Annotated in this window: 58 protein-coding genes and 1 pseudogene (2 of these 59 cut by a window edge); 35 read left to right on the forward strand and 24 right to left on the reverse strand. The window is 58.0% G+C overall.

Features of this window, described 5'->3' with window-relative positions; translation table 11 throughout:
• The 7 genes from HGP12_RS12910 to HGP12_RS12940 form a co-directional block, all read left to right on the forward strand.
• On the forward strand, window positions 1–119 hold the end of the coding sequence (locus tag HGP12_RS12910) for a hypothetical protein (protein WP_168878835.1). It extends 301 nt beyond the left edge of the window; only the last 119 of its 420 coding nucleotides appear in the window; its start codon lies off the left edge, out of view; its stop codon occupies window positions 117–119.
• A 97-nt stretch (window positions 120–216) separates the two neighbouring features.
• A complete protein-coding gene (locus tag HGP12_RS12915) occupies window positions 217–789 on the forward strand; it encodes a cysteine hydrolase family protein (RefSeq protein ID WP_168840649.1) in 573 nt (190 codons plus the stop codon).
• 73 nt (window positions 790–862) lie between these two features.
• Window positions 863–1105 carry a hypothetical protein gene (locus HGP12_RS12920; RefSeq protein ID WP_246703355.1) on the forward strand — a complete coding sequence of 81 codons (243 nt, stop codon included), beginning with the start codon at window positions 863–865 and terminating at the stop codon, window positions 1103–1105.
• A gap of 515 nt (window positions 1106–1620) precedes the next feature.
• Entirely contained in the window at window positions 1621–2961 is a 1341-nt protein-coding gene (locus HGP12_RS12925) for an MFS transporter (protein WP_168878998.1), read from the forward strand.
• An 83-nt stretch (window positions 2962–3044) separates the two neighbouring features.
• Window positions 3045–4931, forward strand: a complete 1887-nt coding sequence (locus HGP12_RS12930; RefSeq protein WP_168878999.1) for a bifunctional sugar phosphate isomerase/epimerase/4-hydroxyphenylpyruvate dioxygenase family protein — start codon at window positions 3045–3047, stop codon at window positions 4929–4931.
• An 83-nt stretch (window positions 4932–5014) separates the two neighbouring features.
• Window positions 5015–5686 carry a TetR/AcrR family transcriptional regulator gene (locus tag HGP12_RS12935; protein ID WP_168879000.1) on the forward strand — a complete coding sequence of 224 codons (672 nt, stop codon included), beginning with the start codon at window positions 5015–5017 and terminating at the stop codon, window positions 5684–5686.
• A gap of 139 nt (window positions 5687–5825) precedes the next feature.
• Window positions 5826–6701: a shikimate dehydrogenase gene (locus HGP12_RS12940; RefSeq protein ID WP_168879001.1), complete on the forward strand. Its 876-nt coding sequence runs from the start codon at window positions 5826–5828 to the stop codon at window positions 6699–6701.
• A 317-nt stretch (window positions 6702–7018) separates the two neighbouring features.
• Here the strand turns inward: HGP12_RS12940 and HGP12_RS12945 are convergent, their stop codons facing one another.
• Genes HGP12_RS12945 through HGP12_RS12960 form a run of 4 tightly spaced genes read right to left on the reverse strand, consistent with a single transcriptional unit; the run spans window position 7019 to window position 9300 of the window.
• Window positions 7019–7333: a PRC-barrel domain containing protein gene (locus tag HGP12_RS12945; RefSeq protein WP_168879002.1), complete on the reverse strand. Its 315-nt coding sequence runs from the start codon at window positions 7331–7333 to the stop codon at window positions 7019–7021.
• Window positions 7330–7695, reverse strand: a complete 366-nt coding sequence (locus HGP12_RS12950) for a hypothetical protein (RefSeq protein WP_168879003.1) — start codon at window positions 7693–7695, stop codon at window positions 7330–7332. The genes HGP12_RS12945 and HGP12_RS12950 overlap by 4 nt, the downstream gene beginning before the upstream one ends.
• 1 nt (window position 7696) lies before the next feature.
• Window positions 7697–8914, reverse strand: coding sequence for an Nramp family divalent metal transporter (locus HGP12_RS12955; RefSeq protein ID WP_168879004.1), 1218 nt, complete (start codon window positions 8912–8914; stop codon window positions 7697–7699).
• Window positions 8911–9300 carry a hypothetical protein gene (locus HGP12_RS12960; RefSeq protein WP_168879005.1) on the reverse strand — a complete coding sequence of 130 codons (390 nt, stop codon included), beginning with the start codon at window positions 9298–9300 and terminating at the stop codon, window positions 8911–8913. The genes HGP12_RS12955 and HGP12_RS12960 overlap by 4 nt, the downstream gene beginning before the upstream one ends.
• Window positions 9301–9670: 370 nt before the next feature.
• Between HGP12_RS12960 and HGP12_RS12965 the strand changes: the two genes are divergently transcribed.
• From HGP12_RS12965 to HGP12_RS12995, 7 genes are all read left to right on the forward strand, one after another.
• A complete protein-coding gene (locus HGP12_RS12965; RefSeq protein WP_168879006.1) occupies window positions 9671–10276 on the forward strand; it encodes a c-type cytochrome in 606 nt (201 codons plus the stop codon).
• Complete coding sequence (gene coxB, locus HGP12_RS12970) at window positions 10273–11271, forward strand: cytochrome c oxidase subunit II (protein ID WP_168879007.1); 999 nt, start codon at window positions 10273–10275, stop codon at window positions 11269–11271. Before HGP12_RS12965 ends, coxB begins: the two co-directional genes overlap by 4 nt.
• A complete protein-coding gene (gene ctaD, locus HGP12_RS12975; protein WP_168879008.1) occupies window positions 11268–13181 on the forward strand; it encodes a cytochrome c oxidase subunit I in 1914 nt (637 codons plus the stop codon). The genes coxB and ctaD overlap by 4 nt, the downstream gene beginning before the upstream one ends.
• On the forward strand, window positions 13178–13780 hold the full coding sequence (locus HGP12_RS12980) for a cytochrome c oxidase subunit 3 (protein ID WP_168879009.1): 603 nt from the start codon (window positions 13178–13180) through the stop codon (window positions 13778–13780). Before ctaD ends, HGP12_RS12980 begins: the two co-directional genes overlap by 4 nt.
• Complete coding sequence (locus HGP12_RS12985) at window positions 13777–14088, forward strand: hypothetical protein (protein ID WP_168879010.1); 312 nt, start codon at window positions 13777–13779, stop codon at window positions 14086–14088. Before HGP12_RS12980 ends, HGP12_RS12985 begins: the two co-directional genes overlap by 4 nt.
• Window positions 14076–14972: a cytochrome c oxidase assembly protein gene (locus HGP12_RS12990; protein WP_168879131.1), complete on the forward strand. Its 897-nt coding sequence runs from the start codon at window positions 14076–14078 to the stop codon at window positions 14970–14972. Before HGP12_RS12985 ends, HGP12_RS12990 begins: the two co-directional genes overlap by 13 nt.
• A gap of 64 nt (window positions 14973–15036) precedes the next feature.
• On the forward strand, window positions 15037–15366 hold the full coding sequence (locus HGP12_RS12995; protein ID WP_409527213.1) for a c-type cytochrome: 330 nt from the start codon (window positions 15037–15039) through the stop codon (window positions 15364–15366).
• A 5-nt stretch (window positions 15367–15371) separates the two neighbouring features.
• Here the strand turns inward: HGP12_RS12995 and HGP12_RS13000 are convergent, their stop codons facing one another.
• On the reverse strand, window positions 15372–16277 hold the full coding sequence (locus HGP12_RS13000) for a c-type cytochrome (RefSeq protein ID WP_168879012.1): 906 nt from the start codon (window positions 16275–16277) through the stop codon (window positions 15372–15374).
• A gap of 623 nt (window positions 16278–16900) precedes the next feature.
• On the opposite strand from HGP12_RS13000, the gene HGP12_RS13005 reads away from it, so the two are divergent.
• On the forward strand, window positions 16901–17344 hold the full coding sequence (locus HGP12_RS13005) for a hypothetical protein (protein WP_168879013.1): 444 nt from the start codon (window positions 16901–16903) through the stop codon (window positions 17342–17344).
• A gap of 210 nt (window positions 17345–17554) precedes the next feature.
• Here the strand turns inward: HGP12_RS13005 and HGP12_RS13010 are convergent, their stop codons facing one another.
• The 3 genes from HGP12_RS13010 to HGP12_RS13020 form a co-directional block, all read right to left on the reverse strand.
• Window positions 17555–17878, reverse strand: a complete 324-nt coding sequence (locus tag HGP12_RS13010; RefSeq protein ID WP_168879014.1) for a DUF1236 domain-containing protein — start codon at window positions 17876–17878, stop codon at window positions 17555–17557.
• Between the two features lie 504 nt (window positions 17879–18382).
• Window positions 18383–19870 (reverse strand): sulfatase, encoded by a 1488-nt coding sequence (locus HGP12_RS13015; RefSeq protein WP_312862875.1) that lies wholly within the window; start codon window positions 19868–19870, stop codon window positions 18383–18385.
• Between the two features lie 12 nt (window positions 19871–19882).
• The gene (locus HGP12_RS13020) at window positions 19883–20884 is read right to left on the reverse strand and encodes a LacI family DNA-binding transcriptional regulator (protein WP_246703356.1); all 1002 of its coding nucleotides are present in this window, start codon (window positions 20882–20884) and stop codon (window positions 19883–19885) included.
• A 190-nt stretch (window positions 20885–21074) separates the two neighbouring features.
• Between HGP12_RS13020 and HGP12_RS13025 the strand changes: the two genes are divergently transcribed.
• From HGP12_RS13025 to HGP12_RS13045, 5 genes are all read left to right on the forward strand, one after another.
• Complete coding sequence (locus HGP12_RS13025) at window positions 21075–22511, forward strand: sulfatase (RefSeq protein WP_168879016.1); 1437 nt, start codon at window positions 21075–21077, stop codon at window positions 22509–22511.
• Window positions 22512–22564: 53 nt separating this feature from the next.
• Window positions 22565–23527, forward strand: coding sequence for a formylglycine-generating enzyme family protein (locus tag HGP12_RS13030; RefSeq protein WP_246703357.1), 963 nt, complete (start codon window positions 22565–22567; stop codon window positions 23525–23527).
• Window positions 23528–23595: 68 nt separating this feature from the next.
• The gene (locus HGP12_RS13035; RefSeq protein WP_205926459.1) at window positions 23596–24330 is read left to right on the forward strand and encodes an ABC transporter permease; all 735 of its coding nucleotides are present in this window, start codon (window positions 23596–23598) and stop codon (window positions 24328–24330) included.
• Window positions 24327–25097 carry an ABC transporter ATP-binding protein gene (locus HGP12_RS13040; RefSeq protein WP_168879017.1) on the forward strand — a complete coding sequence of 257 codons (771 nt, stop codon included), beginning with the start codon at window positions 24327–24329 and terminating at the stop codon, window positions 25095–25097. Before HGP12_RS13035 ends, HGP12_RS13040 begins: the two co-directional genes overlap by 4 nt.
• A 31-nt stretch (window positions 25098–25128) precedes the next feature.
• On the forward strand, window positions 25129–26106 hold the full coding sequence (locus HGP12_RS13045) for an aliphatic sulfonate ABC transporter substrate-binding protein (RefSeq protein WP_409526839.1): 978 nt from the start codon (window positions 25129–25131) through the stop codon (window positions 26104–26106).
• 274 nt (window positions 26107–26380) lie between these two features.
• Here the strand turns inward: HGP12_RS13045 and HGP12_RS13050 are convergent, their stop codons facing one another.
• From HGP12_RS13050 to HGP12_RS13075, 6 genes are all read right to left on the reverse strand, one after another.
• Window positions 26381–27310: an NADP-dependent oxidoreductase gene (locus HGP12_RS13050; protein WP_168840636.1), complete on the reverse strand. Its 930-nt coding sequence runs from the start codon at window positions 27308–27310 to the stop codon at window positions 26381–26383.
• A 347-nt stretch (window positions 27311–27657) separates the two neighbouring features.
• Window positions 27658–29028 (reverse strand): MFS transporter, encoded by a 1371-nt coding sequence (locus HGP12_RS13055; protein ID WP_168879018.1) that lies wholly within the window; start codon window positions 29026–29028, stop codon window positions 27658–27660.
• Between the two features lie 532 nt (window positions 29029–29560).
• Window positions 29561–31969 carry an FdhF/YdeP family oxidoreductase gene (locus HGP12_RS13060; RefSeq protein ID WP_168840634.1) on the reverse strand — a complete coding sequence of 803 codons (2409 nt, stop codon included), beginning with the start codon at window positions 31967–31969 and terminating at the stop codon, window positions 29561–29563.
• Between the two features lie 195 nt (window positions 31970–32164).
• Window positions 32165–32503 carry a hypothetical protein gene (locus HGP12_RS13065; protein WP_168879019.1) on the reverse strand — a complete coding sequence of 113 codons (339 nt, stop codon included), beginning with the start codon at window positions 32501–32503 and terminating at the stop codon, window positions 32165–32167.
• A 177-nt stretch (window positions 32504–32680) separates the two neighbouring features.
• A complete protein-coding gene (locus tag HGP12_RS13070) occupies window positions 32681–34117 on the reverse strand; it encodes a CHAD domain-containing protein (protein ID WP_409527207.1) in 1437 nt (478 codons plus the stop codon).
• A 254-nt stretch (window positions 34118–34371) separates the two neighbouring features.
• Window positions 34372–34521 (reverse strand): hypothetical protein, encoded by a 150-nt coding sequence (locus HGP12_RS13075; RefSeq protein ID WP_133704710.1) that lies wholly within the window; start codon window positions 34519–34521, stop codon window positions 34372–34374.
• A gap of 371 nt (window positions 34522–34892) precedes the next feature.
• Here HGP12_RS13075 and HGP12_RS13080 point away from each other — a divergent pair, with 371 nt between their 5' ends.
• The 6 genes from HGP12_RS13080 to HGP12_RS13105 all read left to right on the forward strand — a co-directional run bounded on the left by HGP12_RS13080 (window position 34893) and on the right by HGP12_RS13105 (window position 40075).
• Window positions 34893–35423 (forward strand): 2Fe-2S iron-sulfur cluster-binding protein, encoded by a 531-nt coding sequence (locus HGP12_RS13080; RefSeq protein WP_168840631.1) that lies wholly within the window; start codon window positions 34893–34895, stop codon window positions 35421–35423.
• Window positions 35420–36409 (forward strand): FAD binding domain-containing protein, encoded by a 990-nt coding sequence (locus tag HGP12_RS13085; RefSeq protein WP_168879021.1) that lies wholly within the window; start codon window positions 35420–35422, stop codon window positions 36407–36409. The genes HGP12_RS13080 and HGP12_RS13085 overlap by 4 nt, the downstream gene beginning before the upstream one ends.
• Complete coding sequence (locus HGP12_RS13090; RefSeq protein ID WP_168840629.1) at window positions 36406–38691, forward strand: xanthine dehydrogenase family protein molybdopterin-binding subunit; 2286 nt, start codon at window positions 36406–36408, stop codon at window positions 38689–38691. Before HGP12_RS13085 ends, HGP12_RS13090 begins: the two co-directional genes overlap by 4 nt.
• Before the next feature lie 122 nt (window positions 38692–38813).
• A complete protein-coding gene (locus HGP12_RS13095) occupies window positions 38814–39266 on the forward strand; it encodes a hypothetical protein (protein WP_168878836.1) in 453 nt (150 codons plus the stop codon).
• Window positions 39245–39745, forward strand: a complete 501-nt coding sequence (locus HGP12_RS13100; protein ID WP_168840628.1) for a ferritin-like domain-containing protein — start codon at window positions 39245–39247, stop codon at window positions 39743–39745. Before HGP12_RS13095 ends, HGP12_RS13100 begins: the two co-directional genes overlap by 22 nt.
• Before the next feature lie 63 nt (window positions 39746–39808).
• Window positions 39809–40075: a DUF6894 family protein gene (locus HGP12_RS13105; RefSeq protein WP_168840627.1), complete on the forward strand. Its 267-nt coding sequence runs from the start codon at window positions 39809–39811 to the stop codon at window positions 40073–40075.
• Between the two features lie 106 nt (window positions 40076–40181).
• Here HGP12_RS13105 and HGP12_RS13110 read toward each other — a convergent pair whose 3' ends face one another.
• The 3 genes from HGP12_RS13110 to HGP12_RS13120 all read right to left on the reverse strand — a co-directional run bounded on the left by HGP12_RS13110 (window position 40182) and on the right by HGP12_RS13120 (window position 42206).
• A complete protein-coding gene (locus HGP12_RS13110; RefSeq protein ID WP_246703358.1) occupies window positions 40182–41261 on the reverse strand; it encodes a PAS domain S-box protein in 1080 nt (359 codons plus the stop codon).
• A gap of 190 nt (window positions 41262–41451) precedes the next feature.
• Window positions 41452–41613: a DUF1328 domain-containing protein gene (locus HGP12_RS13115; protein WP_112421833.1), complete on the reverse strand. Its 162-nt coding sequence runs from the start codon at window positions 41611–41613 to the stop codon at window positions 41452–41454.
• 65 nt (window positions 41614–41678) lie between these two features.
• A complete protein-coding gene (locus tag HGP12_RS13120; protein ID WP_168879022.1) occupies window positions 41679–42206 on the reverse strand; it encodes a hypothetical protein in 528 nt (175 codons plus the stop codon).
• Window positions 42207–42545: 339 nt separating this feature from the next.
• Here HGP12_RS13120 and HGP12_RS13125 point away from each other — a divergent pair, with 339 nt between their 5' ends.
• Complete coding sequence (locus tag HGP12_RS13125; RefSeq protein ID WP_168879023.1) at window positions 42546–42965, forward strand: HD domain-containing protein; 420 nt, start codon at window positions 42546–42548, stop codon at window positions 42963–42965.
• Between the two features lie 66 nt (window positions 42966–43031).
• Here HGP12_RS13125 and HGP12_RS13130 read toward each other — a convergent pair whose 3' ends face one another.
• Window positions 43032–43319 carry a DUF3175 domain-containing protein gene (locus HGP12_RS13130; RefSeq protein ID WP_168879024.1) on the reverse strand — a complete coding sequence of 96 codons (288 nt, stop codon included), beginning with the start codon at window positions 43317–43319 and terminating at the stop codon, window positions 43032–43034.
• Window positions 43320–43544: 225 nt separating this feature from the next.
• Between HGP12_RS13130 and treS the strand changes: the two are divergent.
• Window positions 43545–45191, forward strand: a pseudogene (gene treS, locus HGP12_RS13135) (maltose alpha-D-glucosyltransferase); the annotation flags it as partial.
• 534 nt (window positions 45192–45725) lie between these two features.
• Window positions 45726–45947: a hypothetical protein gene (locus tag HGP12_RS13140; RefSeq protein ID WP_168840623.1), complete on the forward strand. Its 222-nt coding sequence runs from the start codon at window positions 45726–45728 to the stop codon at window positions 45945–45947.
• Window positions 45948–45970: 23 nt separating this feature from the next.
• Here HGP12_RS13140 and HGP12_RS13145 read toward each other — a convergent pair whose 3' ends face one another.
• From HGP12_RS13145 to HGP12_RS34015, 3 genes are all read right to left on the reverse strand, one after another.
• Complete coding sequence (locus HGP12_RS13145) at window positions 45971–46552, reverse strand: hypothetical protein (protein ID WP_168879026.1); 582 nt, start codon at window positions 46550–46552, stop codon at window positions 45971–45973.
• Window positions 46553–47089: 537 nt separating this feature from the next.
• On the reverse strand, window positions 47090–48247 hold the full coding sequence (locus tag HGP12_RS13150; protein ID WP_312862876.1) for a DNA topoisomerase IB: 1158 nt from the start codon (window positions 48245–48247) through the stop codon (window positions 47090–47092).
• Between the two features lie 13 nt (window positions 48248–48260).
• A complete protein-coding gene (locus tag HGP12_RS34015) occupies window positions 48261–48464 on the reverse strand; it encodes a hypothetical protein (protein ID WP_168879027.1) in 204 nt (67 codons plus the stop codon).
• 130 nt (window positions 48465–48594) lie between these two features.
• On the opposite strand from HGP12_RS34015, the gene HGP12_RS34465 reads away from it, so the two are divergent.
• The 5 genes from HGP12_RS34465 (at window position 48595) to HGP12_RS13175 (ending at window position 52057) form a co-directional block, all read left to right on the forward strand.
• Window positions 48595–49011 (forward strand): cbb3-type cytochrome c oxidase subunit I, encoded by a 417-nt coding sequence (locus HGP12_RS34465; RefSeq protein ID WP_312862877.1) that lies wholly within the window; start codon window positions 48595–48597, stop codon window positions 49009–49011.
• A complete protein-coding gene (locus HGP12_RS34470; protein WP_281408506.1) occupies window positions 48992–49255 on the forward strand; it encodes a hypothetical protein in 264 nt (87 codons plus the stop codon). The genes HGP12_RS34465 and HGP12_RS34470 overlap by 20 nt, the downstream gene beginning before the upstream one ends.
• The gene (locus HGP12_RS13165) at window positions 49248–49883 is read left to right on the forward strand and encodes a cytochrome c oxidase subunit 3 (RefSeq protein ID WP_168879028.1); all 636 of its coding nucleotides are present in this window, start codon (window positions 49248–49250) and stop codon (window positions 49881–49883) included. The genes HGP12_RS34470 and HGP12_RS13165 overlap by 8 nt, the downstream gene beginning before the upstream one ends.
• 46 nt (window positions 49884–49929) lie before the next feature.
• Window positions 49930–50166: a cytochrome C oxidase subunit IV family protein gene (locus tag HGP12_RS13170; RefSeq protein WP_168879029.1), complete on the forward strand. Its 237-nt coding sequence runs from the start codon at window positions 49930–49932 to the stop codon at window positions 50164–50166.
• Window positions 50167–50269: 103 nt separating this feature from the next.
• On the forward strand, window positions 50270–52057 hold the full coding sequence (locus HGP12_RS13175; protein WP_168879030.1) for a thiamine pyrophosphate-requiring protein: 1788 nt from the start codon (window positions 50270–50272) through the stop codon (window positions 52055–52057).
• An 87-nt stretch (window positions 52058–52144) separates the two neighbouring features.
• On the opposite strand, the gene HGP12_RS13180 is transcribed toward HGP12_RS13175, so the two are convergent.
• The 3 genes from HGP12_RS13180 to HGP12_RS13190 all read right to left on the reverse strand — a co-directional run bounded on the left by HGP12_RS13180 (window position 52145) and on the right by HGP12_RS13190 (window position 55555).
• Window positions 52145–54238 (reverse strand): catalase, encoded by a 2094-nt coding sequence (locus tag HGP12_RS13180; protein WP_168879031.1) that lies wholly within the window; start codon window positions 54236–54238, stop codon window positions 52145–52147.
• 98 nt (window positions 54239–54336) lie between these two features.
• Window positions 54337–54774: a PPC domain-containing DNA-binding protein gene (locus HGP12_RS13185; protein WP_168879032.1), complete on the reverse strand. Its 438-nt coding sequence runs from the start codon at window positions 54772–54774 to the stop codon at window positions 54337–54339.
• 16 nt (window positions 54775–54790) lie between these two features.
• A complete protein-coding gene (locus HGP12_RS13190; protein ID WP_168879033.1) occupies window positions 54791–55555 on the reverse strand; it encodes an SDR family NAD(P)-dependent oxidoreductase in 765 nt (254 codons plus the stop codon).
• A gap of 178 nt (window positions 55556–55733) precedes the next feature.
• Between HGP12_RS13190 and HGP12_RS13195 the strand changes: the two genes are divergently transcribed.
• Window positions 55734–56428, forward strand: the 5' portion of a protein-coding gene (locus HGP12_RS13195) for an SDR family oxidoreductase (RefSeq protein ID WP_168840605.1). The gene runs 163 nt beyond the window's last position; the window shows 695 of its 858 coding nt (coding positions 1–695); the start codon lies at window positions 55734–55736; its stop codon lies beyond the right edge, outside the window.

Consider the following 56428-nt stretch of genomic DNA (forward strand, 5'->3'; position numbering starts at 1 on the left):
TAATGGAATCAAAAATCGATCTCAGTGCGTCTGGAATTGCCCAGCGAATTCGTGAAAAGCCGATCGCTTCCATCCTGGCTGCCATGGCAATAGGATTTGCTTACGGGCTTACGCGTTGAGACGCTTGCCGGTAACTTTCAACGCCAGAGCTGTTGGCGTTGTCGCCGACAAGTGTCGAGCGACAAATTCGCCGCAAATCGTTGAAGCGGTATTTGCATGAGGACCTGGCTGCATCTTTGTATCGATATGCAACGCATGTTCTTTGAAGAGACGCCATGGCATGTGCCCTGGATGGCGCGCACTTTGGACCAGGTAACCGAGGTGACGGAGCGATTTCCCGAGCGCACGATCTTTACGCGCTTCGTTCCGCCATCGCGTCCCGGCGTCATGCCGGGGAAATGGCGGGATTACTATGAAAAATGGGAGATGATGACAGCCAGTCGGCTTCCGCACGATTTGATACTGCTCGTCGACCCGCTTCCGCGCTTCGTTCCGCCGGCTCGCATTTTTGACAAGCGCACGTATTCCCCTTGGACCGATGGTCGCCTTCATCGCAATCTTGTTCACGAACGCATCGATACCCTGGTGATCAGTGGAGGTGAGACGGATGTTTGCGTCCTGGCGGCGGCACTCGGCGCAATCGACCTCGGATATGGGATCATCGTCTTGAAAGACGCTGTCTGCAGTGGCGATGACGATGCGCACGAGGCCGCGCTCACGCTCCTCGAAAGACGGTTCTCCGTTCAATCTGAAATCATGACGGTCGAACAGTTCCTGTCCGCCCGATGATGGAAGGCCGACTTCCTTGAATTGCTGCGATGGTCCGCTACATCCGCCTGGATAAGATCGGAGGAGATCTGCCATGTCCCGCCGCGCCCCTACGGGAAGCGATTGCCAGATGCTCGCGGAAGCTGTGTTGCAATGGTATCACTTCTATGAAGTGCCGCCAGATGACGAGGCTTCGCGCGCCCTCGTCGGTGCAGCTCTCGAATTCTTTCACGATGGGTATCACACGACAGAGGACATTGCCGTGATGTTGATCGGAACCTACATCGGCATCTGGCCGACAAAGTTCAACGCGCCCACGTCCGCCGCCATTCACTAATCCTGGCAATTACCCCCATGGTTCTGCGAGGCACTTTACGTGTCCTCAATGTCGAAGGGCGCGATCTTGCTGTTCTGCAGCGCGAGCGGCACGGTTTGATCGGGTGAACACCGCAGCTGAGAAGACGGGCGAAGTAGCCACATAATTCTCACGATGGCCGCGAAGGGCTGCGCTCGCCTACACTCGGCTGATCGCAAATCTGGATCAAATCACCGGTACAGAGCCATCATCGCACGCATCCTAGACTTCGACGACGCTCAGCAAGGGATGATGCGGGTTAACGCTCAGCCGGCGCAATGCGTCGCCGCAAGCCATTGTGGCACCGGCAAAACGACGGAGCTTTACAAAACGAACTAGTTCGTACATTATTGGTTGGAGGAGTGAGGCGTGCTGCGTTGGCAGTACCGATGACCGTCAGGATGACCTTAAATGTCCTGCGGCCCGAGTGCGGGTAGCACCGCATGCATTGGGCGCAGCACTCTTTCGATATCGGAATGCTTCGGGGAGGAGCGACAATGACAACACAGGTTGAACACAAGACGCCCAGGCGGGCGGCACTTGCGAGCTGGCTCGGAAGCGCGGTCGAGTACTATGATTTCTTCGTCTATGGAACAGCGGCAGCGCTGATTTTTCCAAAAATCTTCTTTTCAGCGGAAGACCCGCAAACGGCGGCCATCGCCTCGTTTGCAACCTTTGGCGTTGCCTACATCATGCGGCCGTTGGGTGCGGTGGTCCTCGGCCACGTCGGCGACAAGTTCGGTCGCAAGAAGGTGCTGACGTTCACGCTGCTCCTTATGGGTTTTTCGACCTTCATCATCGGTTGCCTACCAACCTACAATCAGGCTGGCATCCTTGCTCCGATACTTCTGGTTCTGGCGCGCTTGCTGCAAGGCATTTCGGCCGCCGGCGAACAGGCCGGCGCCAGTTCCATGACGCTTGAGCACGCCCCTGAAAACCGGCGGGCCTTCTTTACCAGCTTCACGCTGAGCGGAACGCAGGCAGGGCTGATCCTTGCAACGTTGGTCTTCATCCCGCTTGGAAAGCTCGAAGAGGCCGCATTGATGTCTTGGGGTTGGCGCGTGCCCTTCTTTTTGAGCTTCGCAGTGGTCATCGTCGGATTCTGGGTCCGCCGAACGCTCGCTGAAACGCCCGCCTTCCTGGAGGAAACAAAGAAGGGCGAAGTCGTGAAAGTGCCGCTCGTCTCGCTTCTCACCAACTATTGGGCCGATGTCCTGCGCATCATCTTTGCTGCATTGATTTCGGTCGTCAGCACCATCTTCAGCGTCTTTACGCTGTCCTATGCGGTCAATACCATGCATATCGATCGCTCGACGATGCTGACGGTTCTGGTGTTTGCCAATATCGTCGCATTGGGCGCGATCCCGGCATGGGCCACTCTCGCGGATCGTATTGGTCGCAAGCCCGTATTCATCTTCGGCGCCGTCGGCTGCGCGGTGCTGATCTGGCCCTACATCTGGGCAATCAGCCAGAACAATCTCATGCTCGCCTTCGTCCTTGGCATCCTGCTCTCGGGCGTGGTCTACAGCGCTTCCAACGGCATCTGGCCGGCACTTTATGCGGAAATGTTCGACACGCGCGTGCGTCTGTCCGGCATGGCCGTCGGTACCCAGATCGGCTTTGCCCTCGGCGGTTTCGCGCCCACGATCAGCGCCGCCATCATGGGCACCGGGCCGATGGGATGGGTGCCGGTTGCCGTGTTCACCTCGATCACAGCCTTGATTGCCGCCGTCTCCGCAGCAACCGCAACCGAGACTTACCGAACGCCGGTCAATCAACTCGGCAAGGACGGACGACGCTTCGCGGCCTCGGTCCATCACGCCGACCGGATGGTCTAGCGACCAGTCTTTATTCTGGGTAGCGATGACATCGCGATCGCGGATGAATTTGTTGAAAATCGCCAAGTGAATGGGATGAAACAATGAAAACCTCGATCGCGACCGTTTCGATTAGCGGTGACCTCAAGGAAAAACTCCAGGCTATCGCCAAGGCCGGCTTCGATGGCGTCGAAATCTTCGAGAACGATTTCCTCGCCTTCGATGAATCGCCGCGCCAGGTCGGTCGAATGGTTCGGGATCATGGGCTGGAAATCACGCTTTTTCAGCCCTTCCGGGACTTCGAGGGCATGCCTAAACCCTTGCGCAGCCGGACCTTCGATCGCGCCGAACGCAAGTTTGACCTGATGCAGGAGATGGGGACCGATCTCGTTCTCGTCTGTTCCAACGTTTCGTCCGTGGCGCTGGGCGGGATCGACCGCGCCGCAGCCGATTTCTTCGAACTCGGCGAGAGGGCGGCCAAGCGCGGCCTGCGGGTTGGATATGAGGCTCTTGCCTGGGGGCGGCACATTCATGATCACCGCGACGCCTGGGAAATCGTTCGTCGGGCCGACCATCCGAATATCGGCCTCATTCTCGACAGCTTCCATACGCTTTCGCGCAAGATCGATGTCAATTCGATCCGGTCAATCCCGAAAGAGAAGATCTTCATCATCCAGCTTGCCGATGCGCCGCTGATCGACATGGATCTTCTCTACTGGAGCCGCCACTTCCGCAACATGCCGGGGGAGGGCGATCTTCCGGTGCTCGAATTCATGAAGGCCGTCGCCGCGACCGGTTACGATGGCTACCTGTCGCTAGAGATTTTCAACGACCAGTTTCGTGGCGGTTCGCCGACCGCCATTGCCGTGGATGGCCGACGTTCGCTCATCTATCTCGGTGATCAGGTTCGCCGCGCGGAAAGCAGCAGCCTCACCCTGCCGCCCATGCCGGCGCGTGCCGACGTGGACGGCATTGCATTCATCGAATTCACCGTCGAAGAAGCAGAGGCGCCCGTTCTTTCCGATCGGCTGCACGCGTTGGGCTTTCGACATGTCGGGCGTCACAAGACCAAGCGTGTCGATGTCTTCCGGCAAGGCGATATCAATCTGGTCGTCAATACCGATCCGGATGGATTTGCCGGCGCCTCCTATGCTTTGCATGGGCAGTCGGCCTATGCGATGGGATTGTGGGTGGATGATGCTCAGGCCGCGATGGCGCGGGCCGTGGCGCTCGGCGCCGAACGTTTCGAGCAGCCATTGGATCCCGGCGAGATCGAAATGCCTGCTGTCAGGGGCGTTGGCGGCGGCATCCTGTACTTTCTCGACCGCAGGAGCGCCCTCGCGCGCATATGGGAGATCGAATTCGATCCGGTCAATGACGACACCAATCTGCAGCCGGTTGGCCTGACCGGTATCGATCATGTTGCGCAAACGACGAAATATGAGGAACTGCTGACCTGGCAGCTGTTTTATACGGCGATATTGAATGCGCATAAGACGCCGATGGTCGATATTATCGATCCTGCCGGGGTCGTTCGCAGCCAGGTCGTCGAAAACGAGCCGGGCAGCTTGCGCATCACGCTGAACGGTGCGGAAAATCGCAACACCTTGGCCGGGCACTTTATCGCCGAGACATTCGGTTCCGGCATTCAGCATCTAGCTTTTGCGACCGATAACATCTTCGCGGCAGCGGCAGCCCTGTCGGAAAACGGCTTTGCCACCTTGATGATCTCGCCCAACTATTACGACGATCTGGAGGCGAGGCTCGGCTTGGATCCGGTTTTCACCGATCGGCTGAAGGCGCACAATATCCTCTACGATCGCGACGATCACGGTGAATATTTCCAGCTCTACAGCCCGACCTATGGCGAAGGCTTCTTCTTCGAGATTGTTCAGCGCAGCGGCTATCGTGGATATGGCGCGGCGAATGCCATCTTTCGCATAGCCGCGCTGAGGCGTCACCTGCGGCCGATTGGTCTGCCGAAACTTTAGGCTCTCCCCATTCGCGTAAAGCCTGTGTTAAAGCTTTGATCGTCAATGATGGGAAGGGACAGACCCAGGAAGACGGGCAGGGCATGACGAAAGCGCAAGCGGCCAAGATCGAGCGTCTGACGCGAAAGAACGATCCAGACGCGACCAAGGGAAATATTCTGAAGATCGCCACCGAGGAGTTTGTCGCAGCCGGTTTTTCCGGTGCGCGCGTCGACGAGATCGCCGAGCGCACCAAGACATCCAAGCGCATGATCTATTATTATTTCGGCAGCAAGGAAGGGCTCTATCTCGCCGTTCTCGAGCAAGCCTATACGAAGATCCGCACACTTGAGAGCGAGCTCGATCTCGAAAACATGCCGCCGGTTCAGGCGATGGCTCAACTGATCTCGAGCACCTTCGATCATGATGATCAGAATCCGGATTTCGTGCGCCTTGTCAGTATCGAAAACATCCATCGTGCCGAGCATATGAAGCGTTCCGTCGTCCTGTCGCAGATGAACATCGCAATCATCGATATCATCACGGACATCCTCGAACGGGGCTATGCCGATGGCAGTTTCTTGCGTCGCGTGGACCCGGTCGATCTGCACATGATGATCAGCGCCCAGTGCTTCTTTCGCGTTTCCAATCGCCACACCTTTGGGGCGATCTTCGAGCGGGATCTCACTTCGGAGGAGCTGAAGAAGCGGCACAAGTCCTTGATCGTCGACGCCATTCTTGCCTTTCTGAGACATTCTTCCTCCGAATTAGCCTGACGCGCATAAAGCCGTTGATTTGCGGCTGGGGATTTCCCGGAGCGAGAAAGCATGCCTCTTATTGACTTTACGTACTAGTTCGTACATTTTGCAGACAAGCCTGTGGCATGGCTTTGATTTGCTGCTCGGGAGGAAAAAATTGAACACTCAAGCCGCGATTATTCCGCGCCAGCTTCATGTTGGATTGATCGGCGCCGGCATAGGCCGTTCGCTAACGCCGGCCCTGCACATGCGCGAAGGCGAGCATTGCGGCCTCTCCTATCGTTACGATCTCATCGACCTCGACGTCCGGGGCCTTTCCGTATCGGCCCTTCCTGATCTTGTCAATGAGGCCCAGGCGCAGGGCTTTGCTGGTCTCAACATCACCCATCCCTGTAAGCAGTCGGCCGTTGCCTTGATGGACGAGCTGTCGGCCGACGCGCAGACGCTGCGGTCCATCAATACAGTCGTTTTCCAACGAGGTCGCAGGATCGGACATAATACCGATTGGTGGGGATTTGCCGAAAGCTTTCGGCGTGGATTGGCGGGTGTTTCGCTCGATCATGTCGTGCAGCTGGGCGCGGGCGGCGCCGGCGTTGCCGTTGCCCATGCGCTGGCTGAAATGGGTGCACGTTCGATCGAGATATTCGATCTGGACCCCTTGCGTTCAAAGGCACTCGTCGATCAGCTTCAACCGGCTCACGGCGCTTGCACTTTCTCGGTTGGTCGTGATCTGGCCACGGCCCTGGATGCGGCTGATGGCTTGGTTCACGCAACGCCGACCGGCATGGCCGCTCATCCGGGGCTGCCGCTCAACGCGCAACTTCTGTCGGATCGCCTCTGGGTCGCCGAGATCGTCTATTTCCCGATCGAAACCGAATTGGTGACGCTGGCAAAGAAAAAGGGATGCCGTGTTCTCGATGGCGGCGGGATGGCGGTGTTCCAGGCGGTGAAGGCTTTCGAGCTGTTCACCGGCATCCGCCCGACGGCGGAGCGTATGATGCACCACTTCGATTCGTTGCGCTCCATGATCTGACGACGGATGGTCTCGTGCCTTCCGATACCGCCGTTCCGCAATTGCGAGCCTGGTAATATCAGTGGTTCACGGCTGGCGAGCCAGACGCCTGGCGGTTTGCCCAGGACCCAAAAGTGCTTCGCCGCCTTCGGTGGGCGACCCGGGTCCGCAGGGAGTGATTTGACGATGCCGAGTTTGAGCCGACTGCAAAGAGTTTCGACAATCGGGCGACCTCGCCCGATCTTCCAGCGCAGGTAATCTCTACCTCATCTGAAAAAAACATCGAGCGAACCTGCAGCGGTGAACCTGGCTCGGTGCGTGGATGCTTCCGCGGATACTCATCGAGGTCTCGCGTCGAGTTCGGCGATGGTGCATTTGAGTTTTAGGTGAGTAGGATCCGTCACATCGAGCTTGTTCCACGGCACGATGTGCCCGCTCGACCGCTCCCTGAAACCGAAGGGGCGCAGCATAAAGTGGCCGATTGCCGTTGCCGACAATCTTTCCAGCAGGCCGAGAGCTCCAAGGTGATATTCGACAATGACGAAATCGTCTTCGGCAGCTTCCGCCTTGATCTCCTCCAGCCGTCCGACCGGCTGATCATTCACGTCGTGAACCTGCGTTCCGATCAGGAGTTCCAACTGAAGTTCCGTCAAGATCGCCCTCCCGGAATGTGCCGGAAGACATGTTGTCTCAGCCATTCCTGTGCCCATTCCAGCGGCGTCTCGCTGCCGTCGACATCAGCTTTGATATCAACGTCTACGTCGGTGATCTTCGACCATGGGATTCGATAGGGACGCCAGCCGTTACCTCCTTGCGCTCGCCGGGAAAAGGCGAGCATCCGGCGATACAGGCTCAGGCTCAGTCTTCGCACCAGCGTCAAGGTGCCGATTTCGATGAAGGCGATCTTGAGCCGGCCGCCATCTTCGGCCGCAAGTACGATACCGTCGACTTTTCCGATCCGAGCCTTCCGGCGATCAACGATCTGCTTATCGAGAACATCACGGACAAGATGCATGTCAGCCTCCCAGGATTTCCAGTGGCGTGGTCATAATCGAGAGCACGAAAGCCATCGCGACGATAAAGATGACGGCGGCGTTGCCGATCCAGCCATTCCGGTGTTCGCCCACATAGGCTGGGTCATTCATCAGGATGAGGAAGGGAACGACGCCGAACGGCAGACTAAGCGCGGTGAGTGCCATCGAAAAGATGGTGAGCTTTAAAGGATCTATGCCGGCGGCGATCGGGATCACGGCGATGAGAAGCGAAGCGGTATAGACAAGGCAGAAGGCGGGATTGTCTTTCGGTTTCGTGTTTTCCGACCAGTTCCATCCGAAGCCCTGCGCGACCAGATAGGCTTGCGCCAGGCTTACTTCGAGAGCTGCGCCCAGGCAGGTTATCCCGAGTGACGTTGCGAAGAGATAAAGCCCCCATTTTCCGAAGGCGGGTGTGAGGATCATGGCAATCTGCTCATACCCTTCGATGTCTCCGATCCCTTTGGGGGGATAGATCATCGCGGCCAGCACCATGATGGCGGCGGTGATGATCGCGCCGAAACTCATGCCGATGATTGCGATCGCGCGATTGGCACCGAAGAAGCTCTTGTCCCACTCGTCTTCGATCGCGCCCGAAGAATAGAAGTAGAAGAGATAGGGAGAGATGACTGCGCCCAAGATTCCGACGACGATAAAACTGTAATGCAGCGGATCCTCGCTGGGCACCGTCGGCACCATCCCTTTCACGACCTCGCTCCATGGCGGACCCATGACGAACACGGCCACGACGAAGGAGAGTGCCAAAAGCCCCAGAGACGATATGCCGTTCTCGATGAGGCCAAACGTTCCTCGCCACAGCAGCAGCCAGACGGCGAATGTCACCGGCAATGACCACCACTGGAATTTCACGCCGGTCAGGAATTGCAGCGCTAGCGATATACCGCCGATCTCGGCCGCAAGAACAAGAAGATTGACGATAAATGCTATGCTTACCGTCAGAAGAAAAATGTTGGAGCCGAAGCGGTCTCGAATTCCATCAACGATGGTGTAGTGGCTTGCGATTGCAAAGCGCCCCGACATCTCGACGAGGAAGATCACGCAGGTCGTGCCGAGCACGATGGCCCAGAGGGGGGCGTATCCGTAGGCTGCCCCTGCCTGACTGGAAGTCGCGATATTTCCCGTTTCAAGAAAGCCGCCGATACTCGTGATGACGCCAAGCGATATCTGCAGCAGTTTTTTCATTGCGCTGCTCCGGAGTAGCCTTTTATTTCGGCTTCGATGCTCCGCAAATCGCCGAGATGCTGCGAAACAGTATCTGTCCGGCCCTTGACGATATCGTCGTGCGCCGCACCGATGGTTTTCAACAATCGACCGGTCACGTCAGCCAGATCCTGGGGGGATGTCGGAAGCTCTTTCGACAGACTGCCGATCTCTTTGCCGCATCGCTCCATGGTTAACGCGGCAAAACTGTTCGGCACCAGCATTTTCGCCCGCGCGTCCAGCACCATGTCCGCCGTTGCGCTCCAGGAAAGAAGCGCACGAATTCGGCGTTCGGTTTCTTGCTGCGCATCCGAGCAAGAAGTGATGGGGACAAGCATGAGAGCGATGATGAAGAATTTCACGGCCATGGTCCTCGTGGAATGCCGCTGAGCTCGATATTCCTCATATAATCAAATAGAGGCGCGCGAGTTCCAATGTAGCAGAGGCTCATCCGATCCCGAGGACGATTGTCACATGCTTCTCGGCTTCCGCGGGACGATGGAATGAACGTTGACAGGCAAAAGGGGCCAGTCCGTGAAGAAGGATCGCGGCAATTCTATAAGGCGCTTTTTCCGACATTTGTTCGCCGGCGGATGTGTTGGTCACGGACGCAAGCGGTGGGAACAGAAATGCCTGTCGTTGGTTCTTTGTAGGAGTTGCGGATGTTCATCATCACAAGAACGGCGTTCCGGTCCGTGGCCCGCCGGCTAGTGCCCGCAGAAGGTTGGAACATCAAACATGTCATGGGAGGTTAGCCGAGAATTCCTTGATCGCACATTCTGCATCGGTACCCTTCTGGTGGGCGTCGGTGCGGCCGCCCTCATTGGCAGTATGCGCGAAGGACGGCAATATCGCACTGACCCTCCGGTAGGTGCCGCCTTGGACGAGCTGCGGCTGATGCCGAACGGTATCAGCGGCACTCCTCCGGAAATCTACTTTGCTCTGGGCAAACCCTATGAGGAAACCGCCTACGATCTCAGTCAAGGCAAACGTCTCTATTCCTGGTTCGGCTGCCCGGCATGTCACGGTGACGGGCGTGGCGGGACCGGTCCCTCCTTCATGGACGGCTGGTGGTTCTACGGCCCGGAAATGGTCTCAATCGCAGCTTCCATCCGTGACGGCCGCCCCCATGGAATGCCGGCTTTTCGCGACAAAATGACGGTCGACGAGATCTGGCAGCTGGCGGGCTACGTCCAGACGATCGGTGCCTATAAGGCGAAAAGCACCGCACCGAGCCGCAATGACGATAAGCATACGCGGCCTGCGGAAAACCGGGCGCCGGCGGCGATCCTGTTCGAAGAAGGCCCTGCCGGAACGCACGCCGCGCAGGGGCCATCACCTTGAAAACGGCCGCCGCCGTTTCCCTTTTGCTGTCGGTCATCCTGACTGCAGGTTGCAACGGTGCTCAGTCGGTCCTGAATGCCGAGGGGGCGTCGGCCATCCAGCTCAAGCATCTCATCATCGGTATCGTGGTCATCTGCTGTGCCGTATGGACGCTGGTGGTGATCGTCCTAGTCCTGGCATTGCTGCGAGCCCGGACGCCGCGAGAAAGGCCAAGCTCCCAGAGTGAGCGGCGGATGGGCAGGCTGGTGACGGCCGCAGTGGCGGCGTCCTTGCTCATCATCGCCGGGCTGACTATTGCGAGCTTCTATGCAGGGCGAGGCCTTGGCGTCGCCCAGAATCCCGGTCTCACAATCAAAGTCCGTGGCCAGCAATGGTGGTGGCAATTCCTTTACGACGATGCCGATCCGTCCAAGGCGTTCCAGACGGCCAACGAGATGCACATTCCCGTCGGCGTGGATATTCGCATCGAACTCGAAAGCTCCGATGTCATTCATTCCTTCTGGGTGCCGAGCCTCGCCGGTAAACGCGACCTTATTCCCGGCCGGAAAAACACCATGACCATTCGCGCCGATCGCCCAGGCGTCTATCGCGGTCAATGCGCAGAATTCTGCGGACTTCAGCATAGTCACATGGCGCTGTTCGTCATTGCCGAGGACATGGCGGATTATCAGCGCTGGGCTGCCTCTCAGCGCAGCGATGGCATATCGCCGACCGACCCGGAATCGACCGCCGGAAAGGCTCTTTTTATGCGCAAGCCCTGCATCGCATGCCATACCATACGCGGGACCGAAGCATCGGGCACGACGGGGCCGGATTTGACCCATATCGGCGGTCGCCAGACGATCGCGGCGGGCCTTCTCGACAATACGCGCGGCTCGCTTGCCGCATGGATCGCTGATCCCCAGACGTTGAAACCCGGAAATAACATGCCCTTGGTTCCACTTTCCAGCGGCGAACTACGGCAGCTTTCAGCCTACATGGAAAGCCTCAAATGACGAAGGATGGCAAACCAACCAAACCGACAGATCTGATGTTCGGCGACGAAGATCTCGACCGGCGGCTCGCACAGACCTGGATGACGCCCGATGGCATCTGGGGCGCCCTTACCACCGTCGATCACAAGATCATTGGACGCCGTTACATCGCCACCGCCTTCATCTTTCTTGCCATGGGCGGCCTGCTGGCGCTTGCGATGCGGCTGCAGCTGGCGCGACCGGAAGCGCGTTTCATCGGTCCGGATCGCTACAACCAGATTTTCACGATGCACGGCACGAACATGATGTTCCTGTTTGCGGTACCGGTCATGGAAGCGATGGCCGTCTATCTCGTTCCGCTCATGGTTGGTACCCGCAATATCGCCTTTCCGCGGCTGAACGCCTTTTCCTATTGGATCTTTCTAGCTGGCGGCTTGCTGTTGTGGGTGTCGTTTGCCCTGGATACCGCACCCGACGTTGGATGGTTTGCTTACGTGCCGCTGTCCGGACCGCAATATGGTGCCGGCAAGCGCGCCGACATCTGGGCGCAGATGATAACCTTCACCGAAGTTTCGGCACTGGCAGTTGCCGTGGAAATTGTCGTCACTGTCTTCAAGCAGCGTGCGCCCGGCATGTCACTGGACCGCATTCCACTGTTCGTTTGGTCGATGGTGGTCACCGCCTTCCTCGTCATCATGGCCATGCCGGCGATCATGCTCGCCAGTTCGTCCCTCATTCTCGACCGACTTGTCGGAACGCATTTCTACAATCCAGCAGAGGGCGGTGATGCGCTGCTGTGGCAGCACCTGTTCTGGTTCTTCGGGCATCCCGAGGTCTATATCATCTTTCTGCCAGCCGTCGGCATGGTGTCGACGATTGTTGCGACCTTCTCCCGCCGTCCCGCCTTCGGCTACCTTCCGCTTGTCATGGCACTGATCGCGACAGGGGTCCTGGCTTTTGGTCTCTGGGTTCACCACATGTTTGTCGTCGGTCTGCCGAAGCTCGGTGAGAGCTTCTTTACGGCCTCCAGCATGGCGATCGCCATTCCCGCAGGCGTTCAGATATTTTGCTGGCTGGCGACGCTATGGGGCGGGCAACCTGTGCTCAAAACCCCGATGCTCTTTGTGCTCGGCTTCATTGTGACTTTTGTTATCGGTGGACTGACGGGCGTGATGGTCGCGTCGGTGCCATTCGACACTCAGGTGCATGATACCTATTTCGTCGTAGCGCATTTCCATTATGTGCTGGTCGGCGGCGCCGTCTTCCCGTTGCTCGGCGCCATCTATTACTGGTTTCCCAAGATGACCGGTCGCATGATGAGCGAGACACTCGGCCGCTGGGCGTTTGGGCTAATCTTTGGCGCCTTCAACCTGACCTTCTTTCCGATGCATATTCTAGGCCTCGAGGGCATGCCGCGGCGCATCTACACCTATCAGCCGGAAATGCCCTGGGCAGGCATGAACATGTTCGTCAGCCTGAGCGCTGTGGTTCTTTCGCTGGGATTCCTCGTCTTCTTCATCGACGTCATTCGCAGTGCGCGATCGGGACGGATTGCTGGCGAGAACCCATGGAATGCCTCGACGCTCGAATGGGCGACGCCGTCACCACCGCCATGTTTCAACTTCCGCCGCATTCCGGTGGTCGGCGCACGTGATCCATTGTGGGCGCAGCCGGGCGAGCTCGCAGTCGCGGCCGGGCTGCGTACCGATCGACGAGAATTGATCGTCAGCAGCGTCGTCGAGGCACAAGCTGAAGCCCGTGAATCGTCGCCGCGTAATTCGATCTGGCCGCTCCTGGCAGCTCTTGCCACCACCGTGATGCTGATCTGGTCGATCTTCTCGCCATGGGCTGTCATATGGGGATCGATTCCGATCGGCATCACTCTGACCGGTTGGTTCTGGCCGAAGCAGACGCCGGAGGATGAATCATGAAACAGCGTGTCGCGCTCGACGTCTCGAAGCTGCCGCCCCATGGGACGGGGACGGCGAGCCTGACCTGGTGGGGAACCTGCGGCTTCATGCTCATCGAAGGGTCGGGTTTCGCATTGACGATCGCGGTGTATTTTTATCTGATGAGCATCGCCCCGCAATGGCCCATCAACGCCCCGGCGCCCGGTCTCATCCCGGGCACCTCTCTCACGGCAATAATGTTTGCAAGTGTCACCCCGAATATTCTTCTTTCTCGTTGGGCACGGCAAAAAGACCTGCCCAAGGTTCGGCTTGGGCTCGTCGTCATGTCGCTGCTCGGCGCAGCGCCGCTGGTCCTTCGCGCCTTTGAATTCACCGCGCTCCACGTACGCTGGGACGACAATGCCTATGGCTCGGTCATATGGACGATGTTGGGCCTCCATACGACCCACATCATCACGGATCTTATTGATACGCTGGTATTGGCGTGCCTTATGTTTTCCAAACACGCCGATAATCCGCGCCGGTTCGGCGATGTCGAAGATAACGCAATGTACTGGAACTTTGTCGTTGTCGCTTGGATTCCCTTGTATGCATGCATTTACTGGGTACCACGCCTATGATGACCACAGCGGCGAAATATGGCGGATTGATCCTTGCTCCTTCTATATGGGCCATCGACACCCAGCTCAGTCAGATCCTGCCTTATGTCGATTGCAGCCGCCATACGCATTGGACGCTTCTGACGTCGGTCTTGGCTGTCCCACTCGCGCTTGCCAGCGCGTTGGCGCCCCAAGCCGGTTTGACGCCGCCGGCGGCCCGAACAGGGCAGTTCATCCGCCATCTCAGCATCCTGATTGGGCTTGTCTTCGCCTTTGCACTTTTTCTGCAGGGAGGAGCCGCGTGGCTCTTGGACGCATGCGAACATTAGGCGCTTTCATGGTTTTGCTGATGACGGGGCGGGAGGCCGTTGCGCATGGTGCGGAAGTGCATTTCTTTCCTTCTGTTTGGGCGATCGACCCTTGGATTCTAACGCCGTTGGTGATCGCCGGCTTTCTTTACGGACGAGGTTTACGGAGACTGTCGCGGCGCGCCCAGACGAGCCGACCCGTGGTGGCGAAGCGCGCATTTTTTTATTGGGTCGGCTGGCTGACGCTCGCCGCCGCGCTGCTCTCCCCGCTGCACTGGCTCGCAGAGCAGCTTTTTACGTTTCATATGATCGAGCACGAAATCATCATGGCGATTTCCGCTCCCTTGATCGTCATCGCCCAGCCTGCCGGCCTGTTCTTGTGGGGCCTGCCGGATCGGCTGAGACGCCGGGCGGGGCGCGCGATGAGAAAAGGCTCTATGCGGATCGTCTGGCGCTGGCTGAGCGGAGGAACCAATGCCACCTTGCTGCATGCCGTCGCCATATGGGCCTGGCACGCACCGGTTCTGTTCGACGCCGCAGTCAGCGATATCACGCTGCATCGTGTGCAGCATTTGAGTTTTTTTGCCACCGCAATTCTGTTCTGGTGGTCGATCTTCTGGCGCAGCAATCATGGCGTCGCGGCGTGGCATCTTTTGCTGACCATGCTTCACACCGGAGCGCTCGGAGCGCTGATAGCCCTTGCTCCCCGCGTCCTGTACCTCGAACAGACCCATGCTGCTGGGATTTGGGGACTCACGCCACTGGAGGATCAGCAACTCGCCGGGATGGTCATGTGGATTCCGGCCGGAACGATTTACGCCGGAGCGGCGCTTGCAATGGTGGCGCTATGGATAGCGAGAGCCAGTAGGGGAGTGGACGATGGCCAGCACATCTGCCCTTTATAGATACCGCGGCCTTTGGCTGGGTGCGGCAGCCATTGCCTTGCTCTGCGCCCTGATCGGCGCAAACATGGCAAAGGATTCGCGACAGCGCCTGAAGGTTGCGCGGGTGCTCACCCAAGGCGGCGATCCCTCGCGCGCACCGGCTATCTTTCGACGATATGGTTGCACTGGCTGCCATCAAATCCCCGGAATCGCCGGCGCAGATGGGCAGGTTGGCGGCGCTTTGTCTGGTCTTCAAAACCGGGTCTACATTGCCGGCGTCGTCAACAACACGGGTGACAATCTCGTACATTGGATCGTGTCGCCGCAGGATCTCTCGCCCAACTCCGCCATGCCCAAAACCGGAATTTCGGAGGCCGAGGCACGCGATCTGGCCGCTTATCTCTACACACATTAATCCGCTCAAGGATGTGGCGTTGGACGAGCCGGCAGCGTCTTGATGTAGCGCGCGATTGCGGCGCGATCGCTCTGCGGCAGCATGGCCATATTGGTGACGACGTCGGCCATGGACGACCCGACGCGGCCATTGTCAGGCGTGTTGCCGCTCTTTAACATTTCCGCGATGTCGGCTTCGGACCAGTGTCCAATTCGGCTCGACGTGATGTTCGGGGCAAAACCCGTGCCTTCGGGATCGATACCGCCGGCAAATCGTGTTTCGGGCTTGATGGCGCCGAAGATATTGCGTGACGAGTGGCATTCCGCACAGTGACCCACGGTCTCGACCAGATAGCCGCCGCGAGCCAGGATGGGATCGGTGGTGACGGGTGCCCGCGTTTGGCCTTCACGGAAGAATAGCAATTTCCAGAACCCCAACAGGCGACGCATGCGGAACAACAAAAACAGATCATGCTCGGGTGGGCGGCCGGACACCGGAGCCAATGTCTTCAGATAGGCTCGTAAATTTCTAACGTCGTCGAGCCGCATGCCAGTATAGCTCGCATAGGGAAACGCTGGATAGTAATGCCGATCTTGTGGTGAAACTCCGCCGATCAAGGCGTTGGCGAGGTCGACCGTGCTCCAGGTTCCGATGCCATCGATGGAATCGGATGAAATATTGGGGGCGCGAAACATGCCGAAGGGCGATGCCAGCGCAAGGCCGCCCCCCAATTTCAGACGATCCTTCTGACCGGGGATGGCATGGCAGGACGCGCAGTCGCCGGCGGCAAAGACAAGCTGGCCCTGAGCCGGATCGCCATTATCTCGCAGGCGCGGATCACCTGCTGCAAAAGGCATGACTGGTCCCGTCACGAACCAGATCACAAAGGCGGCCAAGATGGCCGCCGGGCACAGCCAGATCAGAATGCGCATGGTTCCATCGACCGATCCGGTGGAGCTTAAATAATATCGCTCTCATAGAACCGACGATCACGTTATCCGTTCCGTTTGAAAGGCACGTATTCGAGATTGCTTGCGATCGACGCTCAAGGTCGGCGTTCAATGCCACCCGCATCGGCGACAAAAGTACATGCCTAGATGGTGATCCCAGGAAGTTCCTTATGAAGGTGCCAGCTGCAGGGCAGGTGTGGGAATGGCGCGGCAGAGGCAGGCAGTTTCGCAAGCCACGACAAGGAACATGCGATCGACGATACGTTCGGCTTGACGCATTGGTGGACGGCCGGCGCGGGGTCTCTGCGCGAAGATCCCACCGAGTTGGGGTGCGCGATGATGAAACGATTTTGGAAGGTTCCGGAGTTTGATCGGAACATTTGATCATGACTGCGGTTAGGGCATGCCAGCACCTCGATCTTTGATCAGATCGGGTGAAAGGATTGCCACAATGCACCTCAGAAGTTTCAGGAACATGTATCTTTCCGAACTTCAAGAGCTTGTCACGTCGAAAAGCAATTAGTCGAACAGTTGCCGCAATTTAGCGGCGCCGAAGCAAACTAAGAATGCTGCGAATGACAGCTGTCATTTGAAAGGAACCATCGATGAAGCACCATGCCCTTCAAGAAATTCGGAGCGTCGCCAAGGTCAATCTTGAGTATCCATATCCGCTGCCCGTGGCCCGTCGAGATCGCCTCGAGCGTTGGGCGCAGCTCCTCGAACGCTGCGAAGATCAGGCACTCTCAACTTTACATGAAACGGAATATCAGTCGGCCAAGGAACGTGCGATCATGCGCGCCGACAATTCACCGTTGTCGGTGGCGTTTGCTGACCCCGTTCTACGCGCAGCCGGGCTGGCGGGCGACAGCTATGGCGAAATCAGGCAGTTCTTCGGGCTGAGTCACAATCAGTTGCATCGGCTTGTCTGCTATTGTCACTTCGGAGCAACGGTTAATGCCTCGGCGGCGGCCAAGAATGTCCGTGCGTTGATTGCCGCAGGCGATCGACCGAGCATTTTCGCTAGGGTGCGCGACATGTTCCGGCGCTAAAAGCCCGCACTTCATGGCGGCTGATGAGAGGAAGGCGCGCGGCAGAGATGCAATCATGCCGAAAGCGCTGGCGTCGCAGCCGGCGCAGGATCAGACGGCTATCGTCATAGCCCTTTCAAGCACGGCGCCGTTTCTGCTCGCCGGCAAACAATAAGCTGGGTGCCGACGGGCCTTGAAGGCGGCCGCAGCGACCGTGCACACATCAATCGATCATTTGACGATTTCGATGACCTTATGAGTATGCGGGTTCACGATAACACGTTTCTTATTGACGACGGCATAGGCATAGTCATTGTTGCTGGGAACAGGATATACCTCGACGGAACTAGGCAATTCGCTACCGACTACGACGTCACCTTCGTAAGTTGCCGAGGGAACTTGTTGTCCTGTCACATACGTCGTAACGTCTCCAGGAATAACGACGGTTGACCCGTTGGCATCGGAACTGTCCGGAGTTACAACAACAGTGCTTTGGGCAAAAGCTGTTCCAGAAGCGAAGAGTGCCGCACTCACAGTAGCGAGGAATCTTTTCATAACGACCTCCATTGATCCACTGAAATACCCAACTGTCGTGAACTGCGGATGTTCCTGAACAGATGGGTAAGGTCCTGCCCTGATCCGTCGACTCACCCGCGGTTTGGATGATCGGTCCGCAGAATTTCCCGATGACGGCGGGAGGCGTTGAGGTCAAGGACGAGAAAATTGAAGCGCCATTTATATGGTGCAGCTGGCGAACGAAGACCTGGCCAATGCCATTTTTTGCGCGGCTACGCAGCCGCCCAGGGTCAACGTCAACATCCTGGCACTCTATCCGACACCACAAGCCTAATCTGTGGGATTGGCTGAAGCCAGCCGCTGCGATTTCGCCAGCAACTACGGTGTGGCGGACGTCATCGAAAATATGTCCAATCTGCTAGTCAATCATGAGCGCAAAGGACGTCCGTTGTGACGTGTCGATCCGCCGGCTTGATTGGGCACTGTTCAACGCCGAGTGTACTGACGGCGCGGCGGCGACGATAATGAAGCGGTTCGACCGCCCTATCCGGCATTGTTTCCCATTCCCACCGGGCTCTGGCCTCCTGCCTCCTTCATGATCGCTTCGGTCCAGCCTTGTGTCTTCAGATCGCTGCGGATGCGCCATTTCAGGATCTCGTTGATCAGGCGGCGTTTGACATCCTGATGATCCGGATCACCCCACAGATCGTTGATCTCCTGCGGGTCGGCAAGGAGATCGAAAAGCTGTCCTTCGTCGCTCTCGACGAAATGGACCAGTTTGAACTGGCGATCGCGGATCATCGTCATGAATTCGGTGCCGCTCAGAATGCGGTCGCCGGCATGTTCTGAGAAGACGAATTCGCGAGGGGTGACCTTCGTGCCTGTGAGGTAAGGGCAAAGGGAGCGTGCCTCCATCCATTTCGGCACGTCGAGCCCGGCCATTTCCAGGATCGTCGGCCCGAAATCGAAGAGCGATACGAGATCGCCGACAAGCTTCCCGCACTCGACGCGTCCCGGCGACCATACGATCGCCGGGACGCGCACGCTCGGCTCATACATCGTCCATTTCTGGCTATGGCCGTGATCGTTGAGGCAATCGCCATGGTCTGACGTGAAGATGATGATGGTATCGTCGAGAACGCCGCGGCGCTCCAGCGCCTCCATGAGCTTGCCGACCTGCGTGTCGATCATCGAAACATTGGCGAAGTAATGCTCGCGCTGGCGGCGCAATTGCTCGGGTGTCGGGTTTTCGAGATGGACGACGGCATCGTGATCGATGCTGAGATGTTGTTCTCGAAGCTTCCAGAGCGCCGACGGCTGCCCGTTCATTGCCGCCTGATCACGGATCGCTTCCGGCAGATCGCGGTCCCTGTATTTGTCGATATAGGCTTGCGTCGGGTCGTAGGGCGGATGCGGGCCGGGAATGCCGATCTGCAGGAAGAATGGTTCCTGGCCCTGATAGCGATCAAGCCACATGGCGGCGAATTCAGGAACGAAATTATCCGAATGCAGGTCTTCAGGTAGATCCCAGACGAAGGCGCCAAGTCGTTCGCCATAATCCTCCCGCCGCCGGTATGTGACACGGCTCGGCTTTTCGATGCGCCTGTTCCAGAAGGCTTTGTCCCAGTTGTCGAGATAGAAGGGGAGGCGCTCGGTCGCTCGGTCCTTGTTTTCGACGACATGTCTTTCGTGAAAGCCGAAGGAATCCTCAAAGGGCGAAGTGTGCATCTTGCCGACATTGACGCAGCGATAGCCGGCATCGGCCAGGCGGCGCACCCAGCTATGCGTCCAGCGCTCGTCGTTGCGGAAGACGCCGTTGGTATGCGGATAGAGCCCGGTGAACAGGCTCGCCCGGGAGGGCGCGCAGGAGGGGGATGTCACGTACATGTGGCTGAAGCATGTGCCTTCCTGGACCAGGCGGTCGAGGTTGGGTGTGATCATGTAGTCGAAACCGGCAGCGGCGATCGTATCGAAACGCTGCTGGTCAGTCATGATGAAGACGATGTTGGGCCTTTGCATTGCTTCGGTCACGTCAATCTCCATTCAACGATTTGGGGAGCGGCTAGGACGGGTGCTGTTGCGCGCGATCAGCTCCCAATCGACCACATCCGTTCTCGGCTCTTCGCCATTGATCCGCGCGACGATGAGTTCCGCCGTCAGCTCGCCGATCCGATGACGGCCCGGCCTGATGGTGCTGAGCGATGGGGTGACGTAATTCGCGGCTTCGCTGTCGCCGAAGCCGATAACACCGATGTCGTCGGGTACTTTCCTGCCGCGCTCATGCAGCGCCTTCAGGACACCGAAGGCGACGACGTCGCTATTACAGATGATCCCGTCAATCTGCGGATGATGATCGAGCAATTCATGGACCAGCTCTTCGCCGAGTGCCGGCCGGCCGCCTTCCTGGCGGACGGAATGGACAAGATCCGGCAGACCGGCGGCGGCGATGGCGCTTGCCGCACCGCGGGCGCGTTTCCTTGCGCGCATGTCATTTTCCCGCATGCTGCCGAGAAAGGCGAGATGTCGGTAGCCGCATGCGATTATGTGCTGCGCCTGCGCTTTGCCGGCTCCTTCATGATCCATGCCGACGGCGGAATCGATGATGCCGCCGCCGACGTCCCACATCTCGATGACCGGAACGCCTGAGGATTTAAGCAGTTCGGTGACCTTTGCCGGATGGTCGACGCCGATAATGGCAACGGCCGCGGGCCGCCAACTGAGGATCGAGCGGACGAGTGTTATCTCCTGATCGGGATCGTAGCGGGTGTTGGCAAGCATGACCTGAAGATTATCCTTCAGCAAAGCCGATTGCAGGGTGTCGATGATGGAGGCAAATTCCGAATAATAAAGGGATGTCACCACGACGCCGACGATATCGGATCTCGTTCCCGATAGACCGCCGGCGAGCCGGTTCGGCACGTAATTCAGCTCGTCCATGGCCTCGGCAATCTGCCGTCGCAGCTCCGGTCGCACCGTCTTGGGCGCGCGTATCGCCCGCGATACCGTATTGATCGAAACGCCGACCTTGGCGGCGATCGACGCCAAGGTCGGCGTTCCTCCCCGTTCTCTCGGCTCCGCCCCAGAACTCATCCAACCTCGCAAAAATTTGCTCAAGTGAGCGTTGCGTTACCGTTAACTTTATGCCATTTCTTGGCTGAGGAGACAAGAGCGCAAAATTTTCTTGCGGCCTATTTCGCACGAATCTGGCGCACGGCAGCAGGGAAGGACATAAGGCGTGGCTGACCGCCCCAATATCATCCTGATCATGACCGACCAGCAGCGATACGACTCGATAGCCGCGCTTGGATTTCCCTATGCGGCAACGCCCAATCTCGATGCGCTCGTCGAAAAAGGCGTGACGCTGACCGATTGCCATATCACTGCACCGAGTTGCGTGCCCTCGAGGGCCAGCCTCTTCACCGGCTATTATCCGCATACGACCGGCGTGCTCGCCAATGGTCAGCACTGGCAGCGGACCTGGGTCGAACAGTTGAGAGAGACCGGCTATCGCTGCGTCAATGTCGGCAAAATGCACACCATTCCCTATAATTCGGACTCCGGTTTCCACGAGCGTTATGTCGTTGAAAACAAGGACCGCTATATGGAGGGGCGCTGGTATTTCGACGAATGGGACAAGGCGCTTGCCGCAAACGGCCTTGTCAAGCAGCAGCGCGAAACCTATCGCAAGCGGGAGGATTATCGCGAGCGTCTTGGCGCCTTCGATTGGGAGTTGCCGGAAGAGCTGCATTCCGATGCCTTTGTCGGCAACATGGCGAGGTGGTGGGTCAATAGCTATCCGCCGACCGAGCCACTTTTCCTGCAAGTCGGCTTTCCCGGCCCGCATCCGCCTTTCGATCCGCCGGCGCGTTATTCGCAGCCTTACCTGAAGCGCAGCGATTTGCCGCTGCCGAAGCCATCTGCGCAAGAGCTCGATTCCCTGTATCAGGAATTGAAGGAGAAACGACAGCACGATGTCGAGGTCGATCACGATTCAGTCGTCTGGAGCCTCGACCCATCGCCCGAGCAGATGCAGCGCCTCTGGGCTCATTATCTTGGCAACGTCTCGCTGATCGACGAGAAGATCGGCGAGCTGCTGGAGGCTTTGAAAACCCGTGGCTATCTGGAGGATGCGATCGTCATCTTCACCTCAGACCATGGCGAATGCCTGGGAGACCATGGCCTGATCCAGAAATGGTCGATGTACGACGTCGTCACCCGCGTGCCCACCATCATCTGGTCGACCGCCAATCGGTTCGAAGGGGGCCGGGAGTTGAAGGGCCTCTGCCAGCTCTTCGATCTTGGTCCGACGATCCTCGAATATGCAGGTATCACCCCGCCGAAAAGTTTCGAGGCCCGCAGTCTGAAATCCGCGCTGGAGACGGGCGAGTGGGCGCCGCGAACGCATGTCTTTTGTGAACAGATCGGCGATGTCGCGATGAGCGGCGGCGTCGAATTCATGACTGGCGTGCGCAGCGACAGATGGAAGCTGGTTCATTTCAAGGGATCAAGCGATGGGCAGCTGTTCGATCTTAAGAACGACCCCGGCGAGGTGCGTAATCTCTGGAGCGATCCCGTCTACGAAGAGCAAAAGCGCGAGCTCCTCGATGTCATGCGGGATTGGTTGATCGAATCGAACTATCGCACGCGCGACGTCATGGCGGCTGCGCGATGACCGGCTTTCGGGAGATAACCGCAAACCGATCGGTCCCGTTCGCGATGGACGGGATGGTATGGATCGAAGGCGGGAGTTTCCTGATGGGCTCGGAGGATTTCTATCCAGAAGAGGGGCCTGTTCATCGCGTGAAGGTCGACGGCTTCTTCATGGATGCGACGCCCGTCACGAACCGGGATTTTTCCCGCTTCGTTGCCGACACCGGCTATATGACGGTTGCGGAGCAGGCACCGGACTCATCGCTTTATCCCGGCGCCAATCCGGCCATGCTGCAGCCGGGATCACTGGTCTTTCGAGCGGCGCCGAAGAGCGTTGGCGAAATGCGCTTCTGGGGTGATTGGTGGCACTATGTAGCGGGTGCATGTTGGTATCGGCCCGATGGCATCTCGCCTCTGACGGAGGAGATGATGGATCATCCGGTGGTGCAGGTCTGCCATGCCGATGCCGAGGCCTACGCGCTCTGGGCGGGGAAGGTACTACCGAGCGAGGCTGAATGGGAGTTTGCCGCCCGTGGCGGTATGGAGGGCGCGACTTTCGCCTGGGGCGAGGAGTTCGAGCCCGGCGGCCGCAAGATGGCAAATGTCTGGGATGGCAACTTTCCGATGGCCAATCCGGCAGGCAAGGCTCGGTTCGGCACCACGCCTGCCGCGGCCTTTCCTGCAAACGGCTATGGTCTCTCCGATATGATCGGCAACGTCTGGGAATGGACCGACGATTACTGGACGGACCGCCATCCGGACGAGGTCATAAAGCCTTGCTGCATTCCGATCAATCCCAGGATTGCCACGGCTGAGCGCAGCTACGACCCGCTTCAACCGGCAATCCGCATACCGCGCAAGGTATTGAAGGGCGGCTCGCATCTTTGCGCTCCGAACTATTGCCGCCGTTACCGACCGGCAGCCCGGCATCCGGAAATGATCGACAGCGCGACCACGCATGTCGGCTTCCGCTGCGTCCGCCGCCTGACCGACAGGCCCCATAGCGAACCACATGCAGTTGAAAGCGAACGGCAATGAGCATCGCAACGAACGCATCCGCGCGTCCCGACGCGGTCCGGCGCCCTTTCCTGGCGACATCGGCCGCCATGCTGGTTCTGAATGCGGCTGCCGTCATTGTCGGTATCGGCCTCTGGTGGCTGGTGACGGCCGAAGGGCTGGTCGGTCTTCCGACGCCGGCCCAGGTGGCTGCGGCCGCGGCCGCCGAGGCCAGAAACGGCATCCTGCTCAGCGATGCGCTCGCCAGCCTTGGCCGCGTCATGACAGGCTTCTGCCTCGGCCTGATCGTCGCCGTTCCCATCGGGTTTCTGATGGGGTGGTATCGCATCGCCCGGGGCGTCATCGAACCCTATGTCCAGTTCTTCCGCACGATCCCGCCGCTTGCCATCATTCCGCTCGCCATCGTGACAATGGGCATAGACGAGACGCCGAAGATCTTCGTCATCTTCCTCGCCGCCTTCCTGTCGAGCGTCGTTGCGACCTATCAGGGGGTTATCAGCGTCGACAAGACGCTCATCAACGCCGCCCGCGTGCTGGGGGCGGGCGACTTCACCATTTTCCGGCGCGTGATCATTCCGGCTTCGACGCCCTATATCATGGTCGGCGTGCGCATCGGCCTCGGCTCGTCCTGGGCGACCGTCGTCGCAGCTGAACTCATCGCCGCACAGTCCGGCCTCGGTTATCGCATGCAGCAGGCGCAACTTTACTATGACCTGCCGACGATCTTTGTCAGCCTGATCGCCATCGGTGTTCTCGGCCTTCTCATGGATCGGATCGTCATGGCCGCCGATCGCATTCTCACCGCATGGCAGGAAAAGCTATGACGCCGAAGATCTCGTTTCAGAACGTTTCGAAAAGCTTCAATCTTGCGGGTCAGGCGGCCTTTACCGCATTGCAGAACCTCAATCTCGATATAGAGGATGGCGAGTTCATTACCGTGGTCGGCCCTTCCGGCTGCGGTAAGTCGACGGCCATGAATATTGCCGCGGGATTGACGCCGCCGTCCTCGGGCCAGGTCCTGGTCGACAATGGGCCTGTAAAGGGACCAGGCCCCGAACGCGGTGTCATCTTCCAGCAATATGCCTTGTTTCCCTGGCTGAGCGTGCGGCAGAACGTCGAATTCGGGCTTCAGATTTCCGGCCGCCCCAAGGAGGAGCGCCGCGAAATTGCCGATCACTTCATCAAGCTGGTCGGCCTGACGGACTTTGCCGACGCCCTGCCGAAGATGCTCTCAGGCGGCATGAAACAGCGCTGCGCCATCGCCCGAGCCTATGCGGTCAATCCGAAAATATTGCTGATGGATGAGCCCTTCGGCGCGCTCGATGCTTTGACGCGCGTGCAATTGCAGGACCAGCTTCTCACCATGTGGAGCAAGGAACGCCGCACGGTGATGTTCATCACCCACGATGTCGACGAGGCGGTTTATCTGGCGAGCCGGGTCATTGTGATGGCGGCTCGTCCGGGCCGACTCCACAAGATCATCCCCGTGGATTTGCCGTTTCCCCGCACGGAGGAAATACGGCTTTCGCCGCAATTTGCCGAGCTGCGCAACGAGGTCTGGCGGGCCGTCTATCATCCCGCCGCGAATTGAAGATCAGCAATCACAGGAGGAAATGATCATGCTGACGAGACGCAGTCTATTGAGGACGGGCGCAGCCCTGACGGCCGCCGCCACCATGCCCTTCATCGCCAAGTCGGTTCGTGCAGCCTCGAAGGCGGTCCGGATCGGCTATCTCTCCGATTTTCCCAATTCGAGCCTGTTTGCGATCGCCAACGATCAGAAGCTGTGGGATGCCGAGGGGCTCGAGCCGGATCTGAAGGTCTTCACCAACGGCCCCATCCAGATCCAGGCGATGGGCGCCGGCAGCCTCGATTTCGGGACCATCGGGCCAGGCGCGCTTTGGCTTCCGGCAAGCGGTCACGCCAGGGTGCTTGGGGTCAACGATATCGGCTTCAGCGACCGCGTCATCGCGCAGGCGGCAATCAGCTCGATTGCCGATCTCAAGGGAAAGAAGATCGGTGTCCCGCAAGGCACGTCCGGCGACATGATCCTGCGCATGGCGCTCGGCAAGGCCGGTATGACGATCAAGGACGTACAGATCGTGCCGATGGATCCGAGCACCGTCGTGGCCGCCTTTTCGTCGAAACAAATCGATGCGGCCGGCATCTGGTATCCGCTGATCGATGCGATCAAGCCGCGTGTTCCCGACATGAAGGAGCTGATCTCGAACAAGGACTTCTATCCCGACACCTCGTTCATCAACACCTTCGTGGCGCGCAATGAGACGATCCAGAGCGATCCCGAGCTTGCTAAGAGCTTCCTGAAGGTCATCAAGAAGGCGATGGACTATCGGGTTGCAAACCTGGATCACTCCATCGAATTGACGGTCGCCTTTACGCAATCGCCGCCCGATGCGACGGCGAAGGTTGCAAAGAGCCGAAAACTTCTGACCAGCGCCGAACTGAACAAGTTCACCGAAGACGGCAGCGTCACAAAGTGGCTGGGCGAGTTCAACAAGATGTTCGTCGATTTCGGCACCATCAAGGACCCGCTGCCGCCGGAGAAATATTTCGACGCGAAATTGTTCCTTTCGGCCTGATATCTATGCGGGAACGAACGGATTATCGCATCCGGGAGCGGGTCGCCGCCTATTGTTCCGGTTCCAAAGCCGGTGGGCATTAAACAACTGTCCTAGGCTGCCCTTCCGTCAGCCGCCGGGTGGTAGAATGTCCGCCGGCAGCAATCCGCCAAGGCCCGTCCAGAGCAGGTCAGCGACGGGCTCGATGGTGGCGGATGTTCCGGTCATGGCAGCAACGGTTTGCTTTTCCGGAGGTATCGAGCGTCATCTCATCGGCGGCGTCGCCTACTCTCATTCAATTCAGCACCTTCAGAACAATTTTGCCTCGGATGTGATCTTCCTGCAGGGCCTTTTGTGCCGCCGCAGCCTCACGAAACCCGAAGGTGCGGTCGACGTGAACTCTCACCCTGCCGCTGTCGATAAGTTCGGCGATCTTCTGGAGCTGGGCGCCATTCGGCTGCGCGGTGTAACGGCCGGCCCTGATGCCTTCGGCTTCTGCGCGCTGCTTGTTGGGCTCCGTCAGGGTGGAAATCAACGCACCGCCGTTTTTGATGACCGAAAAGCTCCGATCCTGTGTCTCGCCGCTCACGAGATCGAAGACGAGATCGACCGGTTCGACGATCGTCTCGAAGCGCTCCGACTTGTAGTCGATAATCCGGTCGGCACCCAAGCCACTCAGAAAATCCCGGTCAGCCGCGGAAGCCGTGGTCGCCACCCAGGCACCCTTTGCTTTAGCGAACTGAATTGCAAGGTGGCCGACACCGCCGGCACCGCCATGGATGAGAACGCGCTGGCCCGCTTCGAGCTTGCCGTGATCGAAGAGGCCTTGCCACGCAGTAATGCCCGCAAGCGGCACCGCGGCAGCCTCAACATGGTCTAAGGACACGGGCTTCATGGCGATTTCGTCCGATTTTGCGATCACGAATTCTTCGTAGCCGCCGTGATCCGGTGCCAGAAAGGCGAAGACCTCGTCGCCCACCAGAAAACTTGAAACCGACTCGCCTGCATCGGCAATTTTGCCGCTTACATCGCGCCCAAGCACATACGGGAAATCCTTTTCGGTGACGACAGGATATTTGCCCTCGCGCATCTTCGTATCGACCGGATTGACGCTCGCGGCAACGACCTTGATGACGACTTCGTCGGTCGCCGGTATTGGCTGTTCGATTTGGTCGAGCTGCATGACCTCCGGCCCGCCAAAGCGATGAATTCGTACGGCTTGCATCGTTGACTCTCCTTGCTGATTAAATCTCAGAACTGCAATGTGCCGATGAGATGCGTAACTATCTTGTCACCGTGATCCAATCAAAGCCCGCTGCGGAGTTCGGCAGCTTGCCTGAGAGGTAAGGGTTCTTTGCCTTTCTCAGCCACGTAATCGACATGGCCGACATAAGCGCAGACAAGCAGGGCTACCGCTTGCAGCCAGTATCACCAGCAATCCGATTACGACCAATGTCGTCTTCGTCGGCACCGATTGACTCGTAACCGAACAAGCTGCCGTGCGGGAAGTTCCCAAAACGGAAGATGCGAAGCCACAGCGGAAGATACGAACAATAAGTGATCCGAAAGCGCTTAGGCCCGTTTCAGATACCTCCATGTAGCCACACTGCCGAGAAGTTGAGCAACGCCGCCACAGAGCATGGCTGTGATGAAGCCCGACGGAGGTTCATGGAAAAATGCAAAGACCGATCCGAGTGCCGCCACGCCAATGGTTGCGCCGACCATGCGAGCGACGTTGATGAGTGCGCTTGCGGTTCCCGCGCGTTCGCTGGCGACGCTTGATACCGCAACCGCTGTAAGCGGGCCGGTTGCGAAGCCCATGCCGATGCCGGTCAACAGCAGGCCGAGTTCCTCAGCGATTAATAGGTTTTCGGCAAAAGCAATGCCGAGCAGCACATTTCCCAGACCCATTGCAGCCAGTCCCAGCGTAATTACTCGCCGCTTGCCGAGACGCTCTGAAAGTGGGCCCGAAAAAGGCGATATCGCCACAAAGCTCAATGCCATGGGCAGGAGAGCCAGGCCGACCTCGGTCGGATCCATTCTGTCGAGACTTAGCGAGGTAAGCGGAAACAGAAAGAGCGTGCCATACATGCCGAAAGTCATTGCGGCCGTTCCCGCCATGGCGCCGCTGAACTTCCCGCTGGCAAACATCGGGATCGGCACGAGGGCGCGCTGATCCAGACGCCGTTCCACCAGGATAAAAAGCGAGAGAAGAACGACGCCGCAAAACGCCAGGAAGATCGTCCAGAGCAAGGGAAGATGCGAGGATTCGATGGCTGCAAGAGTGATGGCGCCCAGTGATATAATGCCCAGCATCTGGCCGAGCGCGTCGAACGACCTTCCCTTTCGGTCCGCGCTTTCCGGGACCAAAAGCAACGCCCCGACGGCGGCAACCGCACCGATCGGAACGACGACAAGAAAGACTGCCCGCCAACCGAAGCCGTGAATCAGATATCCACCGAGGCTCGGTCCGATGGCGAGCGACATGCCGTTGCACCCAGCCCAGATGCCCAGCGCACGGCCGCGAACCTTCTCGTCCGGATAAATCACCCGAATGAGCGAGAGAGAGGCGGGGATCAGAAGAGCCGATCCAAGGCCGGTTGTCGCTCTGGCGCCGATCAGGATCGCGATCGACGGAGCCAGGGCGCAGCCCAGGCTTGCGATTGTGAAGATGATGCAGCCGACGACGAAAATCAGGCGCCGCCCATAAAGATCAGCCAGCAGGCCGCCGCTGATGAGAAGGGCGGCGTAGACAAGATTGTAGGCATCGATGACCCACTGCAACTGCGTTACCGAAGCCGCGAGGCTCTTACCAATTGGTTGTACCGCCAGATTGACGACCGATGTGTCGACTTGCGCGACGATCACGCCCAGACAGAGAACGCTGAGCAAAGCAGGATGCAGTTTCGAAAGTGGTTTCGCGGATTGTTCGATCGAATGCATGGCATTTCCTCTCGCAAGCAAACCTAGCGCAATTGAATTGGTTTCACGTCGGATGCGCTCCAATCAGAGCGCCGGAACAAATGCCAATGGGCTTCGCTCGATCAGCAACATGCTGGCAGAAACAAGCTCGGCCCTAGAGCGAATGCTTCCGATACTCATCCCGGCTCGGAGTTGACGATGAACGATAAATCCAAGGACCAGCCCGACATCCGCACAACGCCGGCATCCCGACGCAGGGTCGGCACTTCCCTGGTCGCTTGGCTAGCGAGCTGATTTTCGCTTTGTTTGCGGGTGCGCTTTTGATGAAATCGGAAAACAGTCGGGCACGGATCCAGGGCCGCATAACGTGACGACGTCGTCGAAGCTTCGGCGCCTCCCACAAAACGTGGTTGAACTGATGCGGTCAACCAAGAACGATGGCCCGGCAGCTCCGCCTGAAGTTCCCGCGCATGCCGGCAATAGTTCGTAGCCTTGATGACACCGAGTGTGGGAGCCTTTCCTGCTCGCCAACATGAAGGGGTTGATAGGATCGTCATTCATCAACAGCAGACATACCGCTCGTGCGGGAGACCAAGACCGGCAGAAGCTTGTAGGAGGGCGTCTTCGACTTCTTGTCGTGATGGGCCAACGGAAAAAGCGGATTGGCCTCGGGGTAATAGGCCGCGCAGCAGCCTTCCGGGATGGCGTATTCAATGATCCGCAGGCCTGTGACCTGTCTGTCTGTCGCATCTGCAAGCGCGGTGCGCAGGTCAATGCTCTCACCCTCGACAAAGCCGAGCCGACGAATGTCGTGGCCGTTCATGAACACGACCATTCTCGTTCCGTCCACTCCCCGGAAGCGATCGCTATAGCCATAGACGGTGGTATTGAATTGATCGTTGGAGCGCAGGGTCGCAAGATGAAGAATGCGGCCGGGGTCGCCGTCGATATCGAAGTCCGGAAACAAACGGGCCGGCGCGATGAAGTTTGCCTTCCCCGACGCTGTCACCCATTTGCGTTCGCGCGCAGGAAGCGGGCGCGCGAATCCCCCAGGCTGGAAAAGCCGTTTGTTGAAATCCTTGAATGTCTCCGGATAGGTTTTTTCAATCGCGTCGCGGATTTCTGCATAGTTTGCGACCCATCTGTCCCATGGCACTGCAGTGGCGCCAAGCGTCGCCTGGGCGAGGCCGGCGACGATCGCCGGCTCGGAACGCAAAAGCGTGCTTGCAGGTGCTGCTCGCCCTCGCGAGCCGTGAAAATGCGCGATGGAACTTTCGATCGAAACCGCTTGCGCGCCGCTCTCCTGTTCGTCGATTTCCAGGCGTCCCAGGCAGGGAAGGAGATAGGCGAGCTCGCCATGAACGACATGCGAGCGATTGAGCTTCGTGGCTATCGCGACCGTCAGGCGAAGCTTTCGCCAAGCCTTTTCCATCAGGTCGGTGTCGGGCACAGCCCGCAGAAAATTGCCGCCAAGTCCGATGAAGGCACGGCTCTCGCCGTTTAGAATCGCACCGCACGTCTCGACCGTCGACCGCCCCATCCATCTCGGCGGATTGAAATGATAAAGTTGCGCCAACTTATCAAGCGGAGCAAGACCCGGTTTTTCCGTAATGCCGACCGTGCGCTGCCCTTGGACGTTCGAATGGCCACGGATGGACAATATATTTGCCCCAGGTTTGCCGATATTTCCCCTCAGCAGGGCCAGATTGGCAATCATGTGAACATTGTCGACGCCCATGATGTGCTGAGTGACGCCCATGCCGTAGGCAATGACGACCGCTTGCGCATTTGCATAGGTCTTCGCAGCCTGTTCCATCTGTTGTCGGTTGAGACCTGAAACGCGTTCCAGCTCCTCCCACGAGTGGGCTCTGGTGATCGAGGCGAATTGCTCGAATCCGGTTGTATGTTCCTTGATGAAGTCGTGATCCAATACGTGCTTCTTGTCGGCCGCCGCCATCGAGGCGGCAAAGGCGACTTCTGAGGCATTGGTCTGGTCTTTGGGCTCGGCATCCGCGCCACTGCTCTTGCTGACGCCAGTGAGCTTCAGCGCATCATCCGCTTCGATCAAAGCCTTGCATATTCCAAAAAGCGCGGCGGTGTCACCACCGTTGCGGACTTGATAATATTCCGTCGAAATGATCGTTTCCTTGCCCGACAGCATTTGACTCGGCGCTTGCGGGTTCTTGAAACGCTCCAATCCGCGTTCGCGCAGAAGATTGATGGTGACGATCGGTACGCCGCGATCCGCCGCATCCTGCAGATCGTGCAGCAGGCGAGGGGACGAGGTCCCGACATTCTGTGCGATATAGAAAATACAGTCGCAGTTTTGAAAGTCGGAGAGGATTGCGGTGCCGACAGAAGCACCGATACTTTCCGGCAGGGCGACGGAGGTACTCTCATGGCACATGTTCGAAGAGTCTGGCAGATTGTTACTTCCGTACATGCGCGCAAAGAGCTGATACATGTAAGACGTTTCCAGGGAGGCGCGGCCGGAGGTGTAAAAATCCACTTGTTTGGGCTCTAGGGCACGCAGCTCGTTTCCGATTTCTCCGAAAGCGACCTCCCATTCGACGGGTTCGTACCGATCGCTATCGGGATTGAAGCGCATGGGCTGCGTCAGGCGGCCCTGTTCTTCCAGATCGTGGTCGCTCCAGTTTGCCAATTCCGTCAGCGAGTAGCGGGCGAAGAACGCCGCATCCGCTCTGCGATCGGTGACCTCCCAGGCTGTGGCCTTTGCACCGTTCTCACAAAATTCCAATGGATGAGGCTTTGCCGGCTTTGCCCAGGCGCAACTGACACACATATAGCCGTCCGGCTTGTTCTGGTGCGCAAGCAGGCTCGGTCCTTTCGCAGGGACGTGCTCGCGAAGCAGCACTTCACTCACTGACCTTGCCGACCCCCAGCCGCCGGCTGGGCCGTCATAAGCCCGAATTCTGGGAGGATTTCGTGGATTGCTGGTCATGGGGATGTGTCCTGCGTCGTCTGGAACCTACATCGAACACAGGGAAGAACAATTGGTTCCACCTATCGCGGCGACGTGAAATCTCACAAACCAGCGGCCGGGCACTTTACGCCCGGTTCGCTTCGCGGACAGCCATTTGCATTCATGCCCGAATACGGCGATCGGCGGATATGCATGGGGTTCGAAGCGGGATTTTCAGCAGAAGGGCTGGTTGCGAATGTCGTCCGGCTGCGCCACGATCGACATCTCGGTTCCCGAAGCCAGCGCCACGGTCAGGTGGATCTCCTCCAATGCGTGCCGATGCAAAAGAGCAAACAGGGCATCGTCCATATTGGTGCCATTGAGGATTTCGGGGTCATCGCAAGCAACGTTGATGGTCCGCTCCACCACACGGTTTACGGACGTCTCGTTGGCAAGAAACGCGCGCGCCCAATTGCTCAGCACGGCGCGCAGCGCCGGATCTCTTGGGAATTGTGCTCGTTCCATACGGGTCGTCATGTGCTTCCAGAGCGCGCGTTTACCTTCACCCGTCACCGCCTACCAGATCGGTCGGCAACAATGGGTGGATTTTACGCCTTCACCAATATGAGTCCAAGTCAAATGTTATGGCAGGCCTGCAGTGACGGATCGAGCGCGATATCAAAACGGAGGCCTTTATGAATTTCAAAAGCCGACGGCCTCGCTAATGCAGCCGTATCGTCGTGAAAGCAGCTATCGCCAGAACCGCTTGGCGTCGAGGACGTCGTCGAGGGCCGCCTGCGCGGCTAAGATCAGCGATGATTTGTCGGCGTGCGAAATGACCGACGCGGCCCCCGGGTGGTCTCGTAGACCGTGTTTGTCCAATACGTCGGGGCCGGTTGCAAGATCGTTCAGAGCTCCAAGCTGATCCTGCAATTCTTCCATGGCCTTGATGAAACGCTTATGGCGGCGCGCCTTTTTGTGGTCGGCGAACAATGATTTGAAGAATTCCGCGGCGTAGCGTAGCTTTTTCGCGTCCTTCCTAGCCTCGTGCCGCTTCTCGTCGTCCACATGGGCAAGATCCCGGCCGTGCTTCTTCAGCTTCTTCCGCATCTTGTCGAGCGCTTCGACTGCTTGTTCGCCGATCGTCTTATCTTTCGCCGGCCCGTCCCGATAGGCGCCGGTATGCAGCCATTCATGGAAATCCAACATGAGCGCTCTGGCTCGGGGCGAACCTAGCGCGTTCTCGACCTCGTCATAAGCCGCCTCGCGAACTTTCTGCAGCCTGTCCGTAAGATCCCCGTCTTTCGCTTTCGGCAAAAGCACGTCAGTGTTGCGGGCTTCGCCAAGCACGCCAGCCAGCCAGCGGAACTCATCGGACAGCCGACGCGCCTCTTCGTCCAGGATCGGCCTGAAGAGCGAAATGGCCGATCGCAATCGCCGGATCGCGACCCGCGCCTGATGAAGGGCTTCGGCGCTTCTTCGGTGCAGCAGAACGGTCTCGTTCAACCGAAATTGGCGCAAACAGGCTTGCGCGATCGCCTGGAAGCCGTCCTCGGCGCTTGAGCGCCACTCAAGAGCGATCTCCGCTGATTTATGCACATGTTGCGCCGCATCCAGCAGCCGATATCCGCGCTCGGCCTTGGAGTTGACGCCGAACTTGAACGGCACGATCGCCTCGATTTTGCGCGCCAGAGTAAAGAGATCCTTCGGATTACCGTCTTTCAATTCAAGCTCTATCTCGCAGATAGCCGCCTGCCGGTCGGCCTCCGCGGCCGTGCCCCGATCGGCAACGAGCTCGATCTTGGAGTCGTTCTCGATCAGGTTCCAAATCCGACGCTCTATGGAAATCTCGAACTGGGGAAACAGACTTTCCCGGATGTCGCCGAACTGGTTCAGAAGAGGGCTTGTATGGTCGAGGGCGGGGACATCCGTCTCGACGGCGGTCTCCCATTCCGAGCGAGCGAATAACGAGGCGCTGGGACCAGTTGCTTTCACCGTCTGCGTCCTCGCGACACCGGAACGGCGGATCCGGAGTGTGAATCCTGCGTTGAATAGCCTTCGGTCATCCGTATCGAAGTAAACCGAACGCTGCTCGACCGTTTCGGCGGGTTCGCCGAGAAGGTCCGACGTCACGAGCCTGTCCATCTCCAGATCTGACAGGTCAAGTTTAAGTTCGATTTCGGCCACCTTCATGCTCCCTATGCCCTATGATCTGCGGAACGGCTTTGTAACAGGGATAGTTCAATCATCTCACATTCAGATGAAAGCATGCTTTGCCCACAAGATCACCGTCTGGGGTAATGAAATCGACTGAACGCAGAGCGAGACCACGACAAAATCGGTCAAACGTCCAAAGGCTCGCCCTATTATCGCGTGGTCTCTTGACCGGGGGATCGTCGGCGGGACCTGATGTTTCGAGCCGATGTTTCGTTGGCAGCCGACTAATGATGCTTGAAGTATTGCACCTCGCGCTCATGCTTTTCGGCGGCCTCGCGGGTTTTGAAGGTGCCGAGATTTTTACGCTTATTTGTCTTCGGGTCGACCTTGCGCGAGTAAAGCCGATATTCGCCAGATTTCAATTTCCGGATCATGGCCGTGTTCTCCCATTGAAAAGAAATTAATTCTCATAAACCTGTCTGGTTCCCAGGAAACAGTCGCTGTCATGCGGCCGCGCCGGTCGTCGTGCCGGCCCCATCGTGAAAACCACATCGTGAAAGCCGGAACGGGCGCTGGCGCGCTCCTTATCTAAATCTTCGCCATCGGGAATCTCCTGGGAACAATTGGCCGTTCGCGTGGTTCTCGCTTAGACAGCGGCCGGGCTTCGAAAGGGGCAAGTCTGTCCAACGCTCCGGCGATCGGACGAGGGCGCCGGCGGCCGCGGAGCGGGTGTCACCGGGAAACGCCGGCCAGACGCTAATCCCCGATATCAAGCGCATCGGTTGCCATCATGGAGACAAGAATCATGAGGTTCACGATTAATGGTGAAAATGTCGAGGTGCAGGCAGATATTCGCACATCGCTTCTCGATCTGCTGCGTAATATTCTGAACTTCACCGGCACAAAGAAGGGATGCGATCAAGGCGCTTGCGGCGCCTGCACGGTCTTGGTCGATGGTGAACGCATCAATTCCTGTCTGGCGCTTGCGGTCCAGTATCAAGGCCGAAGTATTACGACGATTGAAGGCATTGCTTCACGAGGCCCGCTTCATCCGCTGCAACATGCTTTCGTCGAATGTGAAGGCTTTCAATGCGGATATTGCACGCCGGGCCAGCTCTGTTCCGCGATCGGCATGATGCATGAGGTCGACCGCAACGTGCCGAGTGCCGTCACAAAGGACCTTTCCGCGACAAGCGTCGTTCTTGATGAGATTGAGCTTCGCGAACGAATGAGCGGCAATCTCTGTCGATGTGGCGCCTATAACGGTATTGTCGAGGCCATCTCGCAGACCTTCGCGCAAAGTGAAACGGAGACCAAGGGGAGGGCGCGGCCATGAACCCTTTCTCCTACCAGCTGGCACCCAATGCCAATACGGCCATCGATCTTGCCAAGGCCGGTAACGCGTCACGATATCTCGGGGGAGGCACGAATCTCGTCGATCTAATGCGTGAAGATATCGAACGCCCGGACATGCTGATCGATATTACGCAACTACCCGCCGACATCGAACCACGTCCTGACGGCGGCCTTCTCATCGGCGCCGCGGCAAAGAACACCGCGCTCGCGGCAGATTCGTATGTCCGCGCGGCCTTTCCTCTGCTTACCCGCTCCATCCTTGCCGGGGCGAGCGCCCAGATCCGCAATATGGCGACCGTCGGCGGTAATATCTTGCAGCGCACGCGCTGTCGGTACTTCTATGATGACGCCGCGCGTTGCAACAAGCGGCATCAGGGTGACGGTTGTGATGCCAGAGACGGCTTCAATCGCTATCATGCGATCCTTGGCGCCTCGTCTTCCTGTGTCGCGACCCATCCGTCCGACATGTCCGTCGCGCTTGCCGCGTTGGATGCGAGGCTACATCTCAAGGGTACGATTGGTTTGCGTAGCATGCCGCTCATGGATCTGCACAGACTGCCCGGTGAAAGGCCCGATATCGAAACGGACTTGCAGCCGAATGAACTGATCACCGCGGTCGAAATTCCGCCGCTTCCCTTCGCCCGACGCTCCACGTACCGCAAGGTGCGCGACCGCGCGAGCTACGCCTTCGCTTTGATCTCCGTCGCCGCTGCGATCGACATCGATGAGGCGGGCAAGGTGCGCGATGTCCGCTTGGCGCTCGGCGGCGTTGCGCATAAGCCCTGGCGGGCCTTAAAGGCCGAAGCGGCCCTGAAAGGTGAGCCCGCCACCGTCGAAAGCTTTCGCGCGGCAGCCGAAGCCGAACTCGCCGCGGCGGTTGCCCTGAAGGATAACGGATTCAAGATCGAGTTGGCGAAACGAACGATTGTCGCCGTGCTCGATGAATTAAAGGGAGAGGCCGCATGAGCGTACGATCCGACACTCCGCAAGGAATGCCCCGCAGCTGGCAACCAGCCGTCACATCCGACCCATTGCTGCGCAAGCACGGCGCGCTCGGACGGCCGATCTCGCGGGTCGACGGGCCGCTGAAGGTCCAGGGCAAGGCTCGATTTGCAGCCGAATATCCGTATGAGAACATCTGCTACGCCGCCCTCGTCTTCAGCAAGATCGCACGGGGTCGCGTGACCGAACTTAATACCGCTGCAGCCGAAAGGGCGCCCGGCGTCGTACTCGTGATGACTTACCGCAATGCGCCCCGAATGAAAGCGCCGTCCTTGATGATGTCGTCGCCGTCGGCCGCCGGCGCAAGCGACCTGCCCGTCATGCAGAATGACGAAATCCATTGGAACGGCCAGACGGTCGCGGTTGTTCTCGGAGAAACGCAGGAACAAGCCGATCACGCCGCATCGCTGATCGTGGTGAAATATGCTCCCTTGCCGGCGGTTACGTCCTTTGAGGAGGCCAAGAGGAAGCCGCGTCAGCTGGACACGTTGCTCGGCGAGCCGCCCATCCTGGAAATCGGCGATGCGGAAGGCGCGTTGAAGGCATCCGACGTGCAGGTGGACAACATTTATCGAACGCCTCGGTACAATCATAACGCAATCGAGCTGCATGCCGCGACGGTCGTCTGGAAAGGCGATGAACTGCGTGTGCACGATGCGACGCAGATGATCGATCTGACCGCGGGGCAACTCGCCGAGGTTTTCGGCATCGATGCGAGCAAGGTGCGTGTGACCTCCCCGTATGTCGGTGGAGGCTTTGGCGGCAAGTGCCTATGGGATCATCAGATCCTGGCCTGCGCGGCCGCCAAGCTCGCGCAGCGTCCGGTCCGGATCATGCTGTCGCGCGAGGGCGTCTTTCGCCTGGTCGGCGGCCGTACGGTGACGGAGCAGCGGGTGGCGCTGGGCGCTACTACCGACGGAACCCTGAATGCGCTCATACATACCGGCATCGTCGCCATGACGCTGCATAATTCCTGTCCCGAGCAGTTTACCTTTCCAGCCCGGCATCTCTATGCTGCCGAAACATTTCGCCTTGCTCAGGAAGTTGCCGACATGGATATGCTGGCAAATACTTTCATGCGCGCTCCGGGCGAAGCTGTCGGGACATTCGCGCTCGAATGCGCACTGGACGAACTTGCCGACAAGCTCGGGATCGATCCGGTTGAACTGCGCAAGCGTATCGAGCCGGAAAAGGATCCCACGAGCGGGAAGTCCTTCTCTTCGCGTCATTTGCTTGATGCCTATGACAGGGGCGCGAAGCAATTCGGCTGGCATCGCCGCAACCCGGAGCCGCGTCGGCAGCGCGACGGAGAATGGCTGATCGGTATGGGCTGCGCGACGGCGACCTATCCCTACCATCGTTTCCCCGGAACTGCCGCTAGTATCAAGCTCACGGCTGACGGCCGCGTCACGGTTTCGACCGCGGTTCACGACATGGGAATGGGCACTGCTACCGCGCAGACGCAGCATATTGCTGCGCGACTTGGCATTCCGGCCGATCGCATTACCTTCGAATATGGCGATAGCGACTTGCCTCGCGGCGTCATTGCGGGAGGCTCGACGCAGACGGCGTCGATCGGTGGCGCTGTCATTGCCGCGACGGATGTGTTTATCGAAGAGCTGATCAAGCTCGCGGGAAATGCCTCGCCGCTCGCCGGCCTTTCGCTCGCCGATGTCGAGCCGCGCGAGGGAGGGATCGGCCATCGCAACGATGCCGAACGTTTCGAGACGTATGAAACGATCCTCCATCGCTCCGGTCGCAATGAACTGGTCTGCCAGGCCGAGGCCCTACCGCCGGCCGAGATGCAGGCGTTCTCCATGCATTCATACGGCGCCCAATTCTGCGAAGTGCGCGTCAGCGAGGTTACGGGAGAAATTCGGGTCACTCGCTTTCTTGGTTCATTTGACGCCGGGCGCATTCTGAATGCCAAAACGGCGACCAGCCAATTCAAGGGAGGCATTGTCATGGGAATTGGTCTCGCACTGACGGAAGAGACGAATTTCGATGAGCGGACCGGTCGCATTGTCAACGCCTCGCTTGCCGAATATCATGTGCCTGTGCAGATGGATGTGCCGAAGATCGACATCATCTACACGGATGTCGCCGATCCACAAGCACCAATGGGAGCACGCGGCATCGGTGAAATCGGCATCACAGGAGTGGCAGCCGCTGTCGCCAATGCCGTCTTTAACGCGACAGGTAGACGCGTTCGCGAGCTGCCGATCACGCTTGATAAAATGATGTAGCGTAAGTGCAGCCTTAAGCAAGGCGGGTTGCATGCAGGGCGTCGGTTGATGAAGAATTCTAAGATTGCAGGCGCAAGCCGGGTGTTCGCAGGACGGTGAATACCCAGCTCGTGATAGCGAAGTTGACGGATCAGACTGGCTGCCGTCCCATCTTGACAGCATCAATTGTCGAAATAGAGCAACAGTATTTTTTTGAAAGTCTTAGTGGAACCAAAGCCCTGGCCATCTGTTTGGAAGTCGAGATCGGCAAGGTCTCGCAATCAAGCCAAGGAGAAAGAACATGGCAACTCAAGGCGGTTCACATGACCAGCACGTTAAGGCTGGTCAGCAGAGCCACAAGAATACTGGCACGAAGCAGCAAGCCTCACCTCGCAACGAGCAGTCAAAAGAGGCAACACGTGGTGGCAGCCACGAACAACATGGGAAGGCCGGCCGGCAGGGCCATAAGAGCTCGTGATTTTGTTTTCATGAAATGCCGCACAGGCGGCTTTCCCGCAGGCTATCAAAGGTCGGCCGCGCAAAAAGAACGCACCGATAATCGTTGGAGGAATCAATGGCATCCGAGAAGACATTGAACGATCTGTTCTTGGACACTCTGAAAGACATATACTACGCCGAAAAGCAAATTCTCAAGGCTCTGCCCAAGATGGCGCGGGCAGCGCAGGCAGAACAAGGCAAGCAAGGCTTTCTGCAACATCGCGATGAAACGCAAGCGCATGTCGAACGCCTGGAGCAGGTGTTCGAAATGCTTGGGAAGCCGGCACGGGGTAAGACATGCGAAGCGATCCAGGGCATTATAGCCGAAGCCGATGAGATCACGGAAGAGTTCAAGGGCACCCCTGCGCTCGACGCTGGCCTAATCTCCTCGGCTCAAGCTGTCGAGCATTATGAAATCGCACGCTACGGCACTCTTATCGAATGGGCCAAGCAACTTGGCTTGAAGGACGCCGTACCTCTCCTTCAGCAGACCCTGGCTGAGGAAAAAGCGACCGACCAGAAGCTTACGAAGCTGGCGGAAACGGCCGCGAACGCAAAGGCAAAGAAGGCGGCGTAGAAGAGCGGTTGACATTTCATTCGGCGATGCGCTGCCGGCGTAGCGCATCGCACGAGATTAAACATGACAACCTTCTACTTTGTGACGCAGGACAGCGACTGCATATGGGATGACGGCGAAGGTTGTGATCTGCCCGATCTCATGTCCGCTATCGCGCAAGCAAAGAATATATTGGCGGAAATGGCTGCTGACGGTATTCCACAAAAGCATGGGGAACGGCTGGTTGTCGAAATCGCAGGAAGCGACAAGCTTCCCATCGTGCGGTTGGCATTGCTGATGGAGATCTCATATCCGGCTATCCAAGAAGAAGGAGGCGACCATAGCCAGTAGCTGTGTAAACGAAGGCTTTGCGTCAACGCTTTTTCCGGGACTCGGGTCTCGTCCCATTGCCCTTCTTCCCATATATGTGGACGTAGATTACAGCTTCTCAACGGTCTCAGCGCTGTTCTCCACGGAGGATGGTGGCGGGAATTCGCAACGAGATCTTCAACCCGGTCGGATCCCATTCGCGCTCGATCGAACCCTGAAGTGACCCGATGGTCGCTTTTTCGAGTTGCGATCCGAAGCCGCCCTGCCCGTCAGGCCGATAGACCGCCGGTCCGCCGATTTCCGTCCAGACAAGCGAAAAATCAGTGTCATGGCGCACGTCGATCTCGATGCGGCCGTCAGGCGTCGATAAAGCGCCGTACTTCGTGGCGTTCGTGGAAAACTCGTGCAGGAGCAAGGCGAGTGGTGTCAACATATTTCCTCGCACCGGTATGTCCTCGCCATCTATCGAGACGCGCTCGACCCCGTCGATCTGATGGGCGGCAAAAAGAGCCTTCATAAGCGCAAAGAGCGTTGTTTGTTGCGACTGGAAGGTCGTCGGCCCAATATCCTGCAGGGTCAGTTCGTGCGCGATTGCCAATGCGTTGGTTCTGGCGCGTACGTCGCGAGCAAGTTCGTGGACCGTGGTTGCCGTGCGCTCGCTTAATCCGATCACTGCGCTCACGATGGCGAAAATGTTCTTGATTCTATGATTCATTTCCCGAAGCAGCAGGACCTGGCGTTCGGCGGCACGCTTGCGCTCGGAAATGTCACGTGCGACTTTCGAAGCGCCGACGATGGTGCCGTGGCTGTCGCGGACCGGCGACACTGTCAGCGAAATATCCAGCAAGGTTCCATCCTTCCGGCGGCGGACGGTTTCATAGTGCTCGATTCTCTTTCCGGCGCGAATGCTGGAAATAATGACGTCTTCTTCATGAAGTCGGTCATCAGGGATGATAATGGAAATGTGCTGTCCGATCGCCTCGACTGCCGCATACCCAAAAAGCCGTTCGGCGCTACGGTTCCAGCTCGTAATGTGGCCGGTAAGGGATTTGCTGACGATCGCGTCGTCGGAGCTTTCGACGATGGCTGCGAGCAAGGCTTGCGCTGGAGGGGCGTCGGTGCCCGAGGGTTCTCCAGACGTAACGGCCGTCGCGCGTGATGATGAATTCGGTGCTGTTTCGCGTTGCAAATCTATTGATTGCAGCAAGTGAGGTGCCTCCTCACGCATGCGTTGCCTCCCGTTTTTGTCACGCCGTTTTGGGTAAACGACGATATCCCATATCTCTGGCATCAAGCCGAATGGGTCGGCCTTGGTGCCAGAGATACAAGATGTTTATGCTCAACTCATCTGGCAACCCGGCATTCGGAACTTCCGAGGTCAATTCTTTCGCCATCGCCTAGCGTCTCATTACATTCATGACCAGAGAGACAACGAAGAATATCAGGAAGATAAAGAATAGCACCTGAGCAATTGATGCGGATGTACCGGCAATACCACCAAATCCAAGGGCGCCGGCGATCAGGGCCACGACGAGAAATACCAACGCATAGTAAAGCATCTCACTCTCCATTTGTTACCCAATAGAGAACGGGCTTGGCTATCAATTTGTTCCATGGCTGAAAGTTAAGCGACAACCATCGTTGCTCGCGAGGAAACCTTGCGGCCATCGTCGGCCGGTGGCGGCGGTTCGGCTGCGTCCAAATATAGCCTTGCCGGCACAATGAGTGCGAACCAAAGGCTAGCGCCAATGAGAAAAAATGCCGTCGTCTGATCATCGACGTGTATGCAGAACGGAAAGACGACCGAGGTGAAGAGAACCGTCAGGCGAACGGCCCATTCAGTTTCGCGCTTGCGAATTGCAACTGTCGCCAGCGCACGGTAGGCTCGGATATCGTAGGTTCTGGCCGTGCGGCCGAGCGTCAGCATTTGGACCGACGGAAGGGAGAGCATTAACAAGGCGGCAGAGGTCAATTTGTAGGCAGTGCCCGCCAGGAAGAGGCTGGTTGCGGACAAAAGCAACAATATGACGAAAAGAGTCCAGAAAGGGACGAGTTTCTGCGGCGATTGACGTGTGTGCTCGTGCCACGTTCGCAGCGCCATCGCTCCACAATCAAGCAATGGTTGATCAACATAACGAGTGATGAATTCCATGCGGCGCCCTTCCAAAGTCGTGGGAACGCAAGATCAGAAAATTTCGGCATCAGCATGGCAGACCGCCAATTGCAACGAAAATAGACGCTAATAGCGGTGTTGTGGGGCGACGGGGAGGGAACAATCCTTTTCGAGCTTGGTTCATTGGCTGATTCGCGGGATGCGCTTCTTGGAAAAGGTCTGCGTTGCCGGTCTCCGTGTCTTTCGACAAAGAGGGTATAAGATCCGGGCCGGCGCTCAGGGCACCTTCCACGGGCTCTGATGGCGTCCTGTACCCTGACTATTCGATCTGCTTGCCGGTCCGGCGGGCATTTGCAATGACTGGAGGCGTAGAACGTCATGAGGCACCTTGACCAAGCCATACAGATTGCGCTCGAGGCGCATGAGGGGCAGACCGATAAGACGGGGCGCCCTTTTTTCGAGCATTGCCAGCGGATTGCACTTCTCGTTTCCGGGGAAGACGCGCGCATGGTCGCCTATCTTCACGATGTCGTCGAGAAGGGAAGGGGATGGACGCTCGATCGATTGAGAGAAGAGGGTTTTCCGCCAAGGATCGTCTCCGCCGTCAACGCGTTGACGCGGCGAGCGGACGAGTCGGATGACGAATTCGTCATCAGGGCGGCAACGAATGCACTGGCACTGCCAGTAAAGAAGGCCGATTTGGAGGATAATCTGTGGCAAAGCGAACAAATCGGCAAGAGCGGCGAGAAATATCAGCGTGGTTTGCAGATATTGCTCGGAATGATGGGGAAAATCTAATCTCGGTTAGCAGCCCCTGGTCCGGCATTTCGGCAGTTCGATGCTCATATGCCAATCGCAGATTGACTAGGGTTCGCGGCCAAAATCCTTGCGCAATTCGGTCTTCGCCTTTTCCAGCGTTGTCCGCCTCGACTTCGAAAGCTGGTCGCCTGCGCGATTGATATAAAAGTTCAGCATGGACATCGCCGATTGAAATGGGCTGGCCTTGCGACGATGGCTTTGCTCGGCGGATTGCTTGAGTGAGTCGGCGATCTTCTTGGCGCTGCGCTGTTTGAACACGCCTTGGTCAAGATCCAGGGCGTCGCTGTTGTCGGTGACCCGCTTTGACCATTTTTTCGATTTCTTTTTTGACATCGTTCCGTTCCTCCTTGAAATGATGCCCACGGGGACAGCCGCGTCGGGAAGGCCCCATGGCATTCAGCCAAACACCGAGGGATCCTCCTGTGTTCCCGGGATGTTGACCAGCCGAACGTCACCTTCGAGGCAGACATTCGCAATCCCGGCCTTGAAGACACGCCAGGCGATATTAATTCCGAGGGGTGTTAAATTGGCGAATAGCGTTGCCCGAGGAGCAGCCGATTGAAGAGGACTGAACGGGAGCTCCGGTATCCATCCTGGCACAAGGATGCCGTAATCTATCAGCTGCACGTCAAATCCTTCTTCGACGCAAACGGTGACGGATTTGGGGATTTCGAGGGGCTCACCCAGAAACTGGACTATCTGACATCACTTGGTGTCAACACGATCTGGCTGCTACCCTTTTATCCGTCCCCCAAGCGCGACGATGGCTACGACGTCCTGGATTACGAAAGCATCAGCCCGGAGTTCGGAAACCTTGACGATTTTAGAGTCTTCATAGACGCCGCTCACGCGCGCAGGATGCGCGTCATCATCGAGCTCGTCATCAATCATACATCCGATCAACATCCCTGGTTTCAACGTGCGAGACATGCACCCGCTGGTTCCCCTGAGCGGGATTTCTACGTTTGGTCGGACACGGACGACAAGTTTGCCGAGACGCGCATTATTTTCATCGACAGCGAAAGATCCAATTGGAGCTGGGATCCGGTTGCGGGAGCCTATTTCTGGCATAGATTCTATTCGCATCAGCCGGATCTCAACTATCACAATCCCGCGGTCGTCGAAGCGGTTTTGGGCATCATGCGCTTCTGGCTAGATTTCGGAGTGGATGGTTTTCGCCTCGATGCCGTTCCCTACCTGGTCGAGCGGGACGACACCAATAACGAGAATCTTCCGGAAACCCATCAGCTGCTCAAGCGCATTAGGAAGACTCTGGATGCCAGCTATCCGGGCGTCATTCTTCTGGCCGAAGCCAACCAGTGGCCGGATGAGGCACGAGATTATTTCGGAAAGGGCGATGAATGCCACATGGCTTTCCATTTTCCGCTGATGCCGCGAATATTCATGGCGGTCGCAACCGGAGACCGCCAGCCGATCGTGACGATGATCGAGCAGACTCACGACATTCCCGAAGATTGCCAGTGGGCTATTTTCCTCAGAAACCATGACGAGCTGACGCTGGAAATGGTCACCGAGGCCGAGCGCAATTTCATGTGGGACACTTATGCGTCGGACGAGCGCACGCGCCTCAACCTCGGCATCCGACGTCGTCTGTCGCCGTTGATGGATCAAGACAGGCGTCGCGTCGAACTCCTGCACGCGCTGTTGCTCTCGCTGCCGGGCAGCCCGGTGCTCTACTACGGCGATGAAATCGGCATGGGCGATAATGTCGAATTGGGCGATAGAAGCGGTGTTCGCACACCGATGCAATGGTCCGACGGTAGAAACGGTGGGTTTTCAAATGGCGATCCCGAGGCGCTTGCGCTTCCGCCCATCGACGATGCCCGGTTCGGATTTCGCGCGCTCAATGTGGCGACGCAGGAGAATGACCCACATTCCCTGCTAAACTGGATTCGCCGCGCCTTGGCAATTCGCTCCGAGCATGAAGCTTTCGCGCGGGGCCATATTCATTTCGTCGGCACGGATAATGTCGCCGTCATTGCCTATGTCAGGGAATGCGGCGGCGATCACGTGCTTTGCGTTGCGAATCTGTCGAAGGTGCCGCAAGCGGCCGATCTCGATCTGCGCCAATATGCAGATCAACGCCTGAGGGAATTGTTTGGCGGCGCAGCATTTCCAGTCATTGGCGAGCGTCCCTGTACGCTGACATTTCCGCCCTACGGATATTTTTGGCTCCAGTTGGAGTGCCCGCCCAGGTGAGCGTGCTTGCAAGAGTGTTTTGTTCCCAGGTTTGCGTTTGCCAGCCCAACGTTTGTTGCGCGGCCGGAGGCCAACATGATCCCGATCCCTCATCACATTCGCTGAGATAATCTCGTTCCCACAAAAAAATGAGCGATCCCCCGGAACATCCGCTTGATACCGCAGTTCGATTTAGTTGGAGTATTTCCAGGAAAAGCGCGCACCGGTTTCTCAGCCTGGAAAGCGTACATTTGGGGTAAGCAAGGCCCGGCTCGCCACGAGGGGGTGGGCCATGGCGACATATCGTCCATAGGATTGTGATCGATAAACGAAACCTCGCGGGAAGAAGCGTTGGGCTTTCTCGCGCCGATCCTAGCGCATTCCGTACGCGCTAGGCGGCCTCCCGGGTGCAAGTTTGGCGGCTCGCCGAGGCGAGCGAAAGATGACGAGTTCGAACGTCCAGAACGGCAGACCTCGATGCCGGCGGTTCTCAAGGGAGCTCCTGCCGCGGCGCATCGCTCTTGATAGAAAGAGACTGTAATGATCCGGAAATCTCTGCAAAATCGGGCCTATCCCCTCGCTCCGGCCGAACTCAACCTCTGCCAACGTGCCTTCGACGCCTTCCTGATCGAGCGGGATGCTAGGCGCGACAGCGAAGAAGCGGAAGCAGCCGCAGCACTGATCATCGAGCTGTATCAAAAGGGCATCCGTGACGAAAAGCAGCTCTTGCTCCTGGCGAAGGCAGCTGACATACGAACCTGATGTCCTGCTGGCCACGCCTGCTCTCACACACGCGGCAGAGGAGCATAATGTATGGGATCACGATCCGGCGGATCGTAAGGGCCGCGATTCTCTTCAAATTCCTCCCAGCCGGTTTGTACGTAGAATGCCTGGCGCGCCGCAATATCGATCCGCGGCACGCGATCGAGAATTTCATTTGCAAGCGAAACCTGCGTCTGTTTGACCTGGGCGATAACCAGCGCCCCACCTCGGCGTAGGCTTTCCGCGTAAACATTGGCATCGTCTTTTGGAATGCCTGAACTGGTCAATGCTCCTATGATGCCTCCCGTCGCACCGCCGGCCGGGCCTTTCAGCATCGTGATAAGCCAGCCTGCGGCCACGACGGGACCGATGCCGGGAATTGACATGACGTCGAGGCTGGCCAAAAGACCACCCGCCACGGCTCCAGCGCCGGAGCATCCGGTCGCATTCGCCGCCGTTTGATTGTCTCCTTCATCGATCCTACGACCATAAAGGGTGCGAGAAATGATCGAGATGCCCTGCGATGCAATTCCGGCATCTTCCAGTAGCTCGACCGCAAGCTTTGCCTCGTAGTATTCGTCGAAAAGTCCGGCGACCATCGGCATGAACCATCTCCCTTCGTGGGTCGGAACGCATATTTGCGGATGTAACTGTCTGAAAGACCCACATGTTCCCTGCTCACGCCCACATTCTAAGGCTCATCGGGCCTGCTCCGGCCGGTTGGGAACAATCAGCTCAGTCGCCGGTTTGGCGGCATCGCAGAGCGGCGAAGAAATTCCTGGAGATGACCATGCAATTGGATCGGCGGGAACAGCAATGTGTCGAGGCTTGTCTGCGCTGTTATAGCCGCTGCCTTTCGACAGCCATGCTTCATTGCCTGCACGCAGGCGGCAAGCAGACTGGCTCCGCCCATTTCCGCTTGATGATGTCATGGGTGGAGATCCGCCAGGCTGCCGCATATTCCATGCTGGTCAGCTCAAGCCATCATTCACAGCGATGCCGGGAATGCGCAGCGATCTGCCTTGAGTGCGCCGCTGACTGCGAACATATCGGTGGCATGGCGGGTTGCGCCGATAGCTGTCGTCAATGTGCCGAGAGCTACCAACATATGGCCGCGTAAGAGATCAAATTGCCGGCGCCGCTCAACCCAATGCTTCCAGCCAACGCAGCACCGCCAATTCGTCTTCATCCATCCATTTGAGAATGGCCGATCCTTTTCGCACGCGCATTTTGGCGATTTCGCTAAGACGGCCATTGTCGAAATCCTCGAAAACGCGGGGATGAATATAGGAGCTGCGACAAACGGCACGGGTGTTCACCAATTTCGCCGCGACGCCATCGATGACGTCATTGATCTGTCTTGCTCGTCCCCTTACGGTATCCGCCGGCTTGAGTAGCGAAAGCGCTGTTGCCGCCATGCGCGTGGCACCCCATATCCGAAACTGACGCGAGCTGAAGTTGCAGCTTGTCGCTTCGCGGATATAGGCATTCACGTCTTGCGAGCGGATCGGATGGATCAGTCCGTTTTCGTCTGCATATTGAAACAAGTGCTGGCCTGGCAGTTCCTGAAGCATGCGAATAGCGCGGACGATCCGCCTGTCCGTGACGTTAAGGCGCCATTCCTTGCCGGACTTGCCTTTGAAGCGGAACTGCAGGCGCGATCCAATCGCTTTGATGTGGCGACCGCGTAGCGTCGTCAGGCCATAGGAGCCGTTTTCCACGGCATAGGCCTCGTTGCCGATACGGACAAAAAGATTGTCCATCAGCGAAACCACGGTTGCAAGCCCCTTCGCAAGGCCCGGTTTGCGTCGCCTGAGATCGATATCGACGCGCTTGCGGATGGCCGGAAGCGACCGTCCAAACTCGGCCAATTGGCCGAATTTCTCGTTTTCCCGCATGGCGATCCAGCTGGGATGATACCGGTATTGCTTGCGCCCCCTTGCGTCACGGCCGACCGCCTGCAGATGGCTGTTCGGATCCGGCGATATGACCACATCCGTGTAGGCGGGGGGAATTGCTAAAGCGGACAGCCGATCGAGCTCTTCCGAAGCGGTTATCCTCTGCCCCTCTCGATCATAATAGGAAAAGCCTGTGCCGCTCCTTCTGCGGGTTATGCCCGTTTCAAGTCCAGCAAGATAGACGATCTCTTCATTTCCCGAAGCTGGCCAATCTCCAGTCCGCGTGCCAGTTTGTCTGCCGCGGCCAGGGTCACCCGAATCGCGCGTGAAACTGTCTTCCGCCGTCGATGCGTCGCCGCGCTCATCGGGGATTACGCCCGGTATAACGACTTCCGTTTTCACCCGTGCACCGCCGTCAATCGTCGCCCTTCTGTTTCAATGCGTCGGATACCCGGCGCTTGCGAGGATGGTCGTTATTCTCGCCGTGCGCATCGCGTGCTTTCTCCCCCCCATCCTTGGCTGGAAGATATCCGGCTGGTCTTGATCCCGCCGGTCCTTCCCATCGCGGTGATTGGTCCGTGGTCCCCGGCGCGCCGTCGCGTGGTTGCTGATGTTTCATAGAGGTCTCCTTTTTGAGCGTTCGACGCGTCAGCTGACGCCTCTCTTTTGGCAATGAAACCGTCCGCACGCCGCATTGTTCCTTTTGGCTTGGCAGGGCAGGACGTTGGCGGTCGCACGGGCGCGTTCAGGTGAAGATCGGATTTCGACCCCACTTTTCGTTTGGCATGATCGCTAGAGCGAATTCAGGGAATTCGGCGCTCTTCAAAGGCCAGATCTCACTCCACACACCATTCCTCTTCGCCATGACATTCATCGGGCTTTTCGTCTTCGGCGGATTGACTGGCCTGATGCTCGCTATGCTGGCGATCGATGTCCACGTGCACGGCACCTATTTCGTAATCACCCATTTTCACTACATCATGGTTGGTGGAACCATTTCGGCATTCTTTGGTGCGCTGCATTATTGGTGGCCGAAAATTACCGGCCGCATGTGTCCGCTCGCATGGGGTCGTGTGACCGCCATCTTCTTTTTTTATTGGCTTCAATCTCACATTCTTCCCGCAATTCCTACTTGGCTACCTCGGCATGCCGAGACGCAATCATGATTATCCGCCGGAGTTTCAGGTGCTGAATGTCGTTTCGACCGGCGGTGCGGCAGTACTTGGTGTCGCTTATTTCATGCCATTGATCTATTTCATTTATTCTTTCGCTATGGTCGGCCGGCCGGCGGCGACGGGTCTGGAATGGACGATACCGTCGCCGCCGCCGAAGCACAATTTCGATCATGTACCCGTCATCGACAGACCACCCTACGACTACGAGATCGAGATGAGGAAGGATCATGCCTGACACCGAACCCGTTGCCGAACCTTTCACCGATCCCCGGCAGCAGCATCGAGCGGCCATGATGGGCATGTATGTCTTTCTCGGCAGCGAAATCATGCTGTTTGGAGGCCTGTTCTGTGTCGCTGCGGCCATGCGAATGGCCCATTCGGCGGAGATCGTGCACGCCTCGCATGCCTTGCATTTTGGCATTGGCGGGATGAATACCGCGATCTTGCTGACCTCGAGCCTGCTCGTCGCGCTGGGCGTCGAGAGCGCAAAAACAGGCCAGGCTGGATCTTCTGCTCGCCGGTTTGCCGGCGCCTCGATGTCGGGTTTGGCGTTCCTGGCTCCTAAAGCCTATGAGTACCGGCTGGAATTCGCCGAAGGACTGCTACCGGTGCCTGGAATAGAAGCGCGCTATGACACAAGTATCCAGCATCTTTTCATGAATCTTTATCTGTCGGCGACTGCTTTGCATGCCGCCCACTTGACCGTCGGTATCCTGCTTTTGTTGCTGTTGTCATTTCAAACGGCGCGAGGCGCCATTGCACTCCCGCAACGCTCTATAGTCCTTGTCGTCGCCGGGCTATATTGGCATCTCGTCGATGTGGGTCTGGGTCTTTCTCTATCCGGTATTTTATTTGGCAGGTAAATACCCGATGTTACGGCAGATAAATCCGCTGGTATCACTCTGAATCATGCTGCTTGGTCTGCTCGGTATCACCATCTGCGCCAGCCTGCCGTTGAGCGGCGTAGCTGGCCTTGCTGCGAGCTTGTCGATTGCATTGTTGAAGTCGGCGATGATCTATTGGCGCTACATGCATCTGGACGAAGAAGATGCGTTAAACCGCATCGCGGCCCTTGCTGCTTCTGCGTGGCTTCTCGTTTTGCTGCTCTTCCTTGGCATCGATTACTGGACGCGTGCTTTCTCCTAGCGAAGCGCTTATCGCCCGTTGTTTACGGGAACATAAGCGAGCTCCGCTTGTTGGACGCCATCTGCGTCGGGGAATGGCGGCGCGTAACAAGCGGAGATAGATCATGGCAAAGACGGTTGGCGATTTCATCGTGCAGCGCCTCCACGATTGGGGCGTACGGCGTATGTTCGGCTATCCGGGAGACGGCATTAACGGTCTTTTCGGTGCCTTGAACCGTGCAGAGGGAAAAATCGAATTCACCCAGGCCCGTCACGAGGAGATGGCGGCTTTTATGGCATCGGCTTATGCGAAATTTTCCGGTGAACTGGGGGTCTGTATCGCGACCTCAGGTCCGGGCGCCACGCACCTCGTCACAGGCCTTTACGACGCGCGGCTTGATCATCAGCCGGTCTTGGCACTGGTTGGCCAACAGGCCCGGCGTGCCATTGGCGGGCACTATCAACAGGAGGTCGATCTCGCCTCGCTCTTCAAGGATGTCGCCGGCGATTTTGTGCATCAGGCAGCCACGCCTGCGCAGATCCGGCACCTGATCGATCGCGCCGTGCGGATCGCTCTTGCCAACAAGACCGTAACCACCGTCATCCTGCCGAACGATTTGCAGGAAATGCCTTATGAAACACCGCCGCGCAAGCATGGTTCCGTGATGTCGGGCGTTGGCTATACGGCGCCGAGAACTGTGCCGCATGAAATCGATCTGAGGCGTGCCGCCGAGGTGCTGAATGCCGGTGAGCGGGTTGCGATTCTAGTCGGCGCTGGTGCGCTCGGCGCGATACAGGAGGTGATCGCGGTTGCCGATCGCCTCGGCGCCGGTGCCGCCAAGGCGTTGCTCGGCAAGGCGGCGCTGCCCGATGATCTTGGCTGGGTTACGGGCTCGATCGGCCTTCTCGGAACCGAGCCATCATGGGACCTGATGCGCGATTGCGATACGCTATTGGTGATCGGCTCCGGCTTTCCCTATTCGGAATTTCTTCCCGAGGAGGGCGATGCGCGCGGCGTTCAGATCGATATACGACCGGATATGCTTTCCCTGCGCTATCCCATGGAGGTCAATCTGGTCGGCGATGCGCGTGAAACCCTGGAGGCGCTGTTGCCGCTCCTGAAGCAAAAGCAAGATCTTTCCTGGCGCAAGAAGATCGAAGCCGCCGTCGGCAAGTGGTGGAGAACGCTCGAGATACGGGCACATGTGGAGGCCAATCCCGTTAATCCGCAGCGCGTTATCTGGGAACTTTCGCCCCGCCTTCCCGACCGGGCCATCGTCACTAGCGATTCCGGTTCGTGCGCCAACTGGTATGCTCGGGATCTCCGCATGCGGCGCGGCATGATGGCTTCCTTGTCCGGTGGCCTCGCGTCCATGGGGGCGGCCGTTCCCTATGCGATCGCGGCCAAGATCGCTCATCCGGACCGGCCTGTCATTGCACTCGTGGGCGACGGCGCCATGCAGATGAACAACATGGCCGAACTGATTACCGCTGCCAAATATTGGCGAAACTGGCCCGATCCCCGGCTGGTGGTCTGCGTTTTCAACAATGAGGATCTCAACCAGGTGACTTGGGAACAGCGCGTCATGGAAGGGGATCCGAAGTTCGATGCGTCCCAGCGTATTCCGAATGTCCCCTATCATCGCTTTGCCGAGCTCATCGGTCTGCGGGGCGTCTTTGTCGACAAACCGGAAAATCTGGGAGCCGCGTGGGATGAGGCGCTCGCCGCCAAACGTCCCGTCGTCCTCGAGGTCAAGACTGATCCGGAGGTGCCTCCCATGCCGCCGCATCTGACTTTCGAGCAGATGAGCAATCTTACCGCCGCTTTATTAAAGGGGGATCCGGAGGAAAGCGGTGTCGTCAAAGGTACGTTGAAGCAGGCGCTCAGTGCCATTCTCCCTGGCCGCAAATAGCCAAAACAACACCCGCCGAACAAAGAGCTCGGCGGGTGTCGCCTGTCGCCAGACGGAGGCTTTCCGGCAACATGAAAGCCTTACCGTTCAAGCGAGCATGCGTATTGCGGGTTCACGGTCCCAATAGCGTTTGGCTGCAGCGCCCGGAATTGAAACGAGGTCGACGACGCCGGCATCGGGCTGAATTCCCGCCTTGTCGAGAAGCGCTTTGGCAGGAGCGTCGTGGCCGATCGCCTTCAAATGCCCGAACGCGTCCATCACCCATTGCACGGCCGCAGCTTCTTTGGCGAGCGTAGCGGCACCCTCCTTGGAAAGGACAACGGCAACCGCGTCGAAGATCTGCGACGGCGACCCAAGAAGTTGCCCGTCGGCTCTGATCGTATTGCCGTCGGAAAGCTTTGTGTCGCCGATCCTCGGCGCTACAAGGAAGGGTGTTGCTTTGGCCTCGTTCAACAGATCAACGAGATCGGAGACCGCTTTTGCGTCGCTCCCGGCGGCAATCAATATGCCTATTTTTCGCCCCTCGAGGCTCTCTTTCATATTCCTATGAATGGACAGGGCAGGGGATGCGTCGAGGTCGATCGGTTCGCGCGCCGGCGCGTTCTTTTGGGGCGCAACCAGACCGAGGCCGGCGGCAACACGATTGGCGAGCGCGGTGTCGACATTCATAAGATTGCCGACCATACGGGGTGGCACATGCTCCATTTGTACCTTCGACAATTCGAAGACGAACGCCGAAGCGATATGGGCCTGCTCCGAGGGTGTCTGCGATTTCCAGAACAGGCGGGCCTGGCTGTAATGATCGGCAAAAAGCTCTCCGCGAATGCGACGTTTGTCACCCTGCTCCGCCTCGCCAATCTGATGCTCGTAGGTTTGAAAGCCGCTGACGGGACATTCACGCGGACCGCCGGCTTCGCCATCGTCGCCAAGACTGTTGGGCTCATAATTGGCTCGACCCTTCGGCACCGCCATCTGCATCTGCCCGTCACGTTGAAAATTCATGACCGGACATTTCGGTGCATTGATCGGCAGTTGGTGGAAGTTCGCGGTGCCCAGACGGGATTTCTGCGTATCGAGATAGCTGAACAGACGTCCCTGCAGCAATGGATCGTTGGTGAAATCGACACCAGGAACGATATTGGCAGGGCAGAACGCCACCTGTTCCGTTTCAGCGAAGAAATTGTCCGGATTGCGGTCGAGCACCAACCGCCCGACGATCTTGAGCGGCAGTATCTCTTCGGGGATGATTTTCGTGGAATCGAGGACGTCATAGGGAAGGCTTTCGGCAAAGGCATCGTCGAAGAGCTGCAACCCCAGTTCCCATTCCGGAAATTGCCCTGCCGCGATGGCCTCGAAAAGATCGCGACGATGATAGTCGTTATCGGCTGCCTGCAGCTTGAGAGCTTCGTCCCAGACCAGGGATTGGATACCCAGCTTCGGCTTCCAATGAAACTTAACGAAGGTGGATTTGCCGGCTTCGTTGACAAAGCGAAAAGTGTGAATTCCGAAGCCCTGCATCATGCGGAAGGAACGGGGAATAGCGCGGTCGGACATCGCCCACATCAGCATATGCGTCGATTCCGGCATCAGGGACACAAAGTCCCAGAAGGTGTCGTGGGCGGAGGCGGCCTGCGGATAGGCCCTGTCCGCCTCCATTTTGACCGCATGCACGAGGTCCGGAAATTTCATCGCATCCTGGATGAAGAACACCGGGATATTATTGCCGACGAGATCCCAATTACCCTGCTTGGTATAGAATTTCACGGCGAAGCCACGCACGTCCCGCGGCGTGTCGACAGATCCTGCGCCGCCGGCAACCGTGGAAAATCGCACAAAAACGGGCGTCTTCTCGCCCTTGCGCTGGAACAGATCGGCGCGAGTGATATCAGAAAGCGGTTCATAAAGCTCGAAGAAGCCATGGGCGGCCGACCCCCTCGCATGAACGATCCTTTCGGGGATCCGCTCGTGGTCGAAATGGAAGATCTTTTCACGCAGAACGAAGTCTTCCAGCAGCGTCGGTCCTCGCTGGCCTGATTTCAGGCTGTTCTGGTTGTCTGAGACCCGTATGCCTTGATTGGTCGTCAGATGATCGACCGCGTCATGGGACACCTTTGCCGTAATCTGCTGATGCGTCTCGCCGCCTTCACCGCGTGATGTTTCGAAATTCATCTCGCTCGCCATGCTGTTCTCCTTTTGTCGAACTCATGTTCGTATCGGGTTCGCGAGGTCGAACCTTTGCCGCTCGGCATTGTTCCTGGTGAGGGGCGAGGCAACAGATTTCAAAGGTCAATCAAGGCGATGCCGAGGTCCTTTTGATGACGGCGATGCAGATCTGCGGGCGTTTCGACGACGGTTGCTTCCAATGTCGGGTGAACGATGCCGTCGAGGAAATGGCCGCCACGAGTAGATCCGTCCGCAAGGCCGAGAACGGCATGAAGATGCAAACTTGGCTTGCCGTCATCACCGGTGGCGATATCGCCCACCAAGCTCAGCACCTCGCATTGCTCTACGATTGGGATCTTGTGGTAGTTGCGATTTGCGAAATCGAACCAGCCGACGGTCGCCGTTTTGAAGGCTCCGATCGCAGTAATCGAGGCCGCGGTCAAATGCTGGTCCGCGGCGAATGCCCGGAGGGTGGAGAAAGCCTCCTCATTGGTGTCGAGCACGACGATATAGGTCTTCTGCCCGTTCTGGAGCTCGATTTTCTTGAAATTCATGACAGTCGCCTCCGCTTTAATCTTGCGCCGGCTGGCCATTGGAAGCCGAAACCCCGCCATCGACGGCGATATTGGCACCGGTCACGAAGCTTGCATCGTCGCTTGCCAGAAAGGCGATGACGGCGGCGACTTCATGCGCCTCGCAGACACGACCGAGCGCAATGCGCTGCGTGAATTTGGCGACGAGTGCATCGTCCTTGAGCATGTCCGTGGTCATGCCCGTCCGCGTCAGGCTCGGACATACCGAATTGACGCGGATACCTTTCTTGCCGAGATCGAGTGCCAATGCCCGTGTAAGATTGACGACACCACCTTTAGCGGCGTTATAGGGGCTCATTCCCCAGTCGCCCCCTGTCCCCGAAACGGATGCGGTATTGATGATCGCGCCCTTGGTTTTCTCAAGATACGGAATGGCGGCGCGGCATCCGAAAAACACGCCGTCAAGGTCGGTGGCCATGACATTGCGCCAACGCTTGTCGGAAATGTCGCCGGGTTCGCCAGCCTCGTGGACGCCCGCATTATTGACGATCACATCAAGCCGACCGAACCTGTCCACAACGGCCAAAACCATCGCGTCGACTGCGGCCGATTGCGAGACGTCCACCACCTGCGCCATGCTGCGTTCGGCTGGCAGGTCGGCAATGACCTTGCTCAGGGCCTCGGCGTTGCGATCGACAAGACCGACATTGGCACCTTCCTCCGAAAACCGCCGGGCGGTGGCTTCTCCCATTCCCGAGGCTGCGCCGGTCACGATCACGACTTTTTCCTTGAAACGATGCATTGGAGCGTCCCTTTCCAAACGAATTATCGGATTGGCCTTGCGTGCAGAACCGCCAGACGGCGCCAAGGTTCCTGCAGGCCCAGTTGTCATCGATTTTTGCCAATCGATGGGAACCCGGCGCCAACCAGCGGGTTCGGAGATGAAGAAATCCAACGAGCACGAGGCCCTGGAGACAACCATGGTTACCTACCCCAAGCCACCATTCCCACAACAGCAGCAGTCTATGCCTGGTCACACGGCCGCCATGCATCCGGCGCCCGATCACGGAGAAGACAGCTATCGCGGATCGGAGAGACTTGCCGGCAAGAGGGCGATCATCACCGGGGGCGACAGCGGTATTGGCCGCGCGGTCGCGATTGCTTTCGCGCGCGAGGGGGCGGACATTCTGATCGCCTATCTTAACGAGGATGACGACGCGCACGAGACCCGACGCTGGGTCGAGAAGGCAGGCCGCAAAGCGATTCTGGTTTCAGGCGATATCCAAGATCCGAAGCATTGCCGCGATATCATCGACAAGGCCGTGACCGAACTCGGTGGGATTGACATCCTTGTGAACAATGCCGCGCATCAGGCAAGCTTTCACGATATCGGCGACATCAGCGACGAGGAATGGGATCTGACGTTCAAGGTCAATATCCACGCCATGTTTTATCTGACCAAGGCGGCCGTGCCGCATATGAAGCCGGGCAGCGCCATCATCAATACAGCGTCGATCAATTCGGACAATCCGAACCCGACATTACTTGCCTATGCCACAACCAAAGGCGCTATACAAAATTTCACCGCAGGCTTGGCGCAATTGCTCGCGGAAAAGGGCATTCGCGCCAATGCGGTCGCGCCTGGACCTATTTGGACGCCGCTAATCCCTTCGAC

It is taken from the genome of Rhizobium sp. P28RR-XV, from assembly GCF_012641385.1.
Classification (GTDB): Bacteria; Pseudomonadota; Alphaproteobacteria; order Rhizobiales; family Rhizobiaceae; genus Rhizobium.

Coding starts and splice junctions, on each gene's coding strand:
- HGP12_RS12915 (WP_168840649.1), top strand. CDS start 217: ATGAGGACCTGGCTGCATCTTTGTATCGATATGCAACGCATGTTCTTT.
- HGP12_RS12920 (WP_246703355.1), top strand. CDS start 863: ATGTCCCGCCGCGCCCCTACGGGAAGCGATTGCCAGATGCTCGCGGAA.
- HGP12_RS12925 (WP_168878998.1), top strand. CDS start 1,621: ATGACAACACAGGTTGAACACAAGACGCCCAGGCGGGCGGCACTTGCG.
- HGP12_RS12930 (WP_168878999.1), top strand. CDS start 3,045: ATGAAAACCTCGATCGCGACCGTTTCGATTAGCGGTGACCTCAAGGAA.
- HGP12_RS12935 (WP_168879000.1), top strand. CDS start 5,015: ATGACGAAAGCGCAAGCGGCCAAGATCGAGCGTCTGACGCGAAAGAAC.
- HGP12_RS12950 (WP_168879003.1), bottom strand. CDS start 7,695: ATGCATCTTGTCCGTGATGTTCTCGATAAGCAGATCGTTGATCGCCGG.
- HGP12_RS12955 (WP_168879004.1), bottom strand. CDS start 8,914: ATGAAAAAACTGCTGCAGATATCGCTTGGCGTCATCACGAGTATCGGC.
- HGP12_RS12960 (WP_168879005.1), bottom strand. CDS start 9,300: ATGGCCGTGAAATTCTTCATCATCGCTCTCATGCTTGTCCCCATCACT.
- HGP12_RS12965 (WP_168879006.1), top strand. CDS start 9,671: ATGTCATGGGAGGTTAGCCGAGAATTCCTTGATCGCACATTCTGCATC.
- ctaD (WP_168879008.1), top strand. CDS start 11,268: ATGACGAAGGATGGCAAACCAACCAAACCGACAGATCTGATGTTCGGC.
- HGP12_RS12980 (WP_168879009.1), top strand. CDS start 13,178: ATGAAACAGCGTGTCGCGCTCGACGTCTCGAAGCTGCCGCCCCATGGG.
- HGP12_RS12985 (WP_168879010.1), top strand. CDS start 13,777: ATGATGACCACAGCGGCGAAATATGGCGGATTGATCCTTGCTCCTTCT.
- HGP12_RS12990 (WP_168879131.1), top strand. CDS start 14,076: ATGCGAACATTAGGCGCTTTCATGGTTTTGCTGATGACGGGGCGGGAG.
- HGP12_RS12995 (WP_409527213.1), top strand. CDS start 15,037: ATGGCAAAGGATTCGCGACAGCGCCTGAAGGTTGCGCGGGTGCTCACC.
- HGP12_RS13000 (WP_168879012.1), bottom strand. CDS start 16,277: ATGCGCATTCTGATCTGGCTGTGCCCGGCGGCCATCTTGGCCGCCTTT.
- HGP12_RS13005 (WP_168879013.1), top strand. CDS start 16,901: ATGAAGCACCATGCCCTTCAAGAAATTCGGAGCGTCGCCAAGGTCAAT.
- HGP12_RS13010 (WP_168879014.1), bottom strand. CDS start 17,878: ATGAAAAGATTCCTCGCTACTGTGAGTGCGGCACTCTTCGCTTCTGGA.
- HGP12_RS13030 (WP_246703357.1), top strand. CDS start 22,565: ATGGTATGGATCGAAGGCGGGAGTTTCCTGATGGGCTCGGAGGATTTC.
- HGP12_RS13035 (WP_205926459.1), top strand. CDS start 23,596: ATGCTGGTTCTGAATGCGGCTGCCGTCATTGTCGGTATCGGCCTCTGG.
- HGP12_RS13040 (WP_168879017.1), top strand. CDS start 24,327: ATGACGCCGAAGATCTCGTTTCAGAACGTTTCGAAAAGCTTCAATCTT.
- HGP12_RS13050 (WP_168840636.1), bottom strand. CDS start 27,310: ATGCAAGCCGTACGAATTCATCGCTTTGGCGGGCCGGAGGTCATGCAG.
- HGP12_RS13055 (WP_168879018.1), bottom strand. CDS start 29,028: ATGCATTCGATCGAACAATCCGCGAAACCACTTTCGAAACTGCATCCT.
- HGP12_RS13060 (WP_168840634.1), bottom strand. CDS start 31,969: ATGACCAGCAATCCACGAAATCCTCCCAGAATTCGGGCTTATGACGGC.
- HGP12_RS13075 (WP_133704710.1), bottom strand. CDS start 34,521: ATGATCCGGAAATTGAAATCTGGCGAATATCGGCTTTACTCGCGCAAG.
- HGP12_RS13080 (WP_168840631.1), top strand. CDS start 34,893: ATGAGGTTCACGATTAATGGTGAAAATGTCGAGGTGCAGGCAGATATT.
- HGP12_RS13085 (WP_168879021.1), top strand. CDS start 35,420: ATGAACCCTTTCTCCTACCAGCTGGCACCCAATGCCAATACGGCCATC.
- HGP12_RS13090 (WP_168840629.1), top strand. CDS start 36,406: ATGAGCGTACGATCCGACACTCCGCAAGGAATGCCCCGCAGCTGGCAA.
- HGP12_RS13100 (WP_168840628.1), top strand. CDS start 39,245: ATGGCATCCGAGAAGACATTGAACGATCTGTTCTTGGACACTCTGAAA.
- HGP12_RS13105 (WP_168840627.1), top strand. CDS start 39,809: ATGACAACCTTCTACTTTGTGACGCAGGACAGCGACTGCATATGGGAT.
- HGP12_RS13115 (WP_112421833.1), bottom strand. CDS start 41,613: ATGCTTTACTATGCGTTGGTATTTCTCGTCGTGGCCCTGATCGCCGGC.
- HGP12_RS13120 (WP_168879022.1), bottom strand. CDS start 42,206: ATGGAATTCATCACTCGTTATGTTGATCAACCATTGCTTGATTGTGGA.
- HGP12_RS13125 (WP_168879023.1), top strand. CDS start 42,546: ATGAGGCACCTTGACCAAGCCATACAGATTGCGCTCGAGGCGCATGAG.
- HGP12_RS13130 (WP_168879024.1), bottom strand. CDS start 43,319: ATGTCAAAAAAGAAATCGAAAAAATGGTCAAAGCGGGTCACCGACAAC.
- HGP12_RS13140 (WP_168840623.1), top strand. CDS start 45,726: ATGATCCGGAAATCTCTGCAAAATCGGGCCTATCCCCTCGCTCCGGCC.
- HGP12_RS13145 (WP_168879026.1), bottom strand. CDS start 46,552: ATGCCGATGGTCGCCGGACTTTTCGACGAATACTACGAGGCAAAGCTT.
- HGP12_RS34015 (WP_168879027.1), bottom strand. CDS start 48,464: ATGAAACATCAGCAACCACGCGACGGCGCGCCGGGGACCACGGACCAA.
- HGP12_RS34470 (WP_281408506.1), top strand. CDS start 48,992: ATGCCGAGACGCAATCATGATTATCCGCCGGAGTTTCAGGTGCTGAAT.
- HGP12_RS13165 (WP_168879028.1), top strand. CDS start 49,248: ATGCCTGACACCGAACCCGTTGCCGAACCTTTCACCGATCCCCGGCAG.
- HGP12_RS13170 (WP_168879029.1), top strand. CDS start 49,930: ATGCTGCTTGGTCTGCTCGGTATCACCATCTGCGCCAGCCTGCCGTTG.
- HGP12_RS13175 (WP_168879030.1), top strand. CDS start 50,270: ATGGCAAAGACGGTTGGCGATTTCATCGTGCAGCGCCTCCACGATTGG.
- HGP12_RS13180 (WP_168879031.1), bottom strand. CDS start 54,238: ATGGCGAGCGAGATGAATTTCGAAACATCACGCGGTGAAGGCGGCGAG.
- HGP12_RS13185 (WP_168879032.1), bottom strand. CDS start 54,774: ATGAATTTCAAGAAAATCGAGCTCCAGAACGGGCAGAAGACCTATATC.
- HGP12_RS13190 (WP_168879033.1), bottom strand. CDS start 55,555: ATGCATCGTTTCAAGGAAAAAGTCGTGATCGTGACCGGCGCAGCCTCG.